We start from the raw sequence: 56,184 nt of genomic DNA, 5'->3' as shown, positions 1-56,184 counted from the left end.
CCCGGCCGGAATCCTCAGACGAGCCGGAATCCCCAGACCGGCCGGATTCCTCAGACCGGCCGGATTCCTCAGACGAGCCAGATTCCTCAGACCAGACAGAACTCATTGCCCTCGGGGTCGGCCATCTCCACATGATCCGGCCTTCCCTGCATCTCATGCTCCCGAACGACCGTGGCCCCCGCGGCGGTCAACTTCTCGACCGCCGCGACGACCCGCGGCCACCGGACCTCCCAGGGGGTCGCACGGCCGCCGCCCACCTGCACGTCCAGGTGCAGCCGGTTCTTGGCCACCTTCGACTCCGGGACCTTGAGGAAGGAGAGGCTGGGCCCGGAACCGTCAGGGTCCGACAGATACGCGCCGTCGTCCCACTCCTCCTCGGGGACGCCATGGTGCGCGAACCACGCCCCCCAACTGTCGAAGCCGTCCGGCGGCGGCTTCTCCGCGTAACCCAGGGCGAGAGCCCAGAACTTGGCCAGCTCACCGGGCTCCGCACAGTCAATGGTGACGGTCCACTGGGTAGACATGACTCCTGCTCCACTTCTTCGCTCCGCCGGGCGGGATCGATGGACCGAGCGTGCCATGGGGGTCTGACATCGGGGCTGAGATGATCACCGGATGAGCCCCGTCATCTCCATCGGATCCGCCGCCGCCCGACCCTGCACACTGGTCGTGTGCCGAGGCTGCTGCTGCGGCAACTCGCGCAAGCACCCCGGTACCGACCACGCCTGGCAGCTCGCACGGATGCGGGCCGCCGCGGCGGAGTCGGCGGGGCGGTTCGCGGTGCGTACGAGTGAGTGCCTCGGGCCCTGCGGGCAGGCGAACATCATCGTCGTGCAGCCCTCCCGGGAAGGGCGCCGGCGAGGTGGCCGGGCCGTCTGGGTGGGCTTCGCCATGGACGACGATTCCATCGACGAGATACTCGAGTGGGCCGAGGCGGGCGGCCCGGGGATCGCGCCGCCGTCGGCAGCGCTCACCCTGCAGGTGGTCGATCCCCGGAAGTCCTGACCCGAGGGTCAGGCCGCCCCCTGCGAGCCTTCGAGGACCCTGTCGACGAAGCCGTGGAGGTTCGCCATGGTGCGCGCGTTCTGCTCCTCCAGGGTGAGGCTCTCCTCGAAGCGGCGGGCCAGGGCCGTGGTCTTCTTGCCCCGTACGTAGAGGGAGCAGGCGAGGTCGGCGCAGATGTAGATGCCGACCGAGTTGCCCTGCCGGCCCGCCGGGCCGGAGAGGGGTGCCACGAGCAGCGTGATGCCCGAGCCGGACTGCGGGGTCACGCAGATCGAGCAGATGCTGGACTTCAGGAGGCTCCTGCGGGCGCCTGTCGAGGCGCGCAGCGCGATGCCCACGTACTCGCCGTTCCGCTCCGTCACGATGTAGCCGCGGTCCGGGGCCTTCGGGTCTCGCCATCCGAGGAAGTCCAGGTCGGACCAGGGGGTCTCCGGGAAGCCCGCAGGGAGGGCGAGTCTGCGGGCTTCGCCCTTGGAGCAGTTGACGAAGGCCGCGCGAATCTCTTTCTCGCCGATAGGTTCCATGATCCGGAACCTACCAACGCCCCCGCCGACCCGTCCTCCCCTTTTCCCCGCCCCCGCTTGAACCTCTCCCACCCCCACCGGATCACCCCGAACAGGCCTTTCCCACCCACCCACCCGCTCACCCCGCATGCACCGCGCCCCGAACAAGCCTTTCCCACCCACCCACCCGATTGCCCCGCAGCCTTCCCCTCGGCGAACAAGTTTTTCCCGCCCATCCGCCCGATTGCCGGGAAGGGGCTGCATCGTGGATAGGGGGTGGGGCGGGCGGGGAACGTACGGCTAGGGGGGATGGGCAGCGATTGAGGCTAGGGAGGGGTGCCCGGCCCGCATGCACCTGCTGTCGGCGACGTGTGTGAGGGGACGTGGCGGTATGTCCGCCCGGAGCACGGTTCGCGGCGCTCCGGTGGCGGAGTAGCCCTGCGGTTAGGGGATGTTAGCGAGGACGGACATACCGGCGCGGCACCGTCCCCACACACGGAGCGGACCCGCTGCCCCGTACACACCTGCTGTCGGCGACGTGCGTCAGGGGACGTGGCGGTATGTCCGCCCGGAGCGCGGGTCCCAATACTCCGGAGCCGAAGTAGCCTCGCGGGCACCGGACGTTAGCGAGGATGGACATACCGGCGCGGCCCCGCACTCACGAGCGAACCGAACCCGTTGCCCGTACGCACCCGCTGTCGGTGACGCTCGCGTCCGCCCGGAGCGCGGCTCCCAATACCCCGGAGCCGAAGTAGCCCGCGGCCCCGGCACGGCACCGCACCCACACACCGAGCGAACCCGCTGTCGACAGCGCGCGTGAGGGGGGGGCAGACCAGCCGCACCCAAGACGCACCGCACCCCACCCCGCGAAACCTCAGCCCCCCGCGCCCCCCACCGGCACCCGAGCCGAGTAGAACCGTGTCGTCCGACGCAGCCGGAACCCCAGCGACTCGTACAGCCGGATGGCACCAACGTTCCGCGCAGCCGTGTGCAGGAACGGGGTCTCCCCGCGGGCGCGGATCCCGTCCGCCACCGCCAGGACCAGCCGCGTCGCAAGCCCCTCCCCCCGGACAGCCGGATCCGTGCAGACCGCGCTGATCTCCGTCCACCCGGGCGGGCGCAACCGCTCCCCGGCCATCGCCACGAGAGCACCCCCTCGGCGTATGCCGAGGTACGTGCCGAGCTCCACGGTTCGCGGCAAGAAGGGGCCGGGCTGTGTGCGCCGGACCAGATCCAGCATCTCCGGAACGTCAGCCGCCCCGAGCCGCACAGCCTCCGCGTCAGGCGCGGCGGCCACCCCGTCATCCACCAACTGCACGCCCGCGATGTCGAACGTGACCTCCCACCCCTCCGGCAACCCCACCCGCACCCCGGCCAGCGGAACGTCCGCGCCGGGCCCCGCAAGCGCGGCGAGATCCGCCCAGTCGTCCGCCTCCGGAGCATCGGGCAGCCCCAGCCACGGCGACACGTCCAGCGGATACCGGACCACGCGCCCCCGCCGCTCGGCGAACCGCGCGTGGGGCCCGTTCAACGCGGCGTAGGCGGGGTTGTCCAAGGGATGCGTCCCCCGTGGGGGCGCAGTACGGAGGCCGCCGCCCGGGGCATCGAGGCCGGACACCGGCGTAACGCCACTCACGCGCCCACCTCGATCACGACCTTGCCCCGCGTATGCCCACCCTCCACCGCACGGAGCGCCTCACCGGCCCGCTCCAGCGGATACGTCGCCGTCACCTGGGGCCGCAGCACCCCGTCGACGGCGAGCCGTGCCACCGTGTCAAGGACCTCACTGGTCCGCGCCCGCGCGACCGCCGCCCCGCCCAGCTCGGCGACCGTCTCCTTGGCCGCGGCCGTGATCAGCTTCCCCCGCGGGTCGGGGAGCAGGGACGCCACCGTCACGAGATCCTCGCCGCCCACCAGGTCGAAGACCGCGTCTACGCGGCCGTCCGGCGCAGCCGCCCGCACCCGGTCCGCCAGGGCGGGCCCCGGCGGCACATGCACCGCGCCCAGGGACTCGACGAAAGCCTTCTTGCCCTCGCTTGCCGTGCCCACCACACGAACGCCGAGGTGCCGCGCCAACTGTGCCGCGGCCACGCCCACCCCGCCGCCTACTCCGGTGATCAGCAGCGTCGCCCCGGCGGGCAGATCCAGCTGACGCAACCCGTCGTACGCCGTCGCCACCGCGACCGGCAGCGCGGCGGCTTCCGCGAAGCTCAGGCCCGCCGGCTTGTGCGCGGCGAGAGAGGCGGGGAGAAGGGTGTACTCGGCGTAACCACCGGTGTCCGGATTGCCGAACACCGCATCGCCCACGGCAAAGCCCACGACGTCCGACCCGACCGCTTCGATCACGCCCGCGACTTCACTGCCCAGCACCTCAGGGAACTCGGCGGGCGGCGACCCGGGCCTCCGCTTTCCCGCGCGCAGCTTCCAGTCGACCGGGTTGACCCCCGCAGCCCGCACCGCGACCAGGAGCTGCCCCGGACCGGGCTCCGGTGGGTCCTGGTCGACGAAGGTCTCCACTTCAGGGCCGCCGAACCGGGTGAATACGTACGCCTTGGACATGTGCTCCCTCGCTTCGAGCTGTGAACCGTGAGCTGTGAACCGTGAGCCGTGAACCCGCACCGCCAATCGACGCGGGCCTCACCTAGGACGACCGCCATGATCGCCCCGCTATTCCCCGTGCGCCGCAGCGTTCACGAGGTCGCAACGAGAGCCCCACGGCCGACGGCGCCAGCCCTCTGTCCCACCCACCCTCATAAAACTGAACGACCTCCAAAGTTTTGCCGACGCGAGCCTTGACCTTAAGTGTTCAACCAATCAAGACTCAGGCCCCGTAACACCGCACTGGCGCGGATGACGCATTCAGCTCTTGGCGTCGTCGACCCAGTTCGGCATGCCCAGAGCCGCGTTCGGAGGCCATTTCGCCATGCCTGCCACCACACGTCGTGAACTCATGAAGCAACTGGGCGGCACCGCAGCCGCCTTCGCCTTCCTCGCCGCCGCCGGTGCCACCCCCGCCGCAGCCACCCAAAGCGCCGGCACCGGCACCGGCACCGGCACCGGCACCGGCACAGGCGCCGGAACCGCCACCCCGGGCGCGGCCGCCGCCACGCGCCGCGTCCGGGGGCTCATCGCCCGCCTCACCCTCGACGAGAAGATCAGCCTCGTGCACGGCGCGACCGACCCCCGAAGACTGGGTCAGGCCGGATACCTGCCGGGCGTCGAACGTCTGGGCATACCGGAGCTGCGCCTGACCGACGGTCCCGCGGGCGTGAACGTCACCAAGTCCGCCACCGGCCTCCCGCCGGTCGCGACACTCGGCTCCTCCTTCAACCTCGAACTCGCCCGCGAGTACGGCGAGGTCATGGGCCGCGAGGGCCGCACCCTCGACATGGACGTCCTGCTCGCCCCGCAGATCGAGCTCTCCCGCACGCCCTTCTTCAGCCGCAACAAGGACCAGTCGGGCGAGGACCCCTACCTCAACGGCCTGATCGGCGCCGCCCAGGTCGAGGGCGTCCAGGCGCAGGGCATGCTCGCCCAGGCCAAGCACTTCCTCGCCAACAACCAGCGCCTGCACGAGTTCGACCGCGAGAAGCCGGAGAATTCGTACGACTTCGTCGTCGATGACCGCACCCTGCACGAGCTGTATCTGCCCGCCTTCGAGGCTGTTGTCCGCGCCGGGGTCGCCTCGGTCATGTCGGCGTACAACCACCTCAACGGCGAGTGGAACTCCGAGCAGAGCACCACCCTCACCGACATCCTCCGCGGCGAACTCGGCTTCAAGGGCTTCGTCACCTCGGACTGGGGCGCCACCCACTCCACGGCCGCGCTCGAAGCGGGCCAGGACATGCAGATGTGGGACGGCTCGTTCTACGGCGAGCCGCTGAAGAAGGCCATCAAGGACGGCTCCATTCCCGAGGCCGCCCTGGACGCCGCCGTCTCCCGCATCCTCGGCCGGTACGACGCCTTCGGCATGCTCGACGGCAGCCGTGTTCCCGCCCGGAAGGAGATCGACGTCAGGGCGGGCGCCCGTGTCGCACGCGAAGTCGCCACGCAGGGCGCGGTGTTGCTCGCCAACGACGGCGGCCTTCCGCTGTCGCACGCCGCCCTGCGCAACCTCGCACTCATCGGTCCGACCGCGGGCCAGGTGGCCACCTCGGTCTCCGGCGAGCGCGCGTACGGCTTCGAGGAACGCCTGATCAGCCCGCTCGACGCGCTGCGCCGCACCACCAAGCAGAGGATCGCCTACGAGGTCGGCGTCGACCTCACCGGCACCGCCGTCCCCGCATCCGCGTTCCCCAAGGGCCTGACGCGCACAGGCGGTGGCACGGGCGCGACGACGGACAAGACCGTCGACTTCGTAGGCGACAAAGCGCTCCCCGTCGGCACGACCGCCAAGTGGACCGGCACCTTCGTGCCGCCCACCACCGGCGAGTACGCGCTCAAGATCCAGGGCTGGGGCGCGGCCGTCTCGCTGAGCCTCGACGGCAAGGAGCTGACGACCGCGGCGGGCGCCCGCGACAGCTTCGCGCGCAAGTGGTCCTCGATCGTCCCGACCACGGACGGTCTCGACAACGGTCAGGCCGAGCCCGTCCAGCTCACCGGCGGCCAGTCCTACCAGGTCGTCGTCAAGGCCACCGGCTGGGCCACGACCATCGCCGAACGCGGCCCGGTCCAGGTGCGGTTCGGCTGGGTGACACCGGAGCAGCGCACCGCCTCCATCGCCGAGGCGGCGCGGCTGGCCCGGCGCGTCCACACCCCGGTCGTCTTCGCCTTCAACGGCTCCGGCGGGTCGGTGGGCGGTGGCGGCGACTTCACCACGCTGACGCTCCCCGCCCACCAGGACGAGCTGATCACGGCCGTGGCCAGGGCCAACCCGCGTACGGTCGTCGTCCTCACCGCCGGCTGCCCCGCGACGATGCCCTGGCGCCGCGAGGTCGGCACGATCCTGCACACCGGCTACGTCGGCCAGGAGGGCGGCTGGTCCACCGCCGACCTCCTCACCGGCCGCGCCAACCCGGGCGGCAAAGCCACGGTGACCTGGCCGAAGAAGGACACGGACCACCCCACCCTGGACCCGGCCCACCCCGAGCGCTACTACGGCGTCGACGGCACGGTCACGTACAGCGAGGGCATCTTCACCGGCTACCGCGGCTTCGACAAGGCGGGCATCGAGCCCCTCTTCCCCTTCGGACACGGCCTGTCCTACACGGAGTTCGGCTACCGCGACCTCTCCGTGCGCAGGGCGGGCGAAGGCTACGAGGTGTCGTTCACGGTGACCAACCGGGGACGCCGCGCGGGCGCCGAGGTCCCGCAGGTGTACGTGGGCCCGCCGCGCGGTGCCGGCGTCGAGATGGCAGTGAAGACACTGGCCGCCTTCGACCGCGTCGAGCTGCGCGCGGGGGAGTCGCGCCGGGTCAGGGTGCGGGTCGCCGAACGGCAGCTGTCGTACTGGGACACGGACCGCGGCCACTGGGTACGCCCGGAGGGGCGGCGCGCGGTGTACGTCGGGTCGTCGTCACGCGACATCCGGCTGACGGGGACGGCGCGCTAGGGCGGCGGCCGGGGGAGACCCACGTCACTTCCGCGCATGTCACAGCACGCGGGGCCCAACCGTCCATGAGGTGTAACCAGCGGCAACCACACAGGAGCGCACCATGGAAGCTCGGCTGAACATCATGGCAAGCCCGGTCGCGGCCAAGGCGATGAAGCACATCGTCGCCGCCGCCACCTCACTCACGGAGTCGACGCTGCCTGCCGCGACGCGTGAACTGGTGATGCTCCGCGCCAGCCAGATCAACGGTTGCGCCGGGTGCATCGACATGCACACCAAGGACGCAACGCACGCCGGGGAGTCCCAGGTGCGCCTGCACCTGGTGGCCGCCTGGCGCGAGGCCAAGGTGTTCACCGAGGCCGAGCGCGCCGCCCTGGAACTGGCGGAGGAGGGCACCCGGATCGCGGACGCGGCAGGTGGCGTCCCGGACGAGGTGTGGGCGAACGCGGCCAAGCACTACGACGAGGACCAGCTCGCCGCCCTGGTGACCGTGATCGCCGTGATCAACGCCTTCAACCGCGGCAACGTGATCACCCAGCAGCCCGCGGGTGACTACGAAGTCGGCCAGTACCACTGAGGTCAGTAGCACTGAGGCCAGTACCACTGAGGAGACGGTCTAGGGGAGCCGCTCCGCCTCGGCCGGCTCACCAAGTCCCTCACCGTCCATGGTGAGGGCTTGGGTGAGCCGGTCCAGGTGCGCACGGTACAACCCGACGAAATCCAGCCGCCCTTCGGCGATGGCCCACTGGACCTGGAGCCCGTCGGACACGGCGAGGATCTCGCGGGCGACGCACTCCACGGCGGTCTCTGGTCTCAACTGCCCCGCTTCGACCGCGCGTTGAAGTGCGGAGGCCAGGGAGTGCGCGACGCGTTCGTACCGCTCACTGAAGTAGGCGTGTGCCGGGTGCGAGGGATCGCCTGCCTCCGCCGACAGCTTGGTGTAGAGCTGGATGAGCCCGGGCTGGGTGAGGTTGTACGCGGCCAGCGCGAGGACCTCATGGAACAGCGCGCGCACGTCGGCACCCCCGGAGCCGGGACCGAGCCGTCCGAAGGTGCGGACCGTGCGCTCCTCGCGTGCTTCGAGCACCGCCATCAGGAGACGCTGCTTCGACCCGAAGTGGTGCGTGATGACGGTGGCGGAGGTGCCCGCTTCCGTGGCGATCTTCGCCAGGGAGGAGTTCAGATAGCCCGCCCTGGCGAAGAGCGCGAGAGCCGCGTCGATGATGGCCGCCCTGCGGGAGTCGGCGGCGGCGTACTGCCCTGTCGGGCGGTGGCGGGGGGTGTGCTGCTCCATGGGGGCAGATTACGTTCCCCCGGATCTTCCCCTGCCGTGCCGCCCCGGACCCCCTGCCCCCATACCTCAGCCCGGCGGCGGGTCAGCCCTTCAGCCCTCGGTACAACGCCCCCACCAGATGCACGCTCCGCAGATCCTCCCCGGAGGTCCCGCCGCCCATCTGGTTCATCACGTACGCGAACGAGACGCGGTTCTCGGGATCGGCGAACGCGTAGGACCCGCCCGCGCCCCCGTGCCCGAAGGCCCGCGGATTGGGGCCTGCCTGCCCGTACAGGTTCAGCATGTAGCCGAGCCCCCAGTCCCACTTCTCGCCCCACGCCGTGCCCGCCGCGAGCACCAGGTCCGGCTCGTCGGGCTCGCCCTGCCGTGTCCGGAGCCGCTCCAGTGTCCCGGGGCTCACCAACTCCCCGCCGCCCAGCGCCGCGTACACCGTCGCGAGGCCCCGGGCGGACGCATGCCCGTTGGCCGCGGGGATCTCGGCGGACCGATAGGCCGCGGTGTTCACGTTGCCGACGGGCAAATACTGCAGGGCGAGCGTGACGACCGCCATGGGATGGTCGTCGATCGACGTCACCGGGGGCGCGGGCGGGGGAGCGGAGCCGAGTGCGCTGCGCGGGCCGTCCGGCACGATCGGCCTTGCCATGTTCGCGCACCGGCCGTGCTCGCTCTCCGGGGTGCCCACGAAGACGTCCGCGCCCAGTGGCCCCGTCACCTCGCTGCGCAGGAACGTACCGAGCGAGACCCCCGTGATCCGCCGGACGACCTCTCCGACCAGATAGCCGAAGCTCAGCGCGTGGTACCCCTGGGCCGAACCCGGCTGCCACCACGGCGGCGCGGCGGCGAGCGCCCCGCACACCTTCTCCCAGTCGTAGAGGTCGTCCGACGTCATGGGCTCGCGCGGCGCGATCACCCCGGAGCGGTGGCTCAACAGCCAGCGCACCGGGATGTCCGCCTTGCCCTCCTGGGCGAACTCCGGCCAGTAGCGGGCGACCGGCGCGTCCAGGTCGAGCTCGCCCCGGTCGACCAGCAGATGCGCGCACAGCGCGGTCACCCCCTTGGTCGTGGAGTACACGTTCACCAGCGAGTCGCGCTCCCACGCGCGCGTGCCCGTCTTGTCCGCGTCACCGCCCCACAGGTCGACGACGAACTCGCCGTCCACGGTGGCCGCGACGGCCGCTCCGAGGTCGCCGCGCTCGGTGAAGTTCCGCTCGAACTCCTCGCGTACGCCCTCGAATCCCGGGGCGCAGGTGCCATGGATGTGTGCGGTCATGACTCTCCTCGATCGCTGGAAGCGCCGACCCGCCACATCCTCGCGCATGGTTGCCCACGGCACCTAGAGTGCGTCGGCGGAGGAGAAAAAGAAGAGGCAAGGAGGTGTTCGCACTCCTTGCCACTCTTAATTTATAGCGCAGTGGGGGGCTTGCGGCAAGGCCCCGGTCGTACCGCACAATCGCAGGCCTAAGCCCAGGACCTGCGAAAACGGGAGATTCATTAAGTGCCTGCGTTGCTGTCTGCGTTCGACCTTCCTGCCCACCTCGCCCCCAAGGCCGACCCGACGCTGATCGACCGGGACGAGAAGCACTTCGCGGCCATCGCACAGAGCCTCGAGCAGACCATCGCCGACGTGTCCGACCGCCTCGACGCCCAGCGCAGGGCGCCCGGCGGCATCGGCCGGGAGGCGATGGACCGGGACCTGGAGATCCACCGCCTGAGCGGTCGCCTGCGCGCGCTGAGCCGCTTCGGCCTCGACCTGTGCCTCGGACACATCGTGACCGCGGACGCCCCTGAGCCCGTCTACATCGGCAGGCTCGGCCTCACCGACAGCGAGGGGCGCCGGCTGCTGCTCGACTGGCGCGCCCCCGCGGCCGAGCCGTTCTTCGCGGCGACCCACGCCGACCCGATGGGCCTGGCGAGCCGCCGCAGGTACCGCTGGACCGACGGCCGGATCAGCGACTACTGGGACGAGGTGTTCACCGCCGACGGGCTCGAGGGGCACGCGGCCCTCGACGACCAGTCCGCCTTCATCGCCAGCCTGGGCAGCAACCGCTCGTCCCGGATGCGCGACGTGCTCGCCACCATCCAGTCCGACCAGGACGCCATCATCCGGGCGGGCTCACGCGGCGCTCTCGTCGTCGACGGCGGTCCCGGTACGGGCAAGACCGTCGTCGCCCTGCACCGTTCCGCCTACCTGCTCTACTCCGACCCCCGTCTCGGTCACAGCCGGGGCGGCGTGCTCTTCGTCGGCCCGCACCGGCCCTACCTGAACTACGTCGCCGACGTCCTGCCCAGCCTCGGCGAGGAGGGCGTGCAGACCTGCATCCTGCAGGACCTCGTCGCCGAGGGAGCCGCGGCGCGGGCCGAGGCCGACCCGGAGGTGGCGCGCCTCAAGTCGTCCGCCGACATGGTGAAGGCGGTCGAGAAGGCCGTCAGGTTCTACGAGGAGCCGCCCACCAAGGGGATGACGGTCTCGACCGACTGGGCCGACGTCCGGCTGAGCGCTGACGACTGGGCCGACGCGTTCGACGCGGCGGGACGCGGCACCCCGCACAACGAGGCGCGCGAGCAGATCTGGCAGGAGCTCGTCGCGATCCTCCTCGACAAGCTCGACGGTGACGTTCCCGGCGAGCTCTTCGAGAGGTCGCTGCGGCACGACGAAGAGCTGGTCACCACCCTGCACAAGGCGTGGCCGCTGCTGGAGGCGGCCGACCTCGTCGGAGACCTGTGGTCGAACTCCGCCTACCTGCGGATGTGCGCCCCCTGGCTCGGCGGGGACGAGGTACGCACGTTGATGCGCAAGGAGGCGCCCCAGGCCTGGACGCTGTCCGACCTGCCGCTCCTGGATGCGGCACGACAGCGGCTCGGGGACCCGGAGGCGGCCCTGCGCAAGCGCCGGCACGAGGCGATCCTCGCCGCCCAGCGCGAGCAGATGGCGCAGGTCGTCGACAACCTCATCGACGCCGCGTCGGCCTCCGGTGCCGACGGTGACGACGGCGAAGGCCTGGTGACGATGTTGCGCGGGCAGGATGCCCAGGTCAGCCTGGTCGATGCGTCCGAGCTGCCCTCCACCGACCCGGACCGGCTCGCGGGGCCGTTCGCGCACGTCGTGGTGGACGAGGCACAGGAGCTGACCGACGCGGAGTGGCAGATGCTGCTGCTGCGCTGCCCGTCCCGGAGCTTCACCATCGTCGGCGACCGCGCGCAGGCCCGGCACGGGTTCACGGAGTCGTGGCAGGAACGCCTCGAGCGGATCGGTCTCGACCGCGTCACGGTGGAGTCCCTGAGCATCAACTACCGGACGCCGGAAGAGGTCATGACGGAGGCCGAGCCGGTCATCCGGGCCGCGCTCCCCGACGCCAACGTGCCGACCTCCATCCGCAGCAGCGGCGTACCCGTCACGCACGGTGCGGTGGCGGACCTCGACGCGGTCCTGGACGGCTGGCTCGCCGCCCACGGCGACGGGATCGCCTGTGTCATCGGCGATCCCGCCTTCCGGGAGACGGACCGCGTGCGGTCACTGACCCCGGAGCTGTCGAAGGGGCTCGAGTTCGACCTGGTCGTCCTCGTCGACCCGGAGGACTTCGGCGAGGGCATCGAGGGAGCGGTCGACCGCTATGTCGCGATGACCCGCGCGACCCAGCGGCTCGTCATCCTCACGAGCCGCTGAGCCGCTGAGCCGCGGCCCTCGGGATCAGAGCCAGCTGCCGTAGCGCCGGATGTACCAGCCCTTCACCACCTGGGTGAGCGTGCAGTACGCGAGCAGCGTCCCGATCAGCCACGGGAAGTAGCTCATCGGCAGCGGCCGCATCGACAGGGCCGGTGCCAGCGGCGAGAACGGCAGCCAGAGACCGAAGGCCATCACCGCGCCCGTCATGAACAGCACAGGAAGTGACGCACGGGACTGGAGGAACGGGATCTTGCGTGTGCGGATCATGTGCACGATCAGCGTCTGCGACAGCAGGCCCTCCACGAACCAGCCCGTCTGGAAGAGGGTCTGCTGCGCGGGCGAGTTCGCCTGGAAGACGTACCACATCACCAGGAAGGTGGTGATGTCGAAGACCGAGCTGATCGGACCGATCCGGATCATGAACCGGCCGATGCCCTTGGCATCCCAGGTGCGCGGCTTGCGCAGGTACTCCTTGTCCATCCGGTCCCAGGGGATCGACAGCTGGCTGATGTCGTAGCAGAGGTTCTGCACCAGGAGGTGGATGGCGAGCATTGGCTGGAAGGGGAGGAACGCCGACGCGACCAGGACGGAGAAGACGTTCCCGAAGTTCGACGACGCCGTCATCTTGATGTACTTGATGGTGTTGCCGAAGGTCTGACGGCCCATCAACACGCCCTGCTCCAGGACCATCAGGTCCTTTTCGAGAAGGATGATGTCCGCGGATTCCTTGGCGATGTCGACGGCCGTGTCGACCGAGACACCCACATCGGCCTCGCGCAGCGCCGCCGCGTCGTTGATGCCGTCGCCGAGGAACCCGACGGTGTGCCCGTCGGCCTTCAGGGCCCGTACGATCCGCGCCTTCTGGACCGGGTTGACCTTCGCGAACACCGTGGTCGTACGGGCGAGCCGGCGCAGCTCGGCATCGTCGACCAGGTCGACGGTGGCGCCCGTGATGAGTTCGCTGACGTCGAGGCCGACGTCCGCGCAGACCCGCGCGGCGACCAGTTCGTTGTCGCCGGTGACGACCTTGACCGCGACGCCGTTCCCGGCGAGCGCGCGCAGGGCGTCACCGGCGTCCCGCTTCGGCGGGTCGAGGAACGCCAGGAACCCGACGAGGGTCAGGTCCGACTCGTCCGCCGCCGTGTAGGTGTCGCGATCGGCGGGCACGGTGCGCGTCGCGACCGCGAGGACGCGCAGGCCCTCACGGTTGTGGCGCTCGCTGATGTGCGTGACGTGGGCGCGCAGTTGGCCGGTGAGCTCGACGCGCTCGCCGTGGTCCATGATGTGGCCGCACCGCTCGATGACCTCCTCCACCGCGCCTTTGGTGACGATCGTGTGCTCGGCCGAAGGTCCGGACAGGTCGTCGCGGCGCAGCACGACGGACATCCGCCGCCGGGCGAAGTCGAAGGGGATCTCGTCGACCATCGTGAAGAGCCGGTCGACGACAACCTCCTCGGCCTCGTCGATGCGGTCCACCACCGCCTGGTCCATGAGATTGCGCAGGCCCGTCTGGAAGTGGGCGTTGAGGTAGGCGTATTCGAGCACCTCGCGGTCCTCGTGACCGTGGGCGTCGAGGTAGCGGTCGAGGACGATGCGGTCCTCGGTGAGCGTGCCCGTCTTGTCGGTGCACAGCACGTCCATCGCGCCCAGGTTCTGGATCGCGTTGAGCTGCTTGACGACGACCTTGTGCCGCGACATCGCGACCGCGCCGCGCGCCAGGTTCGCCGAGACCACCATCGGCAGCATCTCGGGGGTCAGTCCGACCGCCACGGAGATCGAGAAGAGCAGCGCCTGGTCCCAGTCGCCCTTGGTGAAGCCGTTGACCGCGAAGACGATCGGGACCATCACCAGCATGAAGCGGATGAGCAGGAAGCTGACCCGCCGTACGCCGAGGTCGAACGCGGTCTGCGGGCGGTCGCCGGCCAGGGCACCCGCCATCGAGCCGAAGTAGGTGTCCGCGCCCGTGGTGACGGCCACGCCGGTCGCCGTGCCCGAGGTCACCGACGTACCCATCAGGCAGAGGTTGTCGGCCTCGACGGGGTCGGTGGTCGCGCCCTGGCCGAGGTCAGGGATACGCGTATCCGACTTGGCCGCAGGCAACGACTCACCTGACAGGGCGGCCTGACCGACCATCAGGTCCTTGGCGGTGAGCAGCCGCAGATCGGCCGGGACCATGTCGCCCGCGGCCAGCTTCACCAGGTCGCCGGGGACGACCTGCTCCATCGGGATCTCTTCGGTGCCGGGGTGCTCGCTCCACCGGCGCAGGACCGTGCAGGAGGTGGTGACCAGAGCTTTCAGCGCCTGGGCCGAGCGGGTCGAGCGGAGCTCCTGCCAGAACCGCAGCAGGCCGCTGATCAGCACCATCGAGGTGAGGATCCAGACGCCGGGGTCGGCCGGGTCCTGCCAGTACATGACCGCGGCGAGCGCGACCAGTACGCCGATGAAGGGGTTGCGGAAGGACTTGGCGAGCTGCGCCGTCCAGTGCGGGACGCGCTCCTGGGTGACGACGTTCTCGCCGTACCGCTCCAGGCGTTCGAGCACCTGGTCCTGGCGCAGGCCGCGGGTGTCCGTGCCGAGGTCCCGCAGGACGTCGCGGGCGGGCTTGGCGCTCAACTCGGCCAGGTGCAGGCCGACTTCGCGGGTGCGGGCGTCCAGCTCGGCGGCCTTGCGCTCGCGGCGGCCGTCGCGGACGCGGGGGGTGGTGGGGGTGGGGTTGTCGCTGGGGTTCTCGCCCGGGGATGCCGGGCGTACCTGGGGAATCAGCTTGTTCATGGCAGACCTCCCTCCGTGCGGGGGCATGGCGAAGCAGGCCCGTGCACAGGGACGTGGATGTGAGGGGTGATGCCGTCGGCGGCGGCGGCGGGCACGGCGCATGGCCGCGGGTGCGTTACCGCGTGACGGAGGAGTGGGCCGGGCGGAACGCCTCGGCCGGGAAGCGGGATCGCTTCGGTGAGCAGAGCGGCTTCGGAGAGCGAGGCCGCTTCAGCGAGACGTGGCGCTGACGCAAGGACTTCCTTCGGGACTCATCCCGAACACCTCCTTGCGATCGCGGGACACGGAAGAACGCACCATCGAGCGGTGCAGGGCCAAGTCAGGCATGGCGGTACGGATATGTCAAATACGGGACTTAAGTCCTCATAAGGTCAGGTCTTGTGTCCCACCCACCAAGGGTTGGACTTCTCTTCACATCCAGGTCACGGCCCCTTCCCTGATCCTTGCTCCCCTTGACACACTGCACCCGCTCACGTCCCCCACACCCCACAACACGAGGTCGAATCCACTCATGCCAGAACTCAATCGGCGCCGGTTCATGCAACTCGCCGGCGGCACCGCAGCATTCGCGACGCTCTCGCAGAGCATCGCCCGCGCCGCCGCTCTGCCCGCCCAGCGCCGCTCCGGTTCCATCGAGGACGTCGAGCACGTCATCGTCCTGATGCAGGAGAACCGTTCCTTCGACCACTACTTCGGCACGATGAAGGGCGTACGCGGCTTCGGCGATCCGCGCCCGGTGACCCTGCCGAGCGGTAAACCCGTCTGGAACCAGTCGGGCGGCGGCAAAGAGGTGCTGCCCTTCCATCCGGACGCCGAGGACCTCGGCATGCAGTTCATCGCGGGCCTCGACCACGACTGGGCGGGCGGCCACAGCGCCTTCAGCAACGGCAAGTACGACAACTGGATCGCCGCCAAGTCCGAGCGGACGATGGCGTACCTGACGCGCGACGACATCCCGTTCCACTACGCCCTCGCCGACGCGTTCACCGTCTGCGACGACTACCACTGTTCGTTCATGGGGGCCACCGACCCCAACCGCTACTACATGCTGTCCGGCCACGTCGGCAACGACGGCAAGGGCGGCGGCCCGGTCCTCGGCAACCAGGAGGCGGGTTACGACTGGACGACGTACGCCGAGCGCCTGGAGCAGGCCGGGATCTCCTGGAAGGTCTACCAGGACATCGGCGACGGCCTGGACAAGGCCGGGCACTGGGGCTGGATAGACGATGCCTACCGCGGGAACTACGGCGACAACTCGCTGCTCTACTTCAACAAGTACCGCAACGCCAAGCCGGGCGACCCGCTCTACGACAAGGCGCGCACCGGCACGAACGCGAAGGCGGGCGACGGCTACTTCGACATCCTGAAGGCCGACGTGAAGGCCGACAGGCTCCCGCAGGTGTCCTACATCGCCGCGCCCGAGGCGTTCTGCGAGCACCCCAACTGGCCGGTGAACTTCGGCGCCTGGTACATCGCGCAGGTCCTGGACGCGCTCACCTCCAACCCCGCGGTGTGGGCGAAGACGGCGCTGTTCATCACGTACGACGAGAACGACGGCTACTTCGACCACATCGTCCCGCCGTACGTCCCCAAGGACGCCAACCAGGGCAAGTCCACCGTCGACACGGCCCTCGACTTCTTCCCGGGCAACGCGTCCTACGCGGCCGGACACTACGGCCTCGGCCAGCGCGTCCCTATGGTCGTCGTCTCGCCGTGGAGCACCGGCGGCTTCGTGAACTCCGAGGTCTTCGACCACACGTCGATCATCCGGTTCATGGAGAAGCGTTTCGGCGTGCGTGAGCCCAACATCTCGCCGTGGCGGCGCGCCATCTGCGGTGACCTCACCTCCGCCTTCGACTTCGGCGGCAAGGACACCGAGCCCGCGCAGCTGCCGGACACCGGCGCCTACGAGCCGCCGGACAAGGAGCGTCACCCCGACTACGTGCCGAAGGCGCCCGCGAAGGCGAACCTGCCCAAGCAGGAGTCCGGCTCCCGGCCCGCGCGCCCGCTGCCGTACGCGCCGCTGGTGGACGGGTCAGGGACGCCCGCCGACGGCAAGTTCACGCTCACGTTCAGCGGTGGCGACGCGGCGGGTGTCTGCTTCCACGTCCGTTCCAACAACCGCACGGACGGGCCCTGGACGTACACCACGGAGGCCGGCAAGAAGATCGCCGACACCTGGAACACGGCGTACTCGAACGGCGCGTACGACCTGTCGGTGTTCGGGCCGAACGGCTTCCTGCGCGTCTTCAAGGGCCCCGGCAAGACCGCGGGCCCCGAGGTGACCGCCCGCCACGACAAGGCGACCGGCAACCTCAAGCTGACCCTGCGGAACGCGGGCAGCGCCGACGTGAACCTCAGCGTCTCCAACCGCTACGGCGGCGCCGCCCAGACGTTCAAGGTGAAGGCGGGCGGCACGGTCGAGCACACCGTCGACCTGCGGGCGAGCAAGCGCTGGTACGACGTGACGGTGAAGTCCGACGCGGACGGCACCTTCTCGCGGCGCTTCGCGGGGCACGTGGAGAACGGCCGGGCGGGAGTCAGCGACCCGGCCATCATCTCGGCCTGACGGAACCGGCGACCCCGTCCTGTCAGGACACTCATAGGCGCCGCCGCCGGGACGTACCTCCGGCGGCGGCACCGGCACCGACAGGCGGCAGTGTGCCGGGGCGGGAAGCCGGTTTGGTGAGTCCCGCGTCACTGGGGGCGCAAGGGACTGGCGGAGGGCCCGGCGCATCGGGATAGTGTGCCCGGGTGACAACGCATTCGAACACTCCTGCAGGCTGGTATCCGGACCCCCAGGGCGCGCCCCAGCTGCTGCGCTGGTGGGACGGTTCCCAGTGGACCCAGCACACCAACTCGGACCAGCAGGCCGGCGGCCAGGCCGCGCAGGCCCAACAGGTCCCGCAGCAGGTCGCGCAGCAGGCCCAACCGGCCCAGCCGCAGCCGGCCCACCAGCAGGCGCAGGCCGCGTACGGCCAGCCGCAGGCTCAGCCCGGTCAGCAGCAGGGGCAGTTCGCGCAGCAGGCCCCGCAGCAGGGCCAGTTCGCTCAGCAGGCCCAGCAGCAGGCTCCGCAGCAGGGTCACTACGGGCATCCCCAGCAGGCGGCCCCGCAGGCCGACCCGGCCAAGGTGCAGCGCCAGGTCCAGCAGCAGGCGGGCGTCGTGCCCACCTCCCAGGGCGGCGGCACGCTCTTCACCGAGCCGGTCCTCGTGGTGAACCAGAAGGCCAAGCTCATCGAGCTGACGAACGAGTACAGCGTCATGGACCAGGCGGGCAACACGCTCGGCTCGGTCGTCCAGGTCGGACAGAGCACGCTGAAGAAGGTCGCGCGCTTCGTCTCCAGCATCGACCAGTTCATGACGCACAAGCTCGAGATCCGCGACGCGTACGGGCAGCCGGTGCTCCACCTGACCCGCCCGCGCAAGTTCATGAAGTCGCGGGTCATCGTCGAGCGCGCCGACGGCCAGCCGATCGGTGAGATCGTCCAGCAGAACATGATCGGGAAGATCAACTTCGCGATCATGGTGAACGGCCAGCAGGCCGGCGCCATCAAGGCCGAGAACTGGCGTGCCTGGAACTTCTCGATCGTCGACCACGCGGACAACGAGGTCGCCCGGATCACGAAGACCTGGGAAGGCCTCGCCAAGACGATGTTCACGACCGCGGACAACTACGTCCTGCAGATCCACTACCAGCTGCCCGAGCCGCTCCTGAGCCTTGTCGTGGCGACGGCCCTGACGGTCGACACCGCACTGAAGCAGGACTCGCGCGGCTTCGGGTGAGGTTGTTCCTCGCACGGCTCGCAAGGCTGGGATGAAAGGCATCGGGCGCACCCTGAACCAGGGTGCGCCCGATGCCGTTCGTCGCGCCTCAAGGGCGCGACAGATGCAGGCCGGCGCGTTCGTTCTGTCCTGGGACGGATGACAGGAAGTCCTCCGCGGACAGCGAGGAGAGCGACGGCGGCGGGGACAGCGCGGACAGCGCGGACAGCTCCGAAGGTGTCTCCGGGGCCGGCTCGTGCTCGTCCCGCGGCGACCGGGTCAGGACCACCACGCCGTACGCCGCGATCGCCGCACCCCCGGCCGCCAGGACCAGCCCGCCCACGCCGCCCTGCAGCCGCTCGCCGAGCAGTGTCAGGCCGATGGCCGCGGCGGCCACCGGGTTGGCCAGGGTGACGACGGCCAGCGGTGCGCCGAGGCCCCCGCGGTACGCGGTCTGGGACAGGAACAGGCCGCCCACGGCGAACGCGGCGACGAGCAGCGCCACGACGATCACCTGCGGGCTGAGCAGCGGACCCGAACGGTCCGTCGCGGCGACCGTCACGGTCTGGGTGAGCGCGGACGCGACGCCCGAAGCGAACCCGGAAGCGGTCGCGTGACGCAGCCCCGGCCGCGTACCCGGACGGGAGAGGACACCGATGACGGCCATCGTGGCGCCCGCCACGGCCACCGCCTCCGTGAGGGTCAGCGTGTCGTCGGGCGCGGGGCCGGAAGCGGTGAGCAGCAGGGCGCCGAGGCCGATGAGCGTGAGCCCCGTGCCGCGCCACTCCGGAGCGGTGACGCGCCGCCCCGCGAGGCGCGCACCCAGCGGCACCGCGGCGACCAGCGTGAGCGCGCCGAGCGGCTGGACCAGGGTGAGCGGGCCGTACTTCAGGGCCGCCACGTGCAGCAGCGCCGCGCACGCGTTGAGCCCGACGGACGACCACCAGGCGCCGCTGCCGAGCAGCCGCAGGAAGCCGGTGCCGGTGCCCGTGATGCGGGCGGCGAGGCGCTCCTGGGCCACGGCGGCGGAGGCGTACGCGGCGGCCGAGACGAGCGAGAGCGCGACGGCGAGGAGGGTGGCGTTCATCGCCGGCCCCCGGTCGTGGCCAGCTCACGTACGGGCACGCGGCGTCGCACGACGAGCGAGCGCGCGGGAGCGGGCAGCTTGATCACGGCGAGCGCGATGCCGAGCAGCGCGGTCACCACGAGCGCGTCGAGCCAGTAGTGGTTGGCGGTCCCGACCACCACGAGCAGGGTGATCAGCGGATGCAGCAGCCACAGCCACCGCCACCGCGACGAGGTCGCGACGATGAGACCGACGGCGAGCATCAGCGCCCACCCGAAGTGCAGGGACGGCATCGCGGCGAACTGGTTCGCCATCGTGTCGGTCTGCGGGGTGGAGCCGTAGACCGTCGGCCCGTACACCTGCCCGGTGTCCACGAGCCCGGTCGCCGCCAGCATCCTGGGCGGCGCCAGCGGGAAGGTCAGGTGCAGCACGAGGGCCGCCGCGGTGAGCGCGGCGAGCACCCGGCGGCTCCATACGTAGTGCCGGGGCCGACGCAGGTAGAGCCAGACCAGGAACAGTGCGGTGGCCGGGAAGTGCACGGTCGCGTAGTAGGTGTTCGCGATGTGCACCAGGGTGTCGCTGCCGAGCAGCGCGTCCTGGACGGCACCCTCGCCCGGCAGGTGCAGGGTGCGTTCGGCGTCCCACACGTGGTGGGCGTTGCGGAAGGCCTCACCGGTGTGGCCGTTGGCCAGCTGCCTGCCGAATTTGTAGACGAGAAAGAGTCCTGCGACGAGGAGGAGCTCGCGGACGAGGGGCGGTCGGGCAGATGTGTCCGGCTCCCGGACGGTTATGTCCGGTTCCCTTTCGGCAGGCTCGGTTAAGGATTCCATCCCCCGGCCCCTTTACGTGATGACTGGGTGGTGCGGGTAGTGAGTGAGGAAGCGTTCCGCTCCGTCGTGGAGCACCGCACTCAGCGATACGTCAGTGTACCGATACGCCAGTGTACCGATACGCAGCCGTACCGGTACACTGGCGTATCGATAGGGTCGGTCGAAGCCGCCCCACCGAGGAGAAGAGTCATGACGTCGCCGGACCGGGCACCAGACGCAGCGACAGCCGACCCCGTGGGCTCGTCGCGCCGCTCCAAGATCACGCCCGAGCGTGAGCAGGAGTTCTATGAGGCTGTCCTGGACCAGCTCCGCGAGTGCGGGTACGACTCCGTGACCATGGAGGGCGTGGCCGCGACCACCCGGTGCAGCAAGTCGACGCTCTACCGGCAGTGGAAGACGAAGCCCCAGTTCGTGGCCGCCGCGCTGCGCGCCAACCGCTGTGTGCGGTTCGCGGGCATCGACACCGGCACGCTTGCCGGTGATCTGCGCCTGGCGGCGCGGGCCGCGGGGGAGTGGTCGACCCAGGACAGCATGCTGGTCCAGGCGCTGAGCCATGCGGTCCTTCAGGACGAGGATCTGCGCAGTGCGCTGCGCGAGGCGCTGGTCGAGCCCGAGACGAAGGCCCTGGACGAGCTGATCAAGCGCGGGGTGGCCCGGGGTGAGATCGCCGCGGACCATCCGGCCACGCGGTTCATCACGGCACAGCTCATGGGCGTGGTCCGGGCCCGGCCCGTCCTCGAGGGCAAGCACGCGGACGAGGAGTACTTGTCCGACTTCGTGGAGGCGTGTGTGCTTCCCGCACTGGGTCTGACCCGACCCACCTGATCGTGGACCGGGGCCCGGTGGATGACGGGCCCCGATCTGCCTGAGCCGCGCCGCACCGTGGGGACGGGGGCGACGTGGCTGCCTTTGGCCGGGCGGCCCGGAATCCTCGTGATTCCGGCCCGCCCGGCTCCGGCGTTTCCGGCCGCGGTCGTGGCCGCGGTCTCAGCTACGTCCTCAGTTGCTTTTCTGGCTGCTTTCCCGGCTCCGTCAGGCTTCCTGGCCGTTGCCGCCCCCGCCGCCCGACGCGGCCTTGATCCCCTTGGTGATCTCGTCCATCACGGACAGCTTCGGGGACTTGTCGTTGACGTCGATGCCGAAGCGGACGATGACGAGCTTGGACTTCAGGGTGGGGGAGGGGAAGGCCAGCGACTGGACATAGCCGTCGTCGCTCTTCTCGGTCACGGCCTTCCAGCGCACGAGGTAGCCCTTCTGGCCTGCCACGGTGACCGCCTTGGACTCCAGCTCCTTGTGCGAGGTGATCTTGCCGTAGGTCTTGCCGCCGAACGACTCCTTGGCATTGACGGAGATGTCCGCCTTGGCGGCCGCTTCCGCCGTCTTGGCGTCGATCTCGAAGCCCTCGGCGAGCCCCGCGTAAGCGCCGCCGCGGCTGCAGGTCTTGGAGGTCTCCCTGGGGCACGGATAGGGGTCCGTGGTCACCGAGGCTCCACCGGTCTTGCCGGTCGCGCCGGTCCAGCCGTCCGGCACCGGGAGGCTGACACCGCTGAGGGGATCGGTGGCGAACCCCTCCTCCGACGGGGGCGCCGAGCCGCCGCCGGGGGGCTGGGACTGTTCGGGGTCCTGTGGGTCCTGGGGGTCCTGTGGGTCCTGGGGTGCGCCGGGCTTCGAGGGGGCGGAGGACGACGGGTTCTTGGCGGCGCTGTCGCTGTCCCCGTTGTCGTCGTCGGCGGTCAGGAAGTAGACGCCGCCGCCTATCCCGGCCAGGACCACCAGCGCCACGCCCACGGCTATGCCTGTGCGAAGGCCGCGCCGAGGGGCGGTGGGCTGTCCCGGATGGGAGGGATAGCCCGGGTATGCGCCGGGTGCGCCCGTCGGGGCGGCGGGCGGATAGGCCGGGGGAGACGTCGGAGCCGCCGGAGCGGAACCGCCCCACTCGGCGGCGGCTCCCACCGCGCGCACCTGGTCCGTCCATACGTTCCCGTCCCACCAGCGTTCGGTACGGGGGCCGTCAGTTGTCTGGCCGGGGTCGGGGTACCAGCCGGGAGGGGTTACCTGGGTCATGGGCGCCAGGGTATGAGCATTCGGTGAAAGTGGGATGAGAGGGGGCCTTTACGGTGGTCACCGTTCGGCCGCCGGACTTGTACTTCTACTTGCCCGAGGGCGAGGCGAGTTCACCGCCCCTGCCTGTCCACCACCAGTCGCACCGGGCCACCGCCCTCAGGGGCCGGCACCCGCACCCCGGCCCGCCCCGGAGTGATCGACCCCAGCACGCTGGCATGGCGGGCGCCCGTGCTCTCCGGCACCGTCCCCGGCAGTCCGTGCGCCGTCAGGAAACCGAGGACGGCGAAGGCGTACGCCTCCTTCGCCGCGGACGGCAGCCCGAGCTCGTCGGAGGTGCGCACCGGGATCCCGCTCCCCAACTCGGCCCGCAGGAACGCCATCAGCGTCGGATTGCGTGTGCCGCCGCCGGAGACGATGACCTCGGAGGCGTGCACGGACCTGATGGCGTCGGCGACCGTGCGGGCGGTCAGGCGGGTGAGCGTGGCGACGACGTCCTGCGGGGCGAGCGCCTCGTACCCGGCGAGCGCCGCCCGTAGATAGGGCAGATGGAAGAGCTCCTTGCCGGTGGTCTTCGGGGCGGGGCGCGCGTAGTACGGCTCGCCGAGCAGGACCCCGAGCAGCCCCTCGTCGACCGTGCCGCGCGCGGCCATCTCGCCGTCGACGTCGCACGTGAGCCGCTCCCGCGTCAGCTCTCGCACCGCGGCGTCGATGAGCGCGTTCGCGGGGCCGGTGTCGAAGGCGGTGCCGTCCGCGGCGGTGATGTTGGCGATGCCGCCGAGGTTCAGCGCGGCGGGTGCGCCCGGCCTGCCGCGCAGCCACATCCGGTCGACGATGCTGACCAGGGGAGCGCCCTGGCCGCCCGCCGCGATGTCGCGTGGGCGGAAGTCGGAGACCACCGGAAGCCCCGTCGCCTCGGCGATCCAGGCGGGCTGGCCGATCTGCAGCGTGCCGTGCACCTGGCCGTCCTCCACCCAGTGGTAGACCGTCTGCCCGTGCGAGGCGACCAACTCGGCCCGCCCGTCGCACAGTTCACGGTCCGCCTCGCCGGCCGCCGTGGCGAAGGCCTGGCCGATACGGGTGTCCAGGCGGCAGACGTCCGCCAGCGTGGTGGCTGCGGGCGGCAGCGCGCCGCCGAGTGCCGTCCGCAGCTCCTCGTCGTACCCACGGGTGATCAGACCCAGCGGGGAGAGCAGCAGACGGTCGCCGTCGATCGTCAGGTCGGCCGCCGCGGCGTCGATGGCGTCGTACGAAGTTCCCGACATCAGCCCGATTACGCGCACGTGCTGCCCCTTTCACTCTCCTCACCGGCGTGTTTGATCATTGCAGCGATGAAGGGGCGCGCGCACTCGCACGTACGATCCAGTTCAGGCCATCGACGCGGAGAGGGGGGCGACTTGTCCATGTGCGCAACGGGATCGCCCGGTCCGCGCCGAGGGACGCGACGCACGAACCTCACCCGAACCGATGGCGCCTGGAACGGTCTGCTCCTGGAGGTGGGCGGACGGCCGCGGCCCGGCCTGTGCCTGTGGACCGCCGGGAACCGTCTGCTCCTCACACAAGCCACGCAAGGGGCCGCTGCGATTCCGCTGCTGCTGGCCTTGGTGGACCCTCACCGTGACGGAGTCGACTTCTGCCGGACGGGGCGCTACCGCCCCCTCGTCCCACCCGTGCGCGCACACATGGCCCTTGCCTACGACGGCTCCCCGCAGCGCTGGGCCCATCACTTCGCGACCCTGCTCGCCGGTTCGCCCGACAGCCCCTTGCACGAAGGGCGTTGGGTGCTGTCGCCGGACCCTCTGCTGCGCCGGTGGAAGCATGGGGGCGTGCGCGACGGGGAGTACTGGCGCTCGCTGCTCATCGAGGGTGACCCCGACGGGTACATCGACTGGTACGTCCACAGCGGCTCGTGGGAGATCTTTCCGCTGCGGGCCATGCCCCAGGCCGACGACCCCCGGGTCAAGGCGTACCGCAAGCAGGCGAGGGACGGCACGCTGCCGCCCGTCCTGCTCTGGTGGGTGAGCGGCCTCGACTGCCATCTGGTCCTGGACGGTCACGCCCGGCTGGCCGCGGCGATCGCCGAATCCGTGGAACCGGCCGTCCTGGAACTGCGCAGGACCGTCCCCCAGGACGAAGTGGCCTCCGGCACGGAGCGGGCCGTGGAGACGTACGAGGCGGAGCTGGCGCGGTTCACGGAACTGCGCGCCGCACAGGGCACGCGGGTCCCCGACGGCGCCGAGTTCGCGGGACCGGCCCTGGCCCGCCGCCTCCACGACCTGCGCACGGGGCTCCGCCCTACGTGGGCCTGGCCGCTCCCGGGCGGTGTCGAGGAATGGCGCAGGATCGCCCGAGAGCAGGTGGGCGAGGGGGGATGGGAGTACGTGTGAGGTGCTGCGAAGCACGACGCACTGGTGGCGAAGCTCCCTGTCAGCGCAGGGAGAGGACGCAGAATTCGTTGCCCTCCGGGTCGGCGAGGCACTTCCACGGAACGTCGCCCTGGCCGACGTCGGCGTCGGTGGCACCCAGGGACCGCAGGCGAGCCACCTCCACCGCCTGGTCGTCGTCGGGGTACGGGGCGACGTCGAGATGGGCCCGGCTCACCGCGGTCCTCGTGCCGGACGTGCGCAGGAACTCCAGGTACGGTCCGACCCCCTTGGACGAACGCAGCCGCGCGTGATCGTCGGTCACCTCGTGCAGGGTCCAGTCCATCGCCTCGTCCCAGAACCGTGCCATGGCGCGCGGGTCGGCGCAGTCGACGACGAGTGCGGCGACCGGTCCGGTGTCCCGGTAGATCTCCCTGGGCTCCAGCACGCAGAAGACGTTGCCTTCCGGGTCGGCCATGACCGTCCACGGGACGTCGCCCTGACCTACGTCGGCGGGCGTCGCGCCGAGTTCCTTCAGGCGTGCGACCAGCTCCGCCTGATGGGCCTCGGAGGTGGTGGCGAGGTCGATGTGCACGCGGTAGTCCACGGTCTCGGGGTCCGGGACGGTGACGACATCGACGCAGATGGCGGAGGGGTCCGGCAAGGTGACACCCTCGGGTTCGACGTTGGTCACGCCGGGGCCTTCGCTGGAAATGCCCCAGCCGAGCGCCTCCGCCCAGAACCGGCCGAGCGCCGAGTCGTCCCGGGCCTTGTAGTTCACGTTAACGAGTCGCAGTGCCATGCCGCCGATCATAAGCGCAGGTGAGCGAGGCGCAGTCGGTCCCCGAACGAACGCGCGGCGGGCGCTTCGTCGGTGAACTGCGGCCTGTGGGAAGCGTGTTGGCGCGATCAGTCCACCTTCCTGTCCCCGGACAGCACCAGCCGTCGGCACTCCCCGGGGTCGCGCCACGCGCCGCGCAGGGCCCGGGCCTTCGTCAGCCACAGCGACAGGTCGTACTCCGCGGTGTAACCGATGGCCCCGTGGAGCTGCAGTGCCGCCCGCGCGGCGCCGTACGCGGCTTCGCTCGTCGCTGCCTTCGCGGCCGCCACGTCTGCCGTGTTCAGGGTCAACGCCGCCCCGAACAGCAGGGGGCGGGCGAACTCAAGGCCTATCAGGACATCGGCGAGCCGGTGCTTGACCGCCTGGAAACCGCCGATCGGCGTGCCGAACTGGGTGCGCTGCTTCACGTACGCGACCGTCTTGTCGAGCAGCGCGAGCCCGACCCCCAAGGCCTGCGCGGCCGTCGCGAGCGACGCCCAGTCCGCCGCGTACCGGGAAGCCTCCCTCACCGGCGCACCCGAGGCGAGGAGTTCACCGGGCCGCAGCCGTGCGAGACGACGCACCGGGTCCAGCGACCGCTCCACGCGCGCGTGCCCGGAGGCAAGGCGCAGCTCGCCGTCCGTGACGGTCAGCCGTAGCGCCGCCGCGTCCGCGTCCAGCGCGAACGGCCCCCCTTCGGGGAGGACGAGGGTCGTGACGGCCTCCCCGGAGGCCAGGTTCGGAAGGATCCGTTTGGCCGGGGCGGCGTCGCCCAGCTCGGCGAGCCGGGAGAGGAGCGCGCCCGCCGCCACCGTCTCGACCACCGGTCCCGGCACCGCGTGCCGCCCCAACTCCACGAAGGCGACCACCATGTCGACCGGGAGCAGCCCCACCCCCTCGTACTCCTCGGGAACGGCCAGGGCGAACACGCCCGCGTCCGCGAGACGCCCCCACAGCGCGCGCCCGGGTGCGTGGTCGCCGGCCGCCCACGCCCTCGCGGTCGCCGGGGTGTCCGCCGCCGTCAGCATCGCGTCCAGTGAGCGCGCGAACTCGCGCTGCTCGTCGTCGAGGAGGAACCTCATCAGCGGCGTCCCTTCGGCAGTCCGAGCAGCCGCTCGGCGATGATGTCGCGCTGGATCTCATTGGTGCCCGCGTAGATCGGCCCGGCGAGCGAGAAGACGTACCCCTCGGCCCATTCGCCGCCGTCCGCCAACTCGCCCTCCGCACCCAGGAGATCGAGCGCGGTCTCGTGCAGCGCGATGTCGTACTCGGACCAGAAGACCTTGTTCAGGCTCGATTCCGCGCCGATCGTCTCGCCCGCCGCGAAGCGCGACGCGTTGGCCCAGGTGAACAGCTGATAGGCGCGGGCCCCGATCACCGCGTCGGCGACCCGGTCGCGCAGCGCGGTGTCCGCGGAATCGCCGTGCGCGCGCCACTGCCGCACCAGACGGTCGGCCGAGGCGACGAAGCGGCCGGGGGAACGCAGCGTCAGACCGCGTTCGTTGCCGGTCGTCGACATGGCGATCCGCCAGCCCTGGCCCGGCTCGCCGATCACGTCCTCGTCCGGCACGAAGACGTCGTCGAGGAAGAGCTCGGCGAATGCGGGCTTGCCGTCGAGGCGCCCGATGGGGCGGACGGTCACGCCGTCCGCGTCGAGCGGGAACATCAGGTACGTCAGGCCGTGGTGCGGCTTGGCGCTGCCGGTCCCGCCGCTCTCGTACGGTTCGCTGCGGAACAGGCCGAACGCGCGGTCGGCGAACGCGGCCCGTGACGACCAGGTCTTCTGCCCGCTGATCAGCCAGCCCCTTGACGTGCGGCGAGCGGTGGAGCGCAGGGACGCGAGGTCCGAGCCCGACTCCGGCTCGGACCAGGCCTGGGCCCAGATCACCTCCCCGCTCGCCATCGGCGGCAGCACCCGTGCGCGCTGCTCGTCGGTGCCGAAGTCGAAGAGGGTCGGCGCGAGGAGGTTGATGCCGTTCTGGGAGACCCGGCCGGGGCCGCCAGCCGCGAAGTATTCCTCCTCGAACATCAGCCATTTGACGATGTCGACGCCCTGCCCGCCGTACTCCTCGGGCCAGGAGACGACCGACCAGCGGTCGGCCGCGAGCTCGCCCTCCCAGGCGCGGTGGGCAGCGAACCCCTCCCGCGTCTCCAGCGAGGGCAGCGGCTCGGCGGGCACATGGCCGGCGAGCCAGTCACGCGCCCGCCGCCTGAACTCCCCTTCCCCGGCGGTGAAGTCGAGGTCCATCAGTGGCCCACCCTCTTCGGTCGGTTCTTCCCCGGTCTTCCCCGGCACTCTTCCCTAACAAGTGTTTGGTAGATTACCCTGAGGTCGAGTCAGCCGTCGAGAGCGAGTCGAGAGACAGCCGAGAACCAAGGGAGGCCGAGCATGGACGCGCCCACTTACGTGCCGGGGCACGGTCTGCTCGCGGGCCGCACCGCCGTCATCACCGCCGCCGCCGGAGCGGGGATCGGCGGCGCCACCGCCCGCCGCTTCCTGGAGGAGGGCGCGCGCATCGTCATAGGCGACGCCCACCCGCGCCGCACGAAGGAGACGGTGGAGGCCCTGGCCGGGGAGTTCGGCGCCGACCGCGTCGACGGCATGCCGTGCGACGTGACGGACGAAGCCCATGTGCAGGCTCTCTACGACCTGGCGGAACAGCGCCACGGCGGCTTGGACGTCGTCGTGAACAACGCGGGACTCGGTGGCACCGCCGAGCTCACCGAGATGACCGACGAGCAGTGGGACAGAGTCATCGACGTGACACTGAACGGCACGTTCCGCTCGACCAGGGCCGCCCTGCGCCGCATGCGGGCCGCCGACCGTGGCGGCGTGATCGTGAACAACGCCTCGGTGCTCGGCTGGCGCGCCCAGGCCGGACAGGCGCACTATGCCGCGGCGAAGGCGGGCGTCATGGCCCTCACCCGCTGCGCCGCCGTCGAGGCCGCGCCCCACGGCATACGGATCAACGCGGTGTCACCCAGTCTCGCCATGCACCCGCACCTCGCGAAGGTCACCTCGCCGGAGCTGCTCGAAGAGCTCACCGCGCGCGAGGCGTTCGGGCGCCATGCCGAGCCGTGGGAGATAGCCAACGTCATCGTCTTCCTGGCCAGCGAGTACTCCTCGTACATGACGGGGGAGACGGTCTCGGTCAGCAACCAGCACGCCTAGGCGGAGAATGACCGTGTGTCGAAACCGAAGCAGAGCAGCACCAGCACCAGCACGCGTACCAGCAGGAAGAAGGCACCCGCCAAGAAGACTCCTGCCAAGAAGGCCGCGGTGAGTCCCTCGCCCGAGCGCCGCGGTGAACTCCTCGCGATCGCGGCCGACGTCTTCGCCGAGCAGGGGTACAACGCGACCACGGTCCGCAAGATCGCGGACGCCGCCGGCATGCTCGCCGGCAGCCTCTACTACCACTTCGACTCCAAGGAGTCGATGCTCGAAGAGATCCTCTCGACGTTCCTCACCGAGCTGTGGGACGGGTACGACACCGTGCTCCAGTCGCAGCTCGGCCCCCGCGAGACCCTCGAAGCACTCGTCACCGAGTCCTTCCGGGAGATCGACCGGCACCGTTCCGCCGTCGCCATCTACCAGAAAGAAGCCAAGCAGCTGGTCGCACAGACGCGCTTCGGGTACCTGGCCGACTCGCAGCAGCGCTTCGAGAAGACCTGGCTGACGACGCTGGAGCGCGGAGTCGCGGAGCACGTCTTCCGGGACGACCTGGACATCCGGCTCGCCTACCGCTTCGTGCGCGACACCGTCTGGGTCGCCGCGTCCTGGTATCGCCCCGGCGGCGGCCACAGCCCCGAGGAGATCGCCCGCCAGTACCTGTCGATGGTCCTGGACGGCATCGCCGTACGCACATAGGGAGCGCGTCGTCACCCCGGCGACCGCACCGACCGACGAGTACGAGGAGTACGCAGTCATGGCCGAGGCCTACATCGTCGAAGCGGTCCGCACCCCTGTCGGCAGGCGCAAGGGCGGTCTCTCGGCCGTCCACCCCGCCGACCTGGGAGCCCATGTCCTGAAGGCACTCGTCGAGCGCAGCGGAATCGACCCGGCCGCCGTCGAGGACGTCGTGTTCGGCTGCCTGGACACGGTCGGCCCGCAGGCCGGGGACATCGCCCGCACTTCCTGGCTGGCGGCAGGGCTGCCCGAAGAGGTGCCCGGCGTGACGATCGACCGGCAGTGCGGATCCTCGCAGCAGGCCGTGCACTTCGCGGCCCAGGGGGTCCTCTCCGGCACCCAGGACCTCGTCGTCGCCGGCGGCACGCAGAACATGTCGATGATCCCCATCGCCTTCGCCTCCCGGCAGGCCGCCGAACCGCTCGGCCTCACCGACGGCCCGTACGCGGGCAGCGAGGGCTGGCGCGCCCGTTACGGCGACCGCCCCGTCAACCAGTTCCACGGCGCCCAGCTCATCGCCGAGAAGTGGGGCATCTCCCGCCGCGACATGGAGGAGTTCGCGCTCCGCTCGCACCAGCGGGCCGTCCGCGCCATCGACGAGGGCCGCTTCGACCGCGAACTCACCGCCTGTGCGGACGTGACCACCGACGAGGGGCCGCGCCGCGACACGACCCTGGAGAAGATGGCGGGCCTCAGGCCCGTCCTGGACGACGGAACCATCACCGCCGCATGCTCCTCACAGGTCTCGGACGGCGCCGCCGCCCTGCTCGTCGCGAGCGAACGGGCCGTGCGGGAACACGGGTTGACGCCCCGCGCCCGAATCCACCACCTCTCCGTGCGCGGCGAGGACCCGATCCGGATGCTGTCCGCACCGATCCCCGCCACCGCGTACGCCCTCAAGAAGACCGGCATGAGCATCGGCGACATCGACCTCGTCGAGATCAACGAAGCCTTCGCGCCGGTCGTCCTCGCCTGGCTGAAGGAGACCGGCGCGGACCCGGAGAAGGTCAACGTCAACGGCGGTGCGATAGCCCTCGGTCACCCTCTCGGCGCGACGGGTGTCAAACTCATGACGACGCTTCTGCACGAACTGGAGCGCACAGGCGGCCGGTTCGGCCTCCAGACCATGTGCGAGGGCGGCGGTCAGGCGAACGTGACCATCATCGAGCGCCTCTGACGGCGTTCAGCCGGGGACCCGACCTTCACCCCTTGCGGGAGTTGCTGGCCGGACCCCGCACCGTGAGGCCTTCTCCCCAGCTAGTCTCGATGTCTGTACGTCGATTGAGCGACCTCGGGAGGTAGCGCGATGACGCAGGGACGCCCCGGAGGTGGCACCTGGGCCCCGCTGTGGGAGCGCGACGCGGAACTCGCGGCGGCCACGAAGGCCGTCGACGAACTGCGCTCGGACTCGACCACGGCGGGCGGGCTGCTCGTCTTCCAGGGCGAGGCGGGCATCGGCAAGACGGCGCTCCTCGCCGAGGTGCGCCGTATGGCGGAGGGGCGGGCCACGGTGTGGTCGGCGCGGGGTGGCGAGACCGTCACCTCCGTACCCTTCAACGTCGTACGCCAGTTGCTCCAGCCGGCTCTCGTCAGTCTCTCCCCGGAGCTGGCCCGCGACTATCTGGGCGACTGGTACGAGATCGCGGGCCCCGCGCTCGGCATAGCCGAGCCGGCCGGCGTCCAGGCCGACCCGCAGGGCGTGTGCGACGGACTGGTCGAAGCGGTCAAACGCCTCTCGGGGCTGCACTGGCCGCTGGTCCTGCTCATCGACGACGCGCACTGGGCCGACCAGGAGACCCTGCACTGGCTGGCCGCGTTCGCCCAGCGCCTCGACGAACTGCCCGTCCTCGTGGTGGTCGCCCACCGGCCTGACGACGCCACCGGCGAAAGTGCCCGCCATCTCGCGGCGGTCGGCGCGGCGGCCCGCCCCCTGCCCGCGCTGCGCGCCCTCACCCCGGACGCGGCGGCCGGCCTCACCCGGGCCACCCTCGGCGAGCACGCGGACGCCCCGTTCTGCCGCGAGGTGTGGGCGGTCACCGGCGGCAACCCGTACGAATCCGTGGAACTGCTCGCCAAGGTGCAGGACAGCGAGATCGAGCCGGTGGAGGCCTCCGCCGCCGAACTGCGCGCCCTGAACCGCTCGGCGCGTGGCCGCGGTCTCGTCGCCCGTCTCGAAGGACTCGGCACGGATGTCACGCGGTTCGCGTGGGCCGCGGCGATCCTGGGCACCGCCATCCCGCTCGACCTCGCCGCCTCGCTCGCCGGGCTGACCCGCGAGGCGGCCGAGCGGTGCGCGGAGCGGCTGCGCACCGCGCGCATCCTGCTCGGTGCCGACGAGGGCCTGGAATTCGTCCACCCGCTGATCGCGAGCACGGTCTACCGCTCCATCCCGGCCGCCACCCGCACCGCGTTCCACGGCCAGGCCGCCCAGGTCGTCACGAGGTCGGGCCGAGGTGCGGCGGCCGCCTCACGGCACCTCCTCGAAGTGCATCCCGACGACGACCCCGAGCTGGTCAAGCAGTTGCGCGAAGCGGCGGCCGAGCACCTCGCGGTCGGCGCGCCCGACGCGGCACGCCGCTGTCTGGAGCGGGCGCTGCAGGAACCGCCGTTGCCCGAGACCCACGCGCGCGTGCTCTACGAACTGGGCTGCGCCACCCTCCTCACCTCGCCCGCCAAGACCATCGGCCACCTGCGTGAGGCGCTCCACACCTCGGGGCTCGACCGCAAGCTGCGCGTGGACGCCGTGTGCCGTCTCTCCCAGGCCCTGGTGCACAACGACCAGTTGGAGGAGGCCCTGCGCGTCGTGGACGCCGAGGCCGAGCGTCTCGACCCCGGACCCGACCGGATGCGTCTGGAGGGGGTCCACTACATGTGGGAGGGCATCCACGCGCGTGAGCATGACGCGACGGGCCGTTCGCGCCGCCTCGCCGCGCTCGCCGGACCGCTGCCGGGACGCGACAACTCCGAGCGCGCCCTGCTGATCCTGCGCGCCTTCGACGCCATGACACGCGGCGAGAACGCGGAGGAGATCGTCGAGCTCTGCGACCGCTCCCTCGTCAACGGCCGCCTCGCGCCCGGGCTCGGCTGGACCGACACGGAGTGGGGCTTCGAGCTCCTGACGATGCTGGGCGGCGCCTACATCTTCACCGACCGGCTCGACCGTGCCGAGAGCGTGTTCGCCGAGGGAGTCCGCGCGTACGAGGCCGCGGGCTGGAGCGGCGGTCATCTGGCCGTCGCCAAGGCCTGGTTGGGCCTGGTGTACCGCAGGCGGGGACGTCTCGCCGAGGCGGAGGCCTCGCTTCGGGAGAGTCTTCGTCTCACCGACCGTGTCGGCAGCGGCCTCCCGATGCACTGGGACGCCGCGTGCAAGCTCATCGACACGCTGCTCGCGCGCGGCAAGACCGACGAGGCCCAGGAGGCCGCCGAGCGCTACGGCATCGCGCCGCCCTACCCCTCCACGATCCTCCTGCCCGACATCCACTCCGTGCGGGGCCGCCTGCTGATCGCCACGGGGCGCCGGCCCGAGGGCATCAGCGAGCTGGAGGAGGCGGCGAAGACGGCCGCCGAACGCGGCTGCTACAACACGGTCGTCAACCCCTGGGCGTACGACCTCGCCCGCGCACTCGCCGATGAGGATCCGGGGCGCGCCGCCCAGCTGGTCGCCGACGGAAGGATCCAGGCGGAGCTCTTCGGCACGGAGACCGCGATCGGCGAGGCGCTGCGGTGCGAGGCGTCCCTGGAGACCGGCCGACGTGCGATCGAGCTGTACGCACGAGCCGTCGCCTGCCTGGAGGCGTCACCGTGCGCCTATGAACACGCGGTCGCACGGGTCGAGTACGGGATCGCGGCGGGCTCCGCGAGCGAACTGTCCCGAGGCCTCGCGCTCGCCGAATCCTGCGGGGCAACGGGCCTGGTCACCAAGGCGCGGGCTTCCCTGGAGGTGGCGAGAGTCTGAGCAGTGGGCCCCTGTTGGGGTCTGACGCGCGTGCCGGCGCGCGGCCCGGGGCATCCCGTGTGGACCCAGGCATCCTGTGTGCTGCACGGCGTCCGGCTGCTCCTCCGCAGGGCCTTCGCTCAAGCTGTGGCAGGGGCATGAGTGGCTGTCAGGCCGCGGATGCCGTCAGGCCTCGGACGACATGGCACGGGGCTGCCGGTGCGGCGTCCGAGGACCGGGGCCTGCCTCGGAGGCAGCCCCCGCCGCAGGTCGCTGCTCCACCCCGTGGGGGCCGCTGCTCAGCCCAGCCGTGCCACCACCTCCGCCGCCTCCAGCATCACCCCCGTGATCAGTTCCTCGCACGACGGCAGATCCTCGATGACTCCCGCCACCTGACCGGAAGCCATCACACCCGCCTCCGGCAGCCCGTCCACCATCGCCGACTTCAACATCATCGGCGTGTTCGCGGCGAGCAGGATCTGGCTCCACGTCATCCCCTTGCCGTGCCGCATCGCAAGACCGTCCCGGACCATCTCGCCCCACCCCATGCCGGACATCCTCCGGAACGCCGCCGCGTGCCGCACGGCCCGTGCGAGGGACGAGGCCCGGCCCGACTTCTCCAGCGACGCGACGAGCTCCGTCCGCAGCATCCGGTGGGGGAGACCGTCGACCCGTGTGGTCACGGTGATGTCCTTGACCGACGCGGCGAGATAGCGGGCCTTGACCGCGTCCGGCACCGTCGAGTCCGACGTCAGCAGGAAGCGCGTGCCCATCGCGACCCCCGCCGCGCCATAGGCGAGCGCGGCGACGAGTCCGCGGCCGTCGAAGAAGCCGCCCGCCGCGATCACCGGAATGTCCACGGCGTCCACGACCTGCGGCAACAGCACGGTCGTGGCGACCTCGCCGGTGTGCCCGCCGCCCTCACCGCCCTGCACGACGACCGCGTCCGCACCCCACGCCGCGACCTTCTCGGCATGCCGCCGCGCGCCGATGGACGGGATGACGACCACCCCGGCGTCCTTCAGCTCCGCGATCAGCTCCTTCGAGGGGGCCAGCGCGAAGGACGCCACCCGGACGCCCTCGTCGACGATGACCCGCACCCGGTCCCGCGCGTCGCCCGCGTCGGCGCGGAGGTTGACCCCGAACGGCTCGTCCGTACGGGACTTGACCTCCCGCACGGCGGAGCGCAGCTGGCCGACGGTCATCGTCGCGGAGGCCAGGATGCCGAGGGCGCCCGCCCTCGCCGTCGCGGAGACCAGACGCGGGCCCGCCACCCAGCCCATGCCGGTCTGCACGATCGGGTACCGGACACCGACCAGCTTGGTCAGGGCCGTCTCCATGCCGGCCGGGGGCGGCGTCACGAACGCACCTCGCGGTCGCGCAGACCGCGCGGGTCCACCACGTCCCGGATCAGCCGCAGTTCCTCCGTGGTCGGCTCGCGGGTGCAGGGCACGTCGTCCACCGTCGCGAGCGTGAAGCCGGTCGACTCACGCACCTGCTCGACCGTCACACCCGGATGAACGGACACCAGGCGCATCGCGTGGTCCGCCGCCCCGAAGTCGAGGACGCCGAGGTCCGAGACGACCCGGCGCAGATCGTGGAAGCGGGTCGCGGAGGGCCCTGCCGCCGCCGCGCTGTCGTAACCCACACCGCTGATCATGTCGACCTTCTCGACGAAGACGCGCATCGAGTGGCGTGGGATCCAGTAACTCACCGGATTGTTGAGGGTGTTGACCGGAGCTCCGCGCACCCCGAGCAGCTGGCGCTTGGGCCGCTCCCAGTCGCCGATACAGGAAATGTTCTGGTTCCCGAAGCGGTCGATCTGGCTGGCGCCCATCATCACATGACGCCTGCCGCCCATGACCATCGTCAGGTGCTTGCGGTACGGCAGCCAGCCCTCCGTCACCGCCGACGGCGCCCCCACGGCGGGCACATCACCGATCAGCAGCGCCTCCCCGTCCGTGAGCAGCAGGTCCGGCGAGAACGTCAGCTTGGCGAGGCGGGCGGCGATCGCGGGGACCGTACCCATCGGTGACGCGAGGATCTCGCCTGCGTCCCGCCAGGCCTCGGCGCACGCGATCACGCAGTACTCGGCGCGGGTGACGGTGGTCGTCCCGGTCGCGCCGGCCGCAGCCCTCGGGTCGGCCCGCGTCATCGCTGCTCCTTGTGCCAGGTCTGGACGGCTGCTTGATACTCCTGCTCGGTGCCGGTGAGGAAGCGGTCCTCGAATTCCTTCCAGGCATCCTGGTCGCCTGCCGCGGCCACGTACGCCTTCTGGAAGGGTTCGTCGCGGTCGTAGTCCGGCACGCAGGACGTGAAGTGCGCGCCCTTGGGTGTCTCGGTCACGCCCGTCACCGCGTGCCGGGAGATCAGCATCGTCTGCGGCGCCGCCCGCTCGGTGAGCTGGCCCGACTCGACGATCCGCTCGCACGACACGTACGCCGTGTCGGCCGCCTCGCAGAACAAGTCGTCGAAGTACGGGTCGGGGCCCAGATACTGGGCGTTGCCCAGGCGGTCGGCGCGGTTCAGGTGCACCAGCGCCGCGTCCATCCGCAGGGCGGGCACGGCGACCAGCTCCTCCCGGTCCTCGTACGGCGAAGTGACCGTACGCAGATGGGGGTTGACCCGCAGGACGTCCGAACCGAGGCCCGCGCGGATCGGCAGGAACGGAAGGCGCTGGGCGCCGGCGGTCAGGCCCTGCATGAACATCGCCTCGTCCAGCTCGACGAGTTCGAACGCGCCACGCTCGCGTGCCGCGCGGAAGTGCGGCTCCAGGGGGATCGAGTCGAGGGTCGTGAACGCCGTGACCAGCTTGCGGATCTTGCCGGCCGCGGCGAGCAGTCCGACGTCCGGGCCGCCGTACGACACGACGGTGAGGTCGGTGATCCCGGACCGCAGCAGGGCCCGCACCAGTGCCATGGGCTTGCGGCGCGACCCCCAGCCGCCGATGCCGAGTGTCATCCCGCTCCGCAACCGTCCCACGATCGCGTCGGGTGTCATGATCTTGTCCGTCATGCCCCGCCCTCCTTCTTGCTTCATGCCCTGCCCTCCTCCTTCTTCGCGGAGCCCGATCCGAAGCCCTCGCGGACGCGGTCGGCCAGGCCACTCAGGTTCGCCTCGAAGGTGAAGCCCTGCTCGAAGCGGTAGCTGCGGTGGACGTCCACCGGGTCGATGCCGTTGATCGCGGCCTTGGCGAACCGCAGCAGCGTGCCGTCCTTCCGCGCGATCTCACGCGCCAACTCCATTGCCGCGTCGCGCAGTTCCTCGCGGGGCACGACCCGCCACACGGAGCCGTGCGTGTGCAGCTCCGCCGCCGTGGCTGTGCGCGAGGTGTAGTACAGGGCGCGCATCAGGTGCTGCGGCACCAGGCGGGCGAGATGCGTCGCCGCGCCCAGCGCGCCCCGGTCCAGCTCGGGCAGGCCGAACGTCGCGTCCTCGCTCGCCACGATCGCGTCCGCGTTGCCCACCAGGCCGATGCCGCCGCCCAGGCAGAAGCCGTGCACCGCGGCCACGACCGGCACCTCGCATTCGTACACCGCCGAGAACGCTTCATAGCAGCCGCGGTTGGCGCCTATCAGGGCGCCGTGGCCGCTGTCGCGCTGCATCTCCTTGATGTCCACGCCCGCGTTGAAACCGCGACCCTCGGCGGCAAGGACGACACAGCGCGTCCCGGGGTCGCGGCCCGCCGCGCGCACCGCGGCCGCCAGGTCGAACCACCCCTGCACGGGAAGGGCGTTGACGGGCGGGAAGTCGACGGTGACGACGGCCACGCCCTTGTCCGGGGTGGAGGTGGAGACAGACATCAGAGGATCCGCTACCTTTCAACCAGGCCCTTCAACCAAACATTTGTTAGTTGGAAAGGTAGCAGCGATGACTGACACTCGACAGGTGGTCGTCGTCACCGGCGGCACCCGAGGCGTCGGCGCCGGTATCGCCCGCAGCTTCCTCGCCGCCGGTGCGCGGGTCGTCGTCTGCGCCCGCAGGCCGCCGGACCGGCCGGTCGAAGCGGCGGGCGAGGCCGCCGAGTTCCGCCCCCTCGATCTGCGCGACGCGGAGGCGGCGCACGCGTTCTTCGCCGATGTGGCCGCCGATCACGGCCGGTTGGACGCCCTGGTGAACAACGCGGGCGGCACACCCTTCGGCCTGCTCGCCGAGTCCGCCCCGGCCCGCCAGGCCAAGATCGTCGAACTGAACCTGCTGGCACCGCTGTACGCGTCCCTGGCGGCGTACGAGGTGATGCGCGGCCAGGAGGACGGCGCGGGCAGCATCACCATGATCGGCAGCGTGAGCGGCTCCCGGCCCTCACCCGGCACCGGCGCCTATGGGGCGGCCAAGGCGGGCCTGGAGAACCTCGCGCGCACGATGGCCGTCGAATGGGCCCCGAAGGTGCGCGTGAACACCGTCGTGCTCGGCCTGGCCCGCACCGAGAGCGCCCATCTGCACTACGGCGACGAGGACGGCATCGCGGCGGTCGCCCGCACCGTCCCGCTCGGCCGCCTTGCCGATCCGTCGGAGGTCGGGGACGCGTGCGTGTTCCTCGCATCCGACGGCGCCCGCTACATCAGCGGCGCCGCACTGCACCTGCACGGGGGCGGCGAACGCCCCGCGTTCCTGGACGCCGCGTCCGTCAACCACTGAACGTATCCGAGGAGTTCCGTATGACCTCAACCAACAAGCCGGGCACGGGAATCTGCGCGGGCCGCGTCGTGATCGTCACGGGCGCGGGCCGTGGCCTCGGCCGTGCGCACGCGCGCGCGTACGCCGCCGAGGGCGCCAAGGTCGTCGTCAACGACCTCGGGGTGGGGCCCGACGGCTCCGGAGCGTCCGGCGGACCCGCGCACGACGTCGTCGAGGAAATCCGCGCGGCGGGAGGCGAGGCCGTCGCGCACGGCGGTGACATCGCCACGTCCGAGGGCGCCGCATCCCTCGTGCGGGCCGCGCTCGACACCTACGGATCCCTCGACACCCTCGTCAACAACGCGGGCTTCCTTCGGGACCGGATGCTGGTCAACCTTGAGGAGGACGACTGGGACGCGGTGATGCGCGTCCATCTGAAGGGGCACTTCCTGCCGCTGAAGCACGCGGCCGCCTACTGGCGCGGCGAGGCCAAGGCGGGGCGCGCGCGGCACGCGTGCGTAATCAACACCAGCTCCGGAGCAGGCCTGTTGGGCAGCGTGGGCCAGGGGAACTACAGCGCCGCCAAGGCCGGGATCCTCGGGCTCACCATGGTCGCCTCCGCCGAATTCGCCTCCTACGGAGTGCGGGTCAACGCCATGGCGCCCGCCGCGCGGACACGCATGACGGAGCAGACCTTCTCGGACGCCATGGCCGCGCCCGAGGACGGCGGCTTCGACGCGATGGCTCCGGAGAACGTGTCACCCGTCGTGGTGTGGCTCGGCTCCGAGGCGTCCGCCGGTGTCACGGGCCGTGTCTTCGAGGCCGAGGCGGGGCGCATCACCGTCATGGAGGGCTGGCGGCCGGGTCCGACGGCCGACAAGGGGGCCCGCTGGACCCCGGCCGAGGCGGGCGAGACGGCACTCAAGCTGCTCGCCGACGCGCAGGTGCCGCAGCCGGTGTACGGGGCGCGGTAGCCGGCACGAGTCGCCGGGAGCCGCCGGACGGGTTGGGCCCGAGCCCGGCCGGCGCGTGAGCGGCCGTCAGGCATCCGACGCCACCCGTACCGGTTCCGCGCCCCGTGCTGTGCCGCGCCGCCCAGTTCGTACGTGACGCGATTGCGCGGGCGGAGTGGTGCCGACGGGGCGGGGTGGTGGGGGTCCCGCCCGGCACAAGGTCAGTGCACGTGCGGTCCGCCGGTGAGCTGTGGCTTTCCGCGCGGCACGAGGACGAACGTGGCGGCCGCGCTGACCGCCGCGGTCACGGCGCACACCGTGAACGCGGCCGTGAAGCCGCCTTCGGTACCGCCGTCGATCCCCGCGGCGGCGACCGTCGAGACCACGGCTACGCCGATCGAACCGCCCACCTCGTGGAAGGTGTTGACCACACCGGACGCGACGCCCGCCTCCTCGTGCGCGATGAAGCCCAGCGCGGTGGTGGTGGCCGCCACGAACACCGAACCGAGTCCCAGGGCGGCGAGGGACATGCCCGGGGCGACACCCGTCCACGCGTTGCCGCCGGGTCCGGCGGTGGTGAGCAGAGCGGTACCGAGCCCCGCCAGCGTGAGCCCCACTGCCGCCGTGGGACGCGCACCCCACAGGCCCACGAACCGCGCGCCGAGGTGGGCGCCGAGCCCGGTGGCCACGGCCACCGGCAGGAACAGCACCCCGGTCCGCAGGGCGCTGTAGCCGCGTACCTCCTGGAGGAAGACCGACCCCAGGAAGAACAGCGAGATCAGCAACGCCGTCGCGACCAGCATCAGACAGGAGCCCGCGACCACCGGGCGGCGCCGCAGGACCGCCAGGTCGATCAGCGGCGCGCGCTGTGCCCGCTCGACGGCGGCGAACGCTCCATAGGCCACCGCGGCGGCGGCCACCGGCACCAGCGTCCGAGGGCCCGACCAGCCCGTGTCGCCCGCGGCGACGAGGCCGTAGATGAGCGAGCCGGTGCCGGCGGTGACGAGCAGTGCGCCGGGGATGTCGAGGCGGGCGGGCCGAGGCGCGCGGGCGGGGACGACAGCGGGCAGGGCGAGCAGCAGGACCGCGCCGATGGGCACGTTGACGTAGAAGATCCACTCCCAGCCGGGGCCGTCGGTCAGGCCGCCGCCGAGCAGTACGCCGATCGCGGCGCCCGCACCGCCGATCGCCGACCACACGCCGAGCGCGCGATGCCGGTCGCGGCCGTGGAAGGTCGTGGTGACGATCGCGAGGGCGGCGGGGGAGAGCAGTGCGGCTCCGACACCTTGCGCGGTCCGGCCCGCGAGGAGGGCCTCCGGGCCTGACGCGAGGCCGGTCAGCAGGGAGGCAGCCGTGAACAGGGCCAGGCCCGCGAGCAGGGTGCGGCGCGCCCCGAGCACGTCGGCGAGCCGCCCGCCGAGCAGCATCAGGCCACCAAAACAGAGCGTGTACGTCGTGACGACCCAGGTCAGCGCGGTGCGGCCGAGGTCGAGATCGGCGGCCATGCTCGGCAGCGCGACGTTCACGACCGTCACGTCGAGCACCAGCATGAACTGGGCGACGCAGAGGAGTGCGAGCGCCGCCCATGGGCGTGAGCAGGCGGGAGGCGCGGCTGTGTGGGGTGCGGTCGCCGGGGCCGGGTGGGGATGCGTCATGGCGGGTCCTTGGAGGGAGAGGAGAGGAGAGAGAAGGGGTGGAGGAAAGCAGGCGCGGCCGACGCATCTGAACTGTACTGGCTAGTTCATATGAACTCAACTGTTCAGTTCAGTTCGCTGGTAAAGTGCGGCGCATGCGGAATGAGGGAAGCGGCCGGGCAAGGAGCGAGGGCCCCACGGGCCCGCGCGCGGAACGCAAGCGCGAGGCGATCGTCCTGGCGGCCCGCTCGCTGTTCCTGCGCGAGGGGTTCGGCGTCGGCATGGACGCCATCGCGGCCGAGGCGGGCGTGTCCAAGGTGACCGTCTACAACCACTTCGGCAACAAGGAGGCCCTGTTCGTCGCGGTGATCGCGGGCGCACTCGACGAACCCCTCGACGCATCGTCGTCGGTCGCCGCGCTCGACGGACTCACCGAGGCGGACGACCTGCGCGAGGCGTTCCTGAACGTGGCCCGTGCCTGGGTCGACGTCGTCCGCACCGACCAGGAGATGAACGCGCTGCGCCACCTCGTCGCCCGGGAGATCCACCGCTTTCCGTCACTCGGCGAGGCATGGGGAGAGCGTGGCCCGGAGAGCCACCACCCCGCGATCGCGGGCGCGTTGCGCGAACTCGCCGACCGGGGGCGGCTCACCGTCCCCGACATGGAGGCGGCGGTCATCCAGCTCTACTCCCTGCTGGTCTTCCCGCACCTGGTCTTCGGCTCGTACGGGACCGACATCAGCGACGACCTGACGGACCGTCTGATCGTCGCCGGCGTCGACATGTTCCTGGGGTTCTACGCCTCCGCATAGCGACACGGTGGCGATATAGCGGCACAGCGGCGATGCGCCCGTATTGCGCCACCCGAAACCCCACCGAAACCACCTCACCGCGCAGCCCACCTACAATCCGGCCCATGGCGCGGATCCTGCCCTTCCAGCCCAGGCGGCTTCCCACCGGTGACGAGAGCGAGGGCGACGAGAACGGTTGTGCCCTGCGGTTCCGCACCGTGCACGGTTACCGGCGCGCGTACCGCGTCGCGGGTGAGGGACCGGCGATCCTGCTGATCCACGGCATCGGCGACTCGTCGGCGACCTGGGCCCCGCTGATCCCCCGGCTGGCCCGTACCCACACGGTCATCGCCCCTGACCTGCTCGGTCACGGTGCGTCCCAGAAGCCGCGGGCCGACTACTCGGTGGCCGCGTACGCCAACGGAGTCCGGGACCTGCTCGGCGTACTCGGCATCGAGCGGGTCACCCTCGTCGGGCACTCGTTCGGCGGCGGGGTCGCGATGCAGTTCGCCTACCAGTTCCCCGAGCGCGTCGACCGGCTCGTCCTGGTGAGCACGGGAGGCGTCGGCCCGCAGGTCACCCCCGTGCTGCGGGGTGTCTCGCTGCCGGGCGCCGCACTGCTGCTCTCCCTGCTCGGGCTGCCCGGTGCCGGTCTGCCGGTGCGGGCGGTCGTCGCGCTGCTGCGGCTGCTCGACACCGGCCTCGGGCAGGACGCGCCCGAACTGATGGGCCTGGTCGAGGCGTTGCCGGACGTATGGGCGCGGGCCGCGTTCATCCGCACGCTGCGGTCCGTCGTCGACTGGCGCGGCCAAGTGGTCACGATGCTGGACCGCTGCTACCTCGCCCAGGGCATGCCCACGCTCCTCGTCTGGGGCGACAGGGACGGCGTCCTTCCGGTCGACCACGCGTACACCGCGCACGAGGCGATGCCCCACAGCCGCCTCGAGATCTTCGAGGGCGCCGGGCACTTCCCCTTTCACGCCGATCCCGTGCGCTTCCTCTCGCTCGTCGAGGAGTTCATCGCGGCGACGGAACCGGCCAATTGGAGCATCGAGCAGTGGTGGCGCCTGCTGCGGGCAGGGCGGCCGGGCGACGAGGCGTTCGTCGACGCGATGGAGCGGCGCTACCGCGAGGCGAGCGAGCGAAGCGCCACGTAGGCGCCGGGTAGGTGCTGGTGCTACGCGGTCGCTACGACCGGCCCGCCCGCCAGACCGTCATGTCCGCGGTCAGGAAGCTGAACCCGCCCTGCGGCAGCGCGGTCGACTTCACCTGGACCACCAGCAGGGCGATGTCCCCGGAGGGATTCTTCACGCAGATCTCGCTCCCGGCCGCCACCGCGGCCAGCGGGAGGTCGTGGCTGTCGGCGCCCTTGAGGACGCTCCGGCACGAATCGAGGGTGGCACCCGGCTTGCTGTACAGCAGCGTGATCAGGCTCTTGTCGCTCTCCAGCGAGCAGTTCTCCTCGCCGCAGACGAAGCGGAGGTCGCCCTTGCGGTCCTTGCGGTCCACCGGCTCCTTGAGGCTCACGGAGTTCTTCTCGTCGAACCATTCCTGGGGGTACGCGATGGGGCGCGGCGGGGTGGACGCGTCCGAGGAGGACTTCGAGGAGGGGTTCGACGCGTCGTCCGACCGGCCGCTCTTGTCACCGGCCGCCGGGTTCTCATCGGTCCTGGAGGCGTCACCGGCCGCCGAATCCGCCCCTGACCCGGACGTGGACCCCGATGTGGACCCCGAGCCGGACCCGGACGTGGCACCCGGCGACCGTCCCCTCGCCTCCGACCCGGACTTCGAGGACGTGTCCCCGTTGCGGAGCAGGTCCGTCGCGTCCATGACCGCCCACGTCAGGCCCATCACCAGCAGGGCGCTCCCCGTCACGATGCCCGTGATGAGCGCGTTGCGTCTTCGGCGGGACCGCCGCTCGTCCGGCCCCGTCGGCCGGGTCGTCGCCTGCGGCGGCGCGAACAACGACTGCGGAGGCATCGACCGAGAGGACAGGGCCTGGGAGGGCAGTGGGTGCGAGGGCAGTGGGTACGAGGGCGGCACCGGCAGCGTGTGCACCGGGGTCGGGTGCGGCACCGGCGCCGGAACCCGGACCTCCGGTCCCATGACGTCCCGCCAGACGGCAAGGCCCGTGCCGGGGTCGGTGTCCCGGCCAAGCCGCTGGCGGCACCACTCGACGATGTCCGCAGGGGTGGCCCGCTCCGCCGGGTCGGCGGCCAGGCACTTGGCGAACAGCGGCCGGAGCTGCTCGGGCAGCAGGGAGAGATCCGGCTCCGAGTGCACGATGCGGTACAGCACGCCGACCGAGGGGCCGTCCCCGTACAGCGGCTCGCCCAGTGCCGCGAACGCCGCTGTCTGGCCGAGCGCGAAGACGTCGGTGGCCGCCGTGACCTCCCCCGCGGACGCCTGCTCAGGAGCCATGAACTGGGGAGTACCGGCGGCGGAGCCCGTGGCCGTGTACGCGGAAGTGGCGCTGGAGGTCAGCGAGATGCCGAAGTCGATCACGCGCGGTCCGTCGGCGGCGAGGAGCACGTTCGACGGCTTCAGGTCCCGGTGCACGATGCCGGCGCCGTGGATGGCCTGCAGCGCCTCGGCGATCCCCGCCACCAGCCACAGCACCGCAGGGACCGGCAGCGGTCCGCGCCGGGCGACCGCCTCCGTCAGCGAGGGGCCCGGCACGTACAGCGTGGCCAGCCAGGGCGGCACGCCGTCCGCGTCGGCGTCGATCAGCTCGGCCGTGTAGGCGCCCCTCACCCGCTGGGCCGCCTTTATCTCCCGCCCGAACCGCCGCCGGAAGGCCGGGTCGTCGGCCAGCTCCGGCCGCACCACCTTGATCGCGACCGGCCGGCCGCCCTGCGTGTGCGACAGATAGACCCGGCCCATGCCCCCGGCGCCGATCCGGGCCGCGAGACGATAGCCGGCCACCACGGGCGGATCATCAGCCTGTAGCGGCTGGAACACCTCAGCAGCGTCGTTCATCGCCTCTTGCCCCCCAGTTCCCCTGAACCCCTGAATCCCCTGATCCCCCTGATCAGCAGCAGCTTAAAGGGTCGGCCCCGGACCGCTGCCCCGCTATTCCTCGGCGAGGACCCGCTGTGCCACCGCGAACGCCGAATTGGCGGCGGGCACCCCGCAATAGACCGCGCTCTGGAGCAGCACCGCGCCGATCTCCTCCGGAGTGAGCCCGATGCGGCGGGCCGCCCTGACATGCATGGCCAGCTCGTCGTAGTGCCCGTGCGCGACCAGCGCGGTCATGGTGATCATGCTGCGTTCGCGGTGCGCGAGAGTGGGGTCGCTCCAGATCTCGCCCCAGGCGTAGCGGGAGATGAAGTCCTGGAAGCGGGCCGTGAAGGGCGTGGTGTTCCCCTGCGCGCGGTCCACATGGGGGTCGCCGAGTACCGCGCGGCGCACGGCCATTCCGCTCGCTGCGGCACCCGTCAGGTGCGTGCGCAGCGCGGCCGTCACGGCATCGGGCCGTTCCGCGGGCGCCAGATGCGAGGCGCCCGCCAGCTCCGTGAGCGAGGCGCCGGGCACCGCGTCGGCGATCTCCCGTGCGTGGGCGGGCGGCGTCGCCGGGTCCTCGCGGCCCGCGACGACGAGCGTGGGAGCGGTGATCGTGGCCAGCGACTCCCTGATGTCGTACGCCGCCAGTGCGTCGCAGCAGGCCGCGTACGCGCCGGGGTCGGTGTTCCGGTGGTCGTCCACCAGGCCCGGCACGGTGAACCCGGGGGTGAACCAGCGGTCCGGCGCGCTCTCCGCGAGCGCGGCCAGGCCTTCGCGGCGCACGAGTGCCGCACGCTCCTCCCAGCGGGCGCTGCCGCCGAAGTGCGCCGACGAGCAGATCACGGCGAGGCTCTCGACCCGCTCGGGGCGGTGCGCGGCCAGGTGCAGGCCGATCGCGCCGCCGAGGGAGACACCCGCGTACGCGAAGCGGTCGATGCCCAGCGAATCGGCGAGCGCGAGAGCCAGGCCGGCCAGGTCGGCGACGGTCGCGCCCGCGCCGATCAGGTCGGCGGGGGACTTGCCGTGGCCGGGGAGGTCCCAGCGTACGACCCGGTGGGTAGTGGAGAGTTCGGGCGCCACGGCGTCCCACAGAGCGGTGGAGGTGCCGACGGAGGAGCCGAGAAGGAGGGGCGGCGCGGTCGGGGCGCCCTCGGTGGTGTGGTGCGGCAGCTTGCCGGTCATCGTCGCTCCAGGGCTCGGTCCGTGAGGGCTCCGGCGGAGCCGGTGTAACGGGCGGGGTCGGTGAGTTCGGTGAGGTCAACGGCCGACAGCTCGGGCTCTTCGGCGAGGACCTCCAGGAGGGTCCTGCCCTGGTCGCGGGTGCGGCGGGCCGCCGAGGTGAGGAGCTCCTTCGCGCGGGCCCGTCCCAGGAGAGGCGTCAGCTCCGTGGTGAGACGTTCGGAGACGATCAACCCGTGCGTGAGGCCGAGGTGTTCGCGCATCGCCTCCGGATGGACCTGGAGGTTCTCGGTGAGTTCCGCCGCGTGGGCGCTCGCGCCGCCGACCGTGCGGAGGAGGTCGCGCAGGGATTCCCACTCCGCGTGCCAGGCGCCTGCGGGGCGTTCGTCCTCGGCGGCCATCGACGCGTGGAGCGTCGCGGCCAGGCCGGGGGCGCGACGCGCGGCGGCCACGACAAGGGTGGAGCGCACGGGGTTCGCCTTGTGAGGCATGGCGGAGGAACCTCCGCCCGCCCCCTCCGAGAGTTCGGCGATCTCCGTACGGGCGAGGGTGAGGATGTCCACGGCCGCCTTGCCCAGGGCTCCGGCGGTGAAGGCGAGAACTCCGGCGAGGTCGGCGACCGGGGTACGGAGGGTGTGCCAGGGGAGGGCGGGAGCGGCCAGTTGGAGCTGACGGGAGTAGGCCGGGACGAGAGCTTCCCCGATGCCGGCATCCGCGGGGAGCGCCCCAGCGGCCGAGCTGTCTGCGTACGCCCCGAAAGCAGCCAATGTGCCTGCCGCGCCGCCCAGTTGGGCCGGGAGTGCGTCACGCGACGCCCGCACCCTGTCCCGCGCGTCGAGGGTCAGCGCGCGCCAGCCCGCCGCTTTGAGACCGAACGTCGTCGGGACCGCGTGCTGGGTCAGGGTGCGGCCCGGCAGCACCGTGTCCCGGTGTTCCGCCGCGAGGCGGGCGAGTGCTGCTTCCGTGCGGGTCAGGTCCGCCAGGATCAGGTCCAGCGTGCGCCGCGCGACCAGCATCATCGCCGTGTCCAGGATGTCCTGGCTGGTCGCCCCGCGATGGACGTACGGCGCGGCCTCCGCGGGTACCGCCGCCGTCAGGTCCGCGACCAGCGGGATCACCGGATTGCCGCCGGACCGCGCGCGGAGCGCGACATCGCGTACGTCGAAACGGTCGGCGCGGGCCGCGGCGGTGACGGCCGTCGCCGCCTCCGCGGGGGCCAGGCCCACCTCGGCCTGGGCTCGCGTCAGCGCCGCCTCCGCGTCAAGCATCGCCTGCAGGAAGGCCGTGTCGCCCGTCGCGGACTCGGCCGGTGAGCCCGCGCGCCCGGGCGCGAGCAGGCCGACGTCGGCACCTTCAAGCCCCACTGGACCCACCGGACTCGCTGAACTCATGGAACTCGCTGGACTCAGGGAACTCACGGGAACTCCAGGAACACCGTTTCGCCCTCACCCTGAAGGCGGATGTCGAAACGGTACGTGTGGCTCGCCTCGGGGCGGGCGATCAGCGTCGTACGCCGCGCCGGGTCGAGGGAGCCGAGGAGCGGGTCGCCGGGCTCGTCGACCAGATAGGCGCGCGTGTAGAGGTGGTGGAGCAGACCGCGCGCGAAGACCGCGACCGCGATGTACGAGACGCCGCCCGGCGGGAGCGTACGGACCGTCCAGTGGCCGTCCGCGTCGGTCGGCACCCGGCCGAACCCGGTGAACGCGACGCCGTCACGGCCGATGACCCCACCCGAGACCGGGTCGTGCCGCAGCGATCCGCCCGCGCCCGTGCGGGAGCCGTCGGGCGCGGGCTGCCAGGTCTCGATGAGCGCGTCGGGGACGGGACTTCCCGCGCCGTCGTACACGTACCCGTGCAGGGTGACCGTGTCCGGGTGGCCGGCCGGCGCGACCTCGCCGCCCCGCGGGAAGGGCAGCGCGTAGCCGTAGAAGGGGCCGACGGTCTGGGAGGGGGTCGGGGCGTACGACATCAGTGGTGGTCGCCTTCCTCGAAGAGCGTCGCGGAGGGGCCGTCGAGGACGATGTCCCAGCGGTAGCCGAGCGACCACTCGGGGGCGGAGAGATCGTGGTCGTAGACGGAGACCAGGCGCTGTCGCGCCGACTCGTCGGTGACCGAGCGCAGGACCGGGTCGTAGGGGAAGAGCGGGTCGCCCGGGAAGTACATCTGCGTCACCAGGCGCTGCGCGAACGCCGTGCCGAAGAGCGAGAAGTGGATGTGGGCGGGACGCCAGGCGTTGACGTGGTTGCGCCACGGGTACGCGCCCGGCTTGATCGTCGTGAAGGAGTACGCTCCCTCGTCGTCGGTCAGGCAGCGGCCGAAGCCGGTGAAGTTCGGGTCGAGCGGCGCCGGGTGCTGGTCGAGCTGGTGGGCGTACCGGCCGGACGCGTTGGCCTGCCACAGTTCGACCAACTGGCCGCGCACCGGGCGCCCTTCGCGGTCCAGGACGCGGCCGGACACGGTGATCCGCTCGCCGAGCGGCTCGCCCAGGTGCTGCCGCGTCAGATCGCGGTCGAGCGCCGTGATGTCGGTGACGCCGAACGCGGGACCGCTCAGCTCCACGGCCTCCGGGTCACGCAGCGGGATCAGCGGCTGCTTGGGGTGGCGGAGATGGCTGCTGCGGTACGGGGGGTAGTCGCGGGGCGGGTGGTCGGAGGGCGCCGCCGCGGCCTGCGCCTTGGCGACCTCCGTGTCTATCTCCTGCTGGCTCAGCCCGTCGGGCAGGGGTTCGGTGAGGGTCATGTCTCTCGGCTCCGTGAGTCTCCGTGAGTACGGCTGCTGGTGAGGGGCGAGGTGAGGGGTGACGGTCCCGGCGGCACGCGCCCCGGCGTCGACGACGTGGACATCACGCGGGCTCACGACCGGTTCCTTCGGCGAGGACGTCCGGAGCGGCGGAGCCGACGGCTTCGGGGATGTGGACCTTGGCCGCCGTCTTGGCGGTGAGCTCGCCGGGGGTGACACCGGGCGCCAACTCCACCAGTTCCAGGCCGGTTTCGGTGATGTCCAGGACGCCGAGGTCAGTGATGATCCGGTTCACGCAGGCCCGGCCGGTCAGCGGCAGCGCGCACTCCTCCAGGATCTTGGGGGAGCCGTCCTTGGCGGTGTGCGTCATCGCCACGATCACCGTGCGCGCACCGTGCACCAGGTCCATCGCGCCGCCGATCCCCGTGATCATCTTGCCGGGGATCGCCCAGTTGGCCAGGTCTCCGCGCGCGGAGACCTGCATGGCGCCGAGCACCGCGACGTCGATGTGACCGCCGCGGATCATCCCGAACGACAGCGCCGAGTCGAAGTAGGAGGCCCCGGGGCGGACGGTGACCGTCTCCTTGCCCGCGTTGATCAGATCCGGGTCCACCTCGTCGTCCGTGGGGTACGGGCCGATGCCGAGGATGCCGTTCTCGGACTCCAGGACCACCTCGACACCATCGGGGAGGTAGTTGGGGATCAGCGTGGGCAGCCCGATGCCCAGGTTCACGTACTGCCCGTCGCGCAGCTCGCGCGCGGCGCGGGCCGCCATCTGCTCTCGGGTCCAGGCCATCAGCCGTTCACCGTCCCTCGTGCCTCGGGCGCGGAGACCGTGCGCCGTTCGATGCCCTTGTCCGCCGCCTGCTCCGGGGTCAGTTCGACGACCCGCTGGACGTAGATCCCCGGCAGATGCACCGCGTCGGGGTCGATCTCGCCCGGCTCGACCAGTTCCTCCACCTCGGCGATCGTGACCCGTCCGGCCATCGCGGCCAGCGGGTTGAAGTTGCGGGTGGACTTGCTGAACACGAGGTTCCCGTGCCGGTCGCCCTTCGCGGCCCGCACCAGCGCGTAGTCGGTGCGGATGCCGCGCTCCAGGACGTACTCCTGGCCGTCGAACTCCCGGACCTCCTTGGCGGGCGAGGCGAGCGCCACCCCGCCCGAGCCGTCGTAGCGCCACGGCAGTCCGCCGTCGGCGACCTGCGTGCCCACCCCGGCCGGCGTATAGAAGGCGGGAATGCCGCAGCCTCCCGCACGCAGCCGCTCGGCGAGCGTGCCCTGCGGGATCATCTCCACCTCCAGCTCGCCGCCCAGGTACTGGCGGGCGAACTCCTTGTTGGCGCCGATGTACGACCCGGTCACCCGGGCGATCCGGCCCGCCGAGAGCAGGACGGCAAGGCCCGACTCCATCGCCCCGCAGTTGTTGGACACCACCCGCAGGCCCGACACACCGGCCTCGTACAGCGCCCCGATCAGCACGCCGGGCACACCGCTCAGCCCGAACCCGCCCACCGCGAGGGACGAGCCGTCCGCCACGTCGGCCACCGCGTCGGCGGCCGAGGCCACCACCTTGTCCATCCGTCGAGCCCCATCTCTTCCAGGCCTTCGATGCCCCATCCATTAATCAGGGCACTGACTAATTCCATGAGATTGCACGTACGCTGCCACTCGTTCCCTAGGTCGTCAAGGGCGAGTACTGTTCAGTGCACCTACAGAAAACGCCAGACGCCAGACCCAAGACACCAGATCCAAGGCAGTGGAGGAACTCATGGCCGCGGTGGACCTGACCACCCACCCCGGGCACCTGGCCCGGCGTCTGCAGCAGGCGCACTATCTGCTGTGGAACACGATGGTCTCCGAGGAGATCACCTCGCCGCAGTTCGCCGTCCTGAACGCGCTCGTCGCCGAGCCCGGTCTCGACCAGCGGACCGTCGGCGAGCGGGTCGGCCTCGACCGGTCCACCATCGCCGAGGTCATCAGCCGTCTCATCCGCCGCGAGCTGCTCGACAAGGTGCGCGACCCGCAGGACGGCCGCCGGTATCTGCTGCACCTCACCGACGAGGGCAGGCGCACGCACCGCAAGCTGACCGTGCGGACGGCCCGGATGAACCAGGTGTTCCTCGGGCCGCTCTCCGCGGACGAACAGAGCACGTTCTTCGACCTGATCCAGCGGGTCTCGGACGCTGCGGAGGGCCTGCGCAATCCCGTCGAGCCCGTCGCCGCCCACCGGGGCTGAGTCACGCCTTCGCGAACACCACCCACACCTGCCCCTTCGCGAACGGCAGTTGCTCGCCGCCGTCCGCCGTCGTGAACTCCGTGCCGTCCTGCGGGGAGGTCCGCTCCCAGCGTGCGTCGTAGGCACGGCCGTCCCGCAGGACGCTCGCCTTGCCCGAGCCGATGGTCTCGGTGAACGGCGTGTTGTTGCCCGAGCGGTCGTGGAACCGGGACTCGCGCACCTTCACGTACTGCACGACGACCGTCGACGCACCCAGCGTCTTGCCGTCGGACGTACGGGCCCGCGCGCCGTCCATGGAAACCAGCCAGCGCTTCTGCTCGGGGGCCCAGGTGAAGGTGAACCGCGCCGCCGGGAAGCGCACGGTGCGCTCCCGTTCCGGAGTGCCGCCCTTGGGGCGCGGGCCGAAGCGGAAGCCCGTGCTCTGCAGGCCTCCGGCGCCCGGATCGGCGTCGAGCGCCTTCGGTCGTACGAAGAGGTTGTGCGGGGCCGGTTTGCCGCTGCCACGGAAGTACGCGTTGCCCGGCGCCTTCCCTGGAGACAGCGGTCGCAGGGGAGCGGTCGAGATCAGCGGGAGGAGCTTGGACTGCGCCCCGGAGAACGCGAGAGCCGGGTCGTCGAACTGCCGCAGCAGCTCCAGATCCGTCTCCCGCGCGCTGCGCACCGGGCCGATGACCGGCGGCAACCGGCCCGCGTACACCGCCATCAAGCGGCTCAGGCCCGCCTCGACCTGCTCCGCGTACACGACATCGGCCGCGTCGAGCCCTGTCTGCGGACGCGCCGGGCCCACGTTGTCGATCTTCACGGCGAGTACGCGGCCGCCGCTGCCCCCAGGCACGTTCCCGTCGCCTCCGTCGGTCTTGCTCAGCGTGCAGCCGGGCGCCAGGGCCAGGGCGGCGACGGCCGCCACCGCCGCCACCGTCATGCGTCGTGTCCGTGTACGCGTTCCCATACGGACTTCTTACCCCGTACGCCCCTGCTCTCCCGTGATCTAGCGCCCCTCTCCTGCCTTCTCCCGTCCTCTCTCGCTCTCTCCCGTCCTCAGCCCAGATCGAGGGCGTTGCGCAGACCGAACCGGTAGCGCGTGCGGTCGTGGCGCTTGAGGGCCTCGATCGCTGGGGCGCGGAACAAGGAGGTCACCGTGCACGGCGCCGCATCCGAGCCGGCCCTCTCCAGGAGGGCGTTCACTGCCTGGCGCGCCGACGTGTTGGCGCCCTCCATCGTCGCGAGGTCGATCGGCACGGCCACGTAGTCGCCCGCCAGGTAGAGGTTGGGGATCTTCGTGGCGGCCGAGGGGCGGTTGTGGAGGGTGCCGACCGGGTGGATGAGCAGCTCGTCCTCGTTGGTCGGGTTCGGCGTCCCCAGACCGCCGACGCCCGGATCCAGGAACCAGGAGTGCAGCTTGCCATCGCTCAGGACCACCTTGCCGGTGTCGTTGAGCGCGGCCTTGAGCTGCGCCCACACCTCCTTGGCGACCTCGTCGCGCGTGCACTGCTTGGCGGTCTTGCCGTAGAGCATCCCCGGCTTGTCCCACTCGGAGATGTCCACGGAGAGGCACTCGACCGCGACGCCGTCCCCGTAGTCGGCGGGGAAGTCACGGTCCGGCCAGTGGCCCGCCTGTGCGATGCCGGTGAGCGACCAGGGTGAGTCGATGCAGTTGAAGTGGCCCTTCACCACCGGCGGACGTTCCGTCAGATAGAACTGAATGCCCGTCATCCAGTCCGTCTGCAGCTTGTCGCAGCGCGCCAACTGCGGATCTGCGGCCTTGAGTTCGGAGCTCCACGTGCTGCGTGCGTGCTCCACCGGCATGGCCTGGACGTAGTGGTCGGCGGTGACGTCACGTCGTACGCCGTCGGGATCCTCGATGACGGCCTTCGTGATGCGCCCGTCCGCGAAGCCCAGCTGCCGAACGCTCCAGCCGATCCGGAACTCCACGCCCAGCGACTTCAGATGAGTCACCCACGGGTCGATCCACGCCTCGTTCGTCGGCGCGTCGAGCAGCCGGTCCGGCGGGCCGTCCGCGCCCTGGCCGAGCAGGTTGAAGACGAAGGCCTCGCCGAGCGTGCCGACGGTGCGGGTGCTCGCCACCTCGGCCTTGGTCGCCACGATGTTGCGGGTGACGCCGATCGCGAGGATGCGCTGGTAGTCCTTCGACATCTTCGCGGCGCGCACGAACTCCCACCAGGGCGTCGACTCCCAGGTGTCGTCGCGGCGCTCGTCGCAGCTCGTGAGGAAGACCAGGGCGCGGTTCACGAAGTACGCGACCTCGTGCAGGGGCAGGTTGAAGGCGGTGTCGAGGAGCGCGGTGAGCGCCCGCGCGATGTCGTCCAGGGTGAGCTTCTCGGGCCGGCTGCCCGGCCACGGGATCGGCATCCGGATGTCCTCGCGGCCGGTGCGCGCGAAGGACATCTCGCGCGGCGCCGCGAGGTTGTCCCAGACGCCGTTCGCGTTCCCGGGGAAGGGGATGCGGCGCATCGTGTCCGGGAGGTTGTGGTAGATCCCCGGGATGAAGCGGAACCCGTGCTCGCCGGGCAGCGGCCTGCGATTGCCCTTCGCGCTGTCCGGTACGTCCATGCTGCGGGCCTTGCCGCCGAGCGCCCTGCGTTCGTAGACCGTGACGGCGAAGCCCCGCTCGGCCAGCTCATGGGCAGCGGTCAGGCCCGCGACGCCGCCGCCGAGCACGGCCACGGAGATCTTCGCCGGATCCGCCCGCGGGGCACGGTCACCGGCCGCCGCGGGCAGCGTCGCCGCCCCCAGCGCGGCCACGCCGCCCGCCGCTGCCGCCCCCGCCACGAACGTCCGTCTCGTACTGCCCGCAGCTCCCGAGTACCCCATGGCCCGGCCCCCTTACCGTAAGTAACTCCCGTATCCGGCGGGCGATATTACGGTCGGCCCCCGTGACGTGGAAGCGGCGCGAGGTCGCGGGCGTGAACATTGGCGTGAATGAGATCCCGGTGGCCGAGGGGCGGGATGATGCGGGGGTGTGGCGGCGCGGGACGGGGCGTTGTGACGTACGTATGGCCGGAGTGCGAAGGCTGCGTTTCCGGAAAGCCGGGGGAGGTGAGATGGCTTGACCCTCTCTTGATGCCGTGGCTAGTTTCTACGCCATGCGAATATCCCGGCGGTTCAAGCAGCGGCGCGCTGTTGATCTGATGCGCGTCGCCACCGCTCTGTGTAGCTGACCTTCGGAACGCACGCGTTTTGGTGCTCATTTCAGTCTCACGTTTCCGTGAAGGTCGCACTCCGGGAAGAAGTCGTAGGTCACATGCCCACACATAAACGGGCGGCGCTCGGCGCTGCCCTCCTCGCCCCGCTGCTCCTGGCCGGATGCGTCGACAATGCCGCGTCCACCACGACCGTCGACGCCAAGCAGGTCTCCGCCAAGATCCCGGAGAAAGTGGAACCGGACACCACCCTCACCATCGGGACGCCGGAAACTCAGGTTGCCCTGAAACTCTCCGGGCAGCTCGACAAGCTTCCCTTCAAGGTGAAATGGGCCAACATCAGCGGTGGCCCGCAGTGCTCCGAGGCATTCCGCGCGCATTCCCTCGACGTGTGCTCCGCCGCGGAAATACCGTCCATCCACGCCCATTGGACGGGACTCGACACGAAGTTGGTCGCCGCCAAATTCCGCAAGGACCCGCTGAAGCACCCCACGTACGAAATCGGCATCGCGCCCGGCGCGGACATCGATACCTTGAAGGACCTGCGCGGAAAGAAGATCGCCTACAGTCCGGGACAGGCCCAGGGCGCCCTCGTCCTGCGCATCCTCGCCAAGGCGGGGCTCACCAAGGACGACGTGCAGCTCGTCGAACTGCCCAGCACCGGCGACGTCTACCCGTCCGCGCTCGGCAACGGCCAGGTCGACGCGGCGCCGATCGGCGGGGTCAACATCAAGCGCTATCCGGCGAAGTACGGCAAGGACGGCGCGAAGACGATCCGCCACGGGCTGCGGGACGACCCGGGACATCTGTGGGTGCCGACGGAGTCGGTGAAGGACCCCAAGAAGGCCGCGGCCATCCGGGAGTTCGTGAAGGCCTGGGCGCGCGCCGCCGATTGGGCCGACAAGCACCCCGACGAGTGGATCGCCGGCTACTACGTCAAGGACCAGGGCCTGACCCGCGAGGACGGCGAGTACCTGGTCAAGGGCGTCGGCCACCCCGACATTCCGGCCGACTGGGACTCCGCCGTCGCGCGGCAGCAGAAGACCGTCGATCTGCTGGCGAAGGAGACCGGCAAGAAGAGCTTCGACGCGGAGGTCCTCTTCGACCGGCGCTACGAGTCGGTCGCCGCGGACGCCGTCAAGGCGGGCGCCGATGCCGCCAACTCCGGTGCGGGGGAGGAATCATGAGTGCTGGAGCGCCCACCCTGACCAAAGCCAACACATCCACCGCCCGTACCCGTCCCGTGACCTCGGCGCGCCGCCGGCCGCGCCGCCGCAGGCTCGGCCCCGGCAGGCCCGTCCCGTACGGCTGGGCGATCGGCCCCCTGCTGCTGCTCGCGCTCTGGTCAGTGGGGTCGGCCGTGGGGTTCATCGACGCCCGTAACCTCTCCGCGCCCTGGACCGTGGTGAGTACCGCCGGTGACCTGATCGCCGAGGGGCGGCTCCAGTCGAACCTCGCCACATCCGCCGAACGCGCCCTGCTCGGGCTGCTCTTCGGCACCGCGGCCGGGCTCGTTCTCGCGATCGCCGCCGGGCTCAGCAGGATCGGCGAGGGCATCATCGATGGACCCGTGCAGATCAAGCGGGCCATCCCGTCGCTCGCGCTGATCCCGTTGCTCATCCTCTGGTTTGGCATCGGCGAGTCGATGAAGGTCATCACCATCGCGCTCGGCGTGTTCGTGCCCGTCTACATCCACACCCACAACGGGCTGCGGACGATCGACGGCCGCTACGCCGAACTCGCCGAGACGGTAGGGCTCTCACGGGCCGGGTTCGTGCGGCATGTGGTCCTGCCGGGAGCGCTGCCCGGCTTCCTGCTCGGCATGCGGTTCGCGGTCACCGCGGCGTGGCTCTCGCTCGTCGTGGTCGAGCAGGTCAACGCCACCAGCGGCATCGGCTACATGATGGAGCTCGCCCGCACCTACGGACAGACCGACATCATCATCGTCGGCCTCGTCGTGTACGGCCTCCTCGGTCTCGTCTCGGACGCACTCGTACGGCTCGTGGAGAGGAAGGCGCTGTCATGGCGACGCACACTGGCGGGCTGACGGGCGAGAGGGCGGCCGTCCGCATCGAGGGCCTGGTCCGCTCCTTCGCGGACCGGAAGATCCTCGACGGGCTCGAACTGCACATAGCCGCAGGCGAGTTCGTGGCGCTCCTCGGCCGCAGTGGTTCAGGCAAGTCCACACTTCTGCGGGCCCTGGCGGGGCTCGACCACGAGGTCGCGGGCAGCGGGGAGCTTTCGGCGCCCGGCGATGTCTCGGTGGTCTTCCAGGACGCACGGCTGCTTCCCTGGAAGCGGGTCCTGGACAACGTCGTACTGGGTCTGACGGGTGC

At 71.1% G+C, this 56,184-nt stretch carries 48 protein-coding genes (1 of these 48 only partly in view); 20 read left to right on the top strand and 28 right to left on the bottom strand.

Annotated features, from left to right (window positions below):
* Positions 1-86: 86 nt before the first annotated feature.
* Positions 87-524, bottom strand: coding sequence for a VOC family protein (locus tag AB0E78_RS09640; RefSeq protein ID WP_361830025.1), 438 nt, complete (start codon positions 522-524; stop codon positions 87-89).
* A 91-nt stretch (positions 525-615) separates the two neighbouring features.
* Between AB0E78_RS09640 and AB0E78_RS09635 the strand changes: the two genes are divergently transcribed.
* On the top strand, positions 616-1,005 hold the full coding sequence (locus AB0E78_RS09635) for a (2Fe-2S) ferredoxin domain-containing protein (RefSeq protein ID WP_361830024.1): 390 nt from the start codon (positions 616-618) through the stop codon (positions 1,003-1,005).
* 8 nt (positions 1,006-1,013) lie between these two features.
* On the opposite strand, the gene AB0E78_RS09630 is transcribed toward AB0E78_RS09635, so the two are convergent.
* The 3 genes from AB0E78_RS09630 to AB0E78_RS09620 form a co-directional block, all read right to left on the bottom strand.
* Complete coding sequence (locus AB0E78_RS09630; protein WP_361830023.1) at positions 1,014-1,529, bottom strand: FBP domain-containing protein; 516 nt, start codon at positions 1,527-1,529, stop codon at positions 1,014-1,016.
* Positions 1,530-2,382: 853 nt separating this feature from the next.
* Positions 2,383-3,063, bottom strand: a complete 681-nt coding sequence (locus tag AB0E78_RS09625; protein ID WP_361830022.1) for a GNAT family N-acetyltransferase — start codon at positions 3,061-3,063, stop codon at positions 2,383-2,385.
* 77 nt (positions 3,064-3,140) lie between these two features.
* On the bottom strand, positions 3,141-4,067 hold the full coding sequence (locus AB0E78_RS09620) for an NADP-dependent oxidoreductase (RefSeq protein WP_361830021.1): 927 nt from the start codon (positions 4,065-4,067) through the stop codon (positions 3,141-3,143).
* Positions 4,068-4,431: 364 nt separating this feature from the next.
* Here AB0E78_RS09620 and AB0E78_RS09615 point away from each other — a divergent pair, with 364 nt between their 5' ends.
* Complete coding sequence (locus tag AB0E78_RS09615) at positions 4,432-7,059, top strand: glycoside hydrolase family 3 N-terminal domain-containing protein (protein ID WP_361830020.1); 2,628 nt, start codon at positions 4,432-4,434, stop codon at positions 7,057-7,059.
* Between the two features lie 103 nt (positions 7,060-7,162).
* Complete coding sequence (locus AB0E78_RS09610; protein ID WP_361830018.1) at positions 7,163-7,636, top strand: carboxymuconolactone decarboxylase family protein; 474 nt, start codon at positions 7,163-7,165, stop codon at positions 7,634-7,636.
* Between the two features lie 39 nt (positions 7,637-7,675).
* On the opposite strand, the gene AB0E78_RS09605 is transcribed toward AB0E78_RS09610, so the two are convergent.
* A complete protein-coding gene (locus tag AB0E78_RS09605; RefSeq protein ID WP_361830016.1) occupies positions 7,676-8,353 on the bottom strand; it encodes a TetR/AcrR family transcriptional regulator in 678 nt (225 codons plus the stop codon).
* A gap of 82 nt (positions 8,354-8,435) precedes the next feature.
* Complete coding sequence (locus AB0E78_RS09600; RefSeq protein WP_361830015.1) at positions 8,436-9,623, bottom strand: serine hydrolase domain-containing protein; 1,188 nt, start codon at positions 9,621-9,623, stop codon at positions 8,436-8,438.
* A 225-nt stretch (positions 9,624-9,848) separates the two neighbouring features.
* Here AB0E78_RS09600 and helR point away from each other — a divergent pair, with 225 nt between their 5' ends.
* Positions 9,849-12,017, top strand: a complete 2,169-nt coding sequence (gene helR / locus AB0E78_RS09595; RefSeq protein ID WP_361830013.1) for an RNA polymerase recycling motor ATPase HelR — start codon at positions 9,849-9,851, stop codon at positions 12,015-12,017.
* Positions 12,018-12,041: 24 nt separating this feature from the next.
* Here the strand turns inward: helR and mgtA are convergent, their stop codons facing one another.
* Positions 12,042-14,789, bottom strand: a complete 2,748-nt coding sequence (mgtA, locus tag AB0E78_RS09590; RefSeq protein WP_361830012.1) for a magnesium-translocating P-type ATPase — start codon at positions 14,787-14,789, stop codon at positions 12,042-12,044.
* A 511-nt stretch (positions 14,790-15,300) separates the two neighbouring features.
* Between mgtA and AB0E78_RS09585 the strand changes: the two genes are divergently transcribed.
* Positions 15,301-17,358 carry a phosphocholine-specific phospholipase C gene (locus AB0E78_RS09585; RefSeq protein ID WP_361830010.1) on the top strand — a complete coding sequence of 686 codons (2,058 nt, stop codon included), beginning with the start codon at positions 15,301-15,303 and terminating at the stop codon, positions 17,356-17,358.
* A 185-nt stretch (positions 17,359-17,543) separates the two neighbouring features.
* Positions 17,544-18,575 carry a phospholipid scramblase-related protein gene (locus tag AB0E78_RS09580; protein WP_361830008.1) on the top strand — a complete coding sequence of 344 codons (1,032 nt, stop codon included), beginning with the start codon at positions 17,544-17,546 and terminating at the stop codon, positions 18,573-18,575.
* An 88-nt stretch (positions 18,576-18,663) separates the two neighbouring features.
* On the opposite strand, the gene AB0E78_RS09575 is transcribed toward AB0E78_RS09580, so the two are convergent.
* Positions 18,664-19,641, bottom strand: coding sequence for a DMT family transporter (locus tag AB0E78_RS09575; RefSeq protein WP_361830007.1), 978 nt, complete (start codon positions 19,639-19,641; stop codon positions 18,664-18,666).
* Positions 19,638-20,450, bottom strand: coding sequence for a phosphatase PAP2 family protein (locus tag AB0E78_RS09570; protein WP_361830005.1), 813 nt, complete (start codon positions 20,448-20,450; stop codon positions 19,638-19,640). The genes AB0E78_RS09575 and AB0E78_RS09570 overlap by 4 nt, the downstream gene beginning before the upstream one ends.
* A gap of 189 nt (positions 20,451-20,639) precedes the next feature.
* Here AB0E78_RS09570 and AB0E78_RS09565 point away from each other — a divergent pair, with 189 nt between their 5' ends.
* On the top strand, positions 20,640-21,275 hold the full coding sequence (locus tag AB0E78_RS09565) for a TetR/AcrR family transcriptional regulator C-terminal ligand-binding domain-containing protein (RefSeq protein WP_361830003.1): 636 nt from the start codon (positions 20,640-20,642) through the stop codon (positions 21,273-21,275).
* Between the two features lie 207 nt (positions 21,276-21,482).
* On the opposite strand, the gene AB0E78_RS09560 is transcribed toward AB0E78_RS09565, so the two are convergent.
* Both AB0E78_RS09560 and AB0E78_RS09555 read right to left on the bottom strand, forming a co-directional pair.
* Entirely contained in the window at positions 21,483-22,514 is a 1,032-nt protein-coding gene (locus AB0E78_RS09560) for a DUF2510 domain-containing protein (protein ID WP_361830001.1), read from the bottom strand.
* Positions 22,515-22,624: 110 nt separating this feature from the next.
* Entirely contained in the window at positions 22,625-23,794 is a 1,170-nt protein-coding gene (locus AB0E78_RS09555) for an anhydro-N-acetylmuramic acid kinase (protein WP_361830000.1), read from the bottom strand.
* A gap of 120 nt (positions 23,795-23,914) precedes the next feature.
* Between AB0E78_RS09555 and AB0E78_RS09550 the strand changes: the two genes are divergently transcribed.
* Positions 23,915-24,898, top strand: a complete 984-nt coding sequence (locus tag AB0E78_RS09550) for a hypothetical protein (protein WP_361829998.1) — start codon at positions 23,915-23,917, stop codon at positions 24,896-24,898.
* A 40-nt stretch (positions 24,899-24,938) separates the two neighbouring features.
* Here AB0E78_RS09550 and AB0E78_RS09545 read toward each other — a convergent pair whose 3' ends face one another.
* From AB0E78_RS09545 to AB0E78_RS09535, 3 genes are all read right to left on the bottom strand, one after another.
* A complete protein-coding gene (locus AB0E78_RS09545) occupies positions 24,939-25,676 on the bottom strand; it encodes a VOC family protein (protein WP_361829996.1) in 738 nt (245 codons plus the stop codon).
* A 107-nt stretch (positions 25,677-25,783) separates the two neighbouring features.
* A complete protein-coding gene (locus AB0E78_RS09540) occupies positions 25,784-26,776 on the bottom strand; it encodes an acyl-CoA dehydrogenase family protein (protein ID WP_361829994.1) in 993 nt (330 codons plus the stop codon).
* A complete protein-coding gene (locus tag AB0E78_RS09535; RefSeq protein WP_361829992.1) occupies positions 26,776-27,942 on the bottom strand; it encodes an acyl-CoA dehydrogenase family protein in 1,167 nt (388 codons plus the stop codon). The genes AB0E78_RS09540 and AB0E78_RS09535 overlap by 1 nt, the downstream gene beginning before the upstream one ends.
* Positions 27,943-28,083: 141 nt before the next feature.
* On the opposite strand from AB0E78_RS09535, the gene AB0E78_RS09530 reads away from it, so the two are divergent.
* From AB0E78_RS09530 to AB0E78_RS09515, 4 genes are all read left to right on the top strand, one after another.
* A complete protein-coding gene (locus AB0E78_RS09530) occupies positions 28,084-28,866 on the top strand; it encodes an SDR family oxidoreductase (protein WP_361829991.1) in 783 nt (260 codons plus the stop codon).
* 108 nt (positions 28,867-28,974) lie between these two features.
* A complete protein-coding gene (locus AB0E78_RS09525; protein ID WP_361830439.1) occupies positions 28,975-29,562 on the top strand; it encodes a TetR/AcrR family transcriptional regulator in 588 nt (195 codons plus the stop codon).
* A gap of 58 nt (positions 29,563-29,620) precedes the next feature.
* The gene (locus AB0E78_RS09520) at positions 29,621-30,778 is read left to right on the top strand and encodes an acetyl-CoA C-acetyltransferase (protein WP_361829989.1); all 1,158 of its coding nucleotides are present in this window, start codon (positions 29,621-29,623) and stop codon (positions 30,776-30,778) included.
* A gap of 129 nt (positions 30,779-30,907) precedes the next feature.
* Positions 30,908-33,556: an AAA family ATPase gene (locus tag AB0E78_RS09515; protein ID WP_361829987.1), complete on the top strand. Its 2,649-nt coding sequence runs from the start codon at positions 30,908-30,910 to the stop codon at positions 33,554-33,556.
* Between the two features lie 278 nt (positions 33,557-33,834).
* Here AB0E78_RS09515 and AB0E78_RS09510 read toward each other — a convergent pair whose 3' ends face one another.
* Genes AB0E78_RS09510 through AB0E78_RS09495 form a run of 4 tightly spaced genes read right to left on the bottom strand, consistent with a single transcriptional unit; the run spans position 33,835 to position 37,338 of the window.
* Positions 33,835-34,875 (bottom strand): nitronate monooxygenase, encoded by a 1,041-nt coding sequence (locus tag AB0E78_RS09510; RefSeq protein WP_361830437.1) that lies wholly within the window; start codon positions 34,873-34,875, stop codon positions 33,835-33,837.
* Positions 34,876-34,892: 17 nt separating this feature from the next.
* Complete coding sequence (locus AB0E78_RS09505) at positions 34,893-35,690, bottom strand: CoA-transferase (RefSeq protein WP_361829986.1); 798 nt, start codon at positions 35,688-35,690, stop codon at positions 34,893-34,895.
* Positions 35,687-36,550, bottom strand: a complete 864-nt coding sequence (locus AB0E78_RS09500; RefSeq protein ID WP_361829984.1) for a CoA-transferase — start codon at positions 36,548-36,550, stop codon at positions 35,687-35,689. Before AB0E78_RS09500 ends, AB0E78_RS09505 begins: the two co-directional genes overlap by 4 nt.
* A 20-nt stretch (positions 36,551-36,570) precedes the next feature.
* Positions 36,571-37,338, bottom strand: coding sequence for an enoyl-CoA hydratase family protein (locus AB0E78_RS09495; protein ID WP_361829983.1), 768 nt, complete (start codon positions 37,336-37,338; stop codon positions 36,571-36,573).
* 67 nt (positions 37,339-37,405) lie between these two features.
* On the opposite strand from AB0E78_RS09495, the gene AB0E78_RS09490 reads away from it, so the two are divergent.
* Together AB0E78_RS09490 and AB0E78_RS09485 are read left to right on the top strand one after the other, a co-directional pair.
* A complete protein-coding gene (locus AB0E78_RS09490; RefSeq protein WP_361829981.1) occupies positions 37,406-38,173 on the top strand; it encodes an SDR family oxidoreductase in 768 nt (255 codons plus the stop codon).
* 20 nt (positions 38,174-38,193) lie between these two features.
* On the top strand, positions 38,194-39,126 hold the full coding sequence (locus AB0E78_RS09485; protein ID WP_361829979.1) for an SDR family oxidoreductase: 933 nt from the start codon (positions 38,194-38,196) through the stop codon (positions 39,124-39,126).
* 200 nt (positions 39,127-39,326) lie between these two features.
* Here the strand turns inward: AB0E78_RS09485 and AB0E78_RS09480 are convergent, their stop codons facing one another.
* Positions 39,327-40,760, bottom strand: a complete 1,434-nt coding sequence (locus tag AB0E78_RS09480; RefSeq protein ID WP_361829978.1) for an MFS transporter — start codon at positions 40,758-40,760, stop codon at positions 39,327-39,329.
* Positions 40,761-40,894: 134 nt separating this feature from the next.
* Here AB0E78_RS09480 and AB0E78_RS09475 point away from each other — a divergent pair, with 134 nt between their 5' ends.
* Positions 40,895-41,551, top strand: a complete 657-nt coding sequence (locus AB0E78_RS09475; protein ID WP_361829976.1) for a TetR/AcrR family transcriptional regulator — start codon at positions 40,895-40,897, stop codon at positions 41,549-41,551.
* 104 nt (positions 41,552-41,655) lie between these two features.
* A complete protein-coding gene (locus tag AB0E78_RS09470) occupies positions 41,656-42,687 on the top strand; it encodes an alpha/beta fold hydrolase (protein WP_361829974.1) in 1,032 nt (343 codons plus the stop codon).
* A 31-nt stretch (positions 42,688-42,718) separates the two neighbouring features.
* Here AB0E78_RS09470 and AB0E78_RS09465 read toward each other — a convergent pair whose 3' ends face one another.
* The 7 genes from AB0E78_RS09465 to AB0E78_RS09435 all read right to left on the bottom strand — a co-directional run bounded on the left by AB0E78_RS09465 (position 42,719) and on the right by AB0E78_RS09435 (position 50,029).
* Positions 42,719-44,509, bottom strand: coding sequence for a protein kinase (locus tag AB0E78_RS09465; protein WP_361829972.1), 1,791 nt, complete (start codon positions 44,507-44,509; stop codon positions 42,719-42,721).
* Between the two features lie 93 nt (positions 44,510-44,602).
* Positions 44,603-45,715 carry a 3-oxoadipate enol-lactonase gene (gene pcaD / locus AB0E78_RS09460; RefSeq protein ID WP_361829970.1) on the bottom strand — a complete coding sequence of 371 codons (1,113 nt, stop codon included), beginning with the start codon at positions 45,713-45,715 and terminating at the stop codon, positions 44,603-44,605.
* Positions 45,712-47,076: a 3-carboxy-cis,cis-muconate cycloisomerase gene (gene pcaB, locus AB0E78_RS09455; RefSeq protein ID WP_361829969.1), complete on the bottom strand. Its 1,365-nt coding sequence runs from the start codon at positions 47,074-47,076 to the stop codon at positions 45,712-45,714. Before pcaB ends, pcaD begins: the two co-directional genes overlap by 4 nt.
* 50 nt (positions 47,077-47,126) lie before the next feature.
* Positions 47,127-47,681 (bottom strand): protocatechuate 3,4-dioxygenase subunit alpha, encoded by a 555-nt coding sequence (pcaG, locus tag AB0E78_RS09450; RefSeq protein ID WP_361829968.1) that lies wholly within the window; start codon positions 47,679-47,681, stop codon positions 47,127-47,129.
* A complete protein-coding gene (pcaH, locus tag AB0E78_RS09445) occupies positions 47,681-48,451 on the bottom strand; it encodes a protocatechuate 3,4-dioxygenase subunit beta (protein WP_361830435.1) in 771 nt (256 codons plus the stop codon). The genes pcaG and pcaH overlap by 1 nt, the downstream gene beginning before the upstream one ends.
* Before the next feature lie 103 nt (positions 48,452-48,554).
* Complete coding sequence (locus AB0E78_RS09440; RefSeq protein WP_361829966.1) at positions 48,555-49,247, bottom strand: CoA transferase subunit B; 693 nt, start codon at positions 49,245-49,247, stop codon at positions 48,555-48,557.
* Complete coding sequence (locus AB0E78_RS09435) at positions 49,247-50,029, bottom strand: CoA transferase subunit A (protein ID WP_361829965.1); 783 nt, start codon at positions 50,027-50,029, stop codon at positions 49,247-49,249. The genes AB0E78_RS09440 and AB0E78_RS09435 overlap by 1 nt, the downstream gene beginning before the upstream one ends.
* Positions 50,030-50,219: 190 nt before the next feature.
* On the opposite strand from AB0E78_RS09435, the gene AB0E78_RS09430 reads away from it, so the two are divergent.
* On the top strand, positions 50,220-50,687 hold the full coding sequence (locus AB0E78_RS09430; RefSeq protein ID WP_361829964.1) for a MarR family transcriptional regulator: 468 nt from the start codon (positions 50,220-50,222) through the stop codon (positions 50,685-50,687).
* A gap of 1 nt (position 50,688) precedes the next feature.
* Here the strand turns inward: AB0E78_RS09430 and AB0E78_RS09425 are convergent, their stop codons facing one another.
* Both AB0E78_RS09425 and AB0E78_RS09420 read right to left on the bottom strand, forming a co-directional pair.
* Complete coding sequence (locus AB0E78_RS09425) at positions 50,689-51,636, bottom strand: DUF3048 domain-containing protein (RefSeq protein WP_361829962.1); 948 nt, start codon at positions 51,634-51,636, stop codon at positions 50,689-50,691.
* A gap of 89 nt (positions 51,637-51,725) precedes the next feature.
* Positions 51,726-53,519, bottom strand: coding sequence for an FAD-dependent oxidoreductase (locus AB0E78_RS09420; protein WP_361829961.1), 1,794 nt, complete (start codon positions 53,517-53,519; stop codon positions 51,726-51,728).
* A 430-nt stretch (positions 53,520-53,949) separates the two neighbouring features.
* Here AB0E78_RS09420 and AB0E78_RS09415 point away from each other — a divergent pair, with 430 nt between their 5' ends.
* The 3 genes in view from AB0E78_RS09415 to AB0E78_RS09405 are tightly spaced (each overlapping or abutting the next) and all read left to right on the top strand, a layout consistent with a single transcriptional unit that may run on beyond the window.
* The gene (locus tag AB0E78_RS09415) at positions 53,950-55,035 is read left to right on the top strand and encodes an ABC transporter substrate-binding protein (RefSeq protein ID WP_361829959.1); all 1,086 of its coding nucleotides are present in this window, start codon (positions 53,950-53,952) and stop codon (positions 55,033-55,035) included.
* A complete protein-coding gene (locus AB0E78_RS09410; RefSeq protein ID WP_361829957.1) occupies positions 55,032-55,895 on the top strand; it encodes an ABC transporter permease in 864 nt (287 codons plus the stop codon). The genes AB0E78_RS09415 and AB0E78_RS09410 overlap by 4 nt, the downstream gene beginning before the upstream one ends.
* Positions 55,871-56,184, top strand: the start of a protein-coding gene (locus tag AB0E78_RS09405; protein WP_361829956.1) for an ABC transporter ATP-binding protein. The gene runs 514 nt beyond the window's last position; the window shows 314 of its 828 coding nt (coding positions 1-314); it begins with the start codon at positions 55,871-55,873; its stop codon lies off the right edge, out of view. Before AB0E78_RS09410 ends, AB0E78_RS09405 begins: the two co-directional genes overlap by 25 nt.

This window comes from Streptomyces sp. NPDC032198 (assembly GCF_040636975.1).
GTDB lineage: Bacteria > Actinomycetota > Actinomycetes > Streptomycetales > Streptomycetaceae > Streptomyces.
This window is presented reverse-complemented; position numbering and strand designations above follow the sequence as displayed.

What these genes read in the sequence shown, in the direction of transcription:
- AB0E78_RS09640 (WP_361830025.1), bottom strand. Translation starts at nt 524, where the DNA reads ATGTCTACCCAGTGGACCGTCACCATTGACTGTGCGGAGCCCGGTGAG.
- AB0E78_RS09635 (WP_361830024.1), top strand. Translation starts at nt 616, where the DNA reads ATGAGCCCCGTCATCTCCATCGGATCCGCCGCCGCCCGACCCTGCACA.
- AB0E78_RS09630 (WP_361830023.1), bottom strand. Translation starts at nt 1,529, where the DNA reads ATGGAACCTATCGGCGAGAAAGAGATTCGCGCGGCCTTCGTCAACTGC.
- AB0E78_RS09620 (WP_361830021.1), bottom strand. Translation starts at nt 4,067, where the DNA reads ATGTCCAAGGCGTACGTATTCACCCGGTTCGGCGGCCCTGAAGTGGAG.
- AB0E78_RS09615 (WP_361830020.1), top strand. Translation starts at nt 4,432, where the DNA reads ATGCCTGCCACCACACGTCGTGAACTCATGAAGCAACTGGGCGGCACC.
- AB0E78_RS09610 (WP_361830018.1), top strand. Translation starts at nt 7,163, where the DNA reads ATGGAAGCTCGGCTGAACATCATGGCAAGCCCGGTCGCGGCCAAGGCG.
- AB0E78_RS09605 (WP_361830016.1), bottom strand. Translation starts at nt 8,353, where the DNA reads ATGGAGCAGCACACCCCCCGCCACCGCCCGACAGGGCAGTACGCCGCC.
- AB0E78_RS09600 (WP_361830015.1), bottom strand. Translation starts at nt 9,623, where the DNA reads ATGACCGCACACATCCATGGCACCTGCGCCCCGGGATTCGAGGGCGTA.
- mgtA (WP_361830012.1), bottom strand. Translation starts at nt 14,789, where the DNA reads ATGAACAAGCTGATTCCCCAGGTACGCCCGGCATCCCCGGGCGAGAAC.
- AB0E78_RS09585 (WP_361830010.1), top strand. Translation starts at nt 15,301, where the DNA reads ATGCCAGAACTCAATCGGCGCCGGTTCATGCAACTCGCCGGCGGCACC.
- AB0E78_RS09575 (WP_361830007.1), bottom strand. Translation starts at nt 19,641, where the DNA reads ATGAACGCCACCCTCCTCGCCGTCGCGCTCTCGCTCGTCTCGGCCGCC.
- AB0E78_RS09570 (WP_361830005.1), bottom strand. Translation starts at nt 20,450, where the DNA reads ATGGAATCCTTAACCGAGCCTGCCGAAAGGGAACCGGACATAACCGTC.
- AB0E78_RS09565 (WP_361830003.1), top strand. Translation starts at nt 20,640, where the DNA reads ATGACGTCGCCGGACCGGGCACCAGACGCAGCGACAGCCGACCCCGTG.
- AB0E78_RS09560 (WP_361830001.1), bottom strand. Translation starts at nt 22,514, where the DNA reads ATGACCCAGGTAACCCCTCCCGGCTGGTACCCCGACCCCGGCCAGACA.
- AB0E78_RS09550 (WP_361829998.1), top strand. Translation starts at nt 23,915, where the DNA reads ATGTGCGCAACGGGATCGCCCGGTCCGCGCCGAGGGACGCGACGCACG.
- AB0E78_RS09545 (WP_361829996.1), bottom strand. Translation starts at nt 25,676, where the DNA reads ATGGCACTGCGACTCGTTAACGTGAACTACAAGGCCCGGGACGACTCG.
- AB0E78_RS09540 (WP_361829994.1), bottom strand. Translation starts at nt 26,776, where the DNA reads ATGAGGTTCCTCCTCGACGACGAGCAGCGCGAGTTCGCGCGCTCACTG.
- AB0E78_RS09535 (WP_361829992.1), bottom strand. Translation starts at nt 27,942, where the DNA reads ATGGACCTCGACTTCACCGCCGGGGAAGGGGAGTTCAGGCGGCGGGCG.
- AB0E78_RS09530 (WP_361829991.1), top strand. Translation starts at nt 28,084, where the DNA reads ATGGACGCGCCCACTTACGTGCCGGGGCACGGTCTGCTCGCGGGCCGC.
- AB0E78_RS09520 (WP_361829989.1), top strand. Translation starts at nt 29,621, where the DNA reads ATGGCCGAGGCCTACATCGTCGAAGCGGTCCGCACCCCTGTCGGCAGG.
- AB0E78_RS09515 (WP_361829987.1), top strand. Translation starts at nt 30,908, where the DNA reads ATGACGCAGGGACGCCCCGGAGGTGGCACCTGGGCCCCGCTGTGGGAG.
- AB0E78_RS09510 (WP_361830437.1), bottom strand. Translation starts at nt 34,875, where the DNA reads ATGGAGACGGCCCTGACCAAGCTGGTCGGTGTCCGGTACCCGATCGTG.
- AB0E78_RS09505 (WP_361829986.1), bottom strand. Translation starts at nt 35,690, where the DNA reads ATGACGCGGGCCGACCCGAGGGCTGCGGCCGGCGCGACCGGGACGACC.
- AB0E78_RS09500 (WP_361829984.1), bottom strand. Translation starts at nt 36,550, where the DNA reads ATGACGGACAAGATCATGACACCCGACGCGATCGTGGGACGGTTGCGG.
- AB0E78_RS09495 (WP_361829983.1), bottom strand. Translation starts at nt 37,338, where the DNA reads ATGTCTGTCTCCACCTCCACCCCGGACAAGGGCGTGGCCGTCGTCACC.
- AB0E78_RS09490 (WP_361829981.1), top strand. Translation starts at nt 37,406, where the DNA reads ATGACTGACACTCGACAGGTGGTCGTCGTCACCGGCGGCACCCGAGGC.
- AB0E78_RS09485 (WP_361829979.1), top strand. Translation starts at nt 38,194, where the DNA reads ATGACCTCAACCAACAAGCCGGGCACGGGAATCTGCGCGGGCCGCGTC.
- AB0E78_RS09480 (WP_361829978.1), bottom strand. Translation starts at nt 40,760, where the DNA reads ATGACGCATCCCCACCCGGCCCCGGCGACCGCACCCCACACAGCCGCG.
- AB0E78_RS09475 (WP_361829976.1), top strand. Translation starts at nt 40,895, where the DNA reads ATGCGGAATGAGGGAAGCGGCCGGGCAAGGAGCGAGGGCCCCACGGGC.
- AB0E78_RS09470 (WP_361829974.1), top strand. Translation starts at nt 41,656, where the DNA reads ATGGCGCGGATCCTGCCCTTCCAGCCCAGGCGGCTTCCCACCGGTGAC.
- AB0E78_RS09465 (WP_361829972.1), bottom strand. Translation starts at nt 44,509, where the DNA reads ATGAACGACGCTGCTGAGGTGTTCCAGCCGCTACAGGCTGATGATCCG.
- pcaD (WP_361829970.1), bottom strand. Translation starts at nt 45,715, where the DNA reads ATGACCGGCAAGCTGCCGCACCACACCACCGAGGGCGCCCCGACCGCG.
- pcaG (WP_361829968.1), bottom strand. Translation starts at nt 47,681, where the DNA reads ATGTCGTACGCCCCGACCCCCTCCCAGACCGTCGGCCCCTTCTACGGC.
- pcaH (WP_361830435.1), bottom strand. Translation starts at nt 48,451, where the DNA reads ATGACCCTCACCGAACCCCTGCCCGACGGGCTGAGCCAGCAGGAGATA.
- AB0E78_RS09440 (WP_361829966.1), bottom strand. Translation starts at nt 49,247, where the DNA reads ATGGCCTGGACCCGAGAGCAGATGGCGGCCCGCGCCGCGCGCGAGCTG.
- AB0E78_RS09435 (WP_361829965.1), bottom strand. Translation starts at nt 50,029, where the DNA reads ATGGACAAGGTGGTGGCCTCGGCCGCCGACGCGGTGGCCGACGTGGCG.
- AB0E78_RS09430 (WP_361829964.1), top strand. Translation starts at nt 50,220, where the DNA reads ATGGCCGCGGTGGACCTGACCACCCACCCCGGGCACCTGGCCCGGCGT.
- AB0E78_RS09425 (WP_361829962.1), bottom strand. Translation starts at nt 51,636, where the DNA reads ATGGGAACGCGTACACGGACACGACGCATGACGGTGGCGGCGGTGGCG.
- AB0E78_RS09420 (WP_361829961.1), bottom strand. Translation starts at nt 53,519, where the DNA reads ATGGGGTACTCGGGAGCTGCGGGCAGTACGAGACGGACGTTCGTGGCG.
- AB0E78_RS09415 (WP_361829959.1), top strand. Translation starts at nt 53,950, where the DNA reads ATGCCCACACATAAACGGGCGGCGCTCGGCGCTGCCCTCCTCGCCCCG.
- AB0E78_RS09410 (WP_361829957.1), top strand. Translation starts at nt 55,032, where the DNA reads ATGAGTGCTGGAGCGCCCACCCTGACCAAAGCCAACACATCCACCGCC.